Origin of the sequence: Hymenobacter arizonensis (assembly GCF_900115775.1) — a bacterium.
Classification (GTDB): domain Bacteria; phylum Bacteroidota; class Bacteroidia; order Cytophagales; family Hymenobacteraceae; genus Hymenobacter; species Hymenobacter arizonensis.
Genome location: NZ_FOXS01000002.1, coordinates 113607 through 170069 on the forward strand (window position 1 = coordinate 113607; position 56463 = coordinate 170069).

The window sequence follows — 56463 nt, forward strand, 5'->3', positions numbered from 1 at the left end:
CGCTGCGTTAGCCGGGTATCTTTCACCTCATACGGATAGAAACCATGGCAGAAATCCAGCAAAATGCGGCGGGTTCGGGGAAGCCCGGCAAGCGACGAGCAAAGAAAATGTCGACCCGCATCGACATGACCCCGATGGTGGACCTGGCGTTTTTGCTGCTCACCTTCTTCATGCTCACCACCACCTTCGCCAAGCCCACCACCATGGAGCTGACCATGCCGGTGAAAGGCCCGGAAACGCCGGTGTCGTTGAAGAAGGCGATGACCATCATTCTGGGCAAAAACCACCAGGTGCACTACTACACGGGCATGAATGCGCCCAACGACAAATCGGTGGCCGTGCCCGAGCTGAAGACAACCACCTTCGCCGCCAGCGGGATTCGCCAGGCGCTGCTCACGCGGGGACAGCAAGACCATTCGCTGGTGGTCCTCATCAAACCCAGCGCCGACTCCAAGTACCAGGACATGGTAGACATTCTGGATGAGATGAACATCACCGGTCAGAAAAAATACGCGCTGGTCAAGATTACCCAAGACGATTTAACCCTACTTAAAACCGCAGCCTTATGATGACCAATTCTCAGCTGGCTACGGCCAGCCTCGACGACATCGTGTTCGATGGTCGCAACCGCCACTACGGAGCCTATGAGCTCCGCGCCCTATATCAGCGCCACATGACCCGCGCGCTGATTATTGCTACGGTCGCGTGCGCCGTGCTGCTAATGTTTCCAGTTGTAGCCCAGATGCTGAAGGATACCGCACCGGTAGCAGCGCCTGTCGTCGTGACTGCCGACCCTTTTAGAATGGAAGACAGTAAGCCAGATGTTGTAGTACCGCCTACTCCGCCAGAAGCCCAGCCACCCGTGCAGCCTCCAAAGCAACCCACCGTGAAGGATTTGGCCCCGGTGGTGGTTAAAGACTCAGATGCACCTAAGGAGAGCGACATTCCCAACCGGGATGAATTGGCAGGCAAGACCACAGGCCCAGCCACCACAGAAGGCGACCCCAATGCCAAACCCGGCCTGACAGATGTGGAGCCTGGCCTCGAAGACAACGCTACCACAAATGTTGTTCCTCCCAAGCCCTACACCTTCGTGGAGCAAATGCCAGAGCTACCGGGTGGCGGTGGGCAGCTTGCTATCGTAGCCGCCATTCAAAAGGCTGTCAAATACCCGGGGTTGGCCCTGCGCAACGGAGTTGAAGGCAAAGTGTTTGTAAGCTTCACGGTGAACCCCAATGGCGAAGTGGTTGACGTTGCCATCGTGAAAGGCTTGGGCTACGGACTGGACGAGGAGACCATGCGGGCCATCCGCACACTGCCCAAGTTCATTCCGGGCAAGCAAAACGGCCGGGAAGTGAGCGTGTCGTTCACGGTGCCCGTCACCTACAAAATCCAATAGCGAACCAAGTGTTGGCAGCCTGACGGCTGCCCTGTCATAAGCCCCCAAGTCGGCCCTATGGGCGCGGTTTGGGGGCTTTTGGTGTCTCCTCCACTTTGGCAATGCGGGCTTGGCCCCAGGGGGCGATGCTTACGCGCACTTTCAGCGGGCGCTGGCGGCCGGCTTTTTCCAGGCGCAGGCCGCTGCCTTCGGGCACATAGTAGCGCTCCAGGTTGAAGCGCAGGGCAAAGGACTTGCGGTATACGTTGGTGACCCAGCCGCGCAGCACAGCTTGGTTGGGCCCGGCTTTTGGGGCTTTGGGATAAACGCCCACCGCGGTGCTCACGCTATCGGGCCCGGGGGCGAGCAGCACAAATACGGCCTGGCGGCGGCTGGGGGCGCTAGCTGCGTCGCGCCAGAGGGCCATAGGAGCTTCGCTGATGGTGTAGCGCAGGCGCACAAAATCGCCGTAAAGCAAATCGCGCGGGTCGATGGGCGTAGTGGTCAGGATAACGCTTTGGCCCAGCGCGGAGGTGGCGTAGCCAGCGCCGGCCACTCCCAAAACATAAAGCACTTGGGCAGCCACCAGAAAGCGAAAAAGGGGTCGGCGGCGGGCGGGGTCGGAGAACCAAGTCAGCAAATCGCGCATGAGGAAGTGCTGATAATTAAGGATTAGACGTTGATTCAGCCGGGGGCGACGGCCTTTCGGGCGTGGCGCTGGCGGCCAGCACCTGGGCATTGCGGCGGCGCAGGTACCAGCTAAGACCCAGCAGCAGCACGCCGCCCAGCAGGAAAAACAGCGACTTATCTAGAAACGCCCAAGTGAGCTTGAAATAAGCCACCATGGTAGCCGCCACAAACAAGATAGCGCCAATGGTGAGCTGGTTGGGGTCTTCCTGCCGGTGAGCGCGGACCAGCACCGAGCCGGCGTGCGCATACAGCACCACCAGCGTGGCCACGGCCAGCGGCAGTCCGCCGGGGAGGTAAAACCCCGGCAGCAGCAACAGCCAGTCGAGCAGGGTATCGAACCGCCCCCGCGCGCGCTTGCCGGCTACCGATAGCGCCAGCACGGCCCCCAGCGCTCCCAGGTAGGGCAGCAGCGGTGGCCGCAGCACGTTGGCGTAGGTATCGGTTTCGCCAAACGTGGCCAGCCCGAACATGAACAGGTAAGCCGCCACCAGCGGCGGCACTTGCAAACTCCGACCCCCAACCCGGTGAGGCTGCCAGTCGCCGGCCGCATAAATGGCCATGGCGGGCACGAAGAACCAAGTGATTTTGGCGTGTAGCACTGCTATCAGCAAGCCCGCCTGCCACAGCAGCCCAGTAGCCAGCACCGTGCTGCTCACGGCATCGGGCCGGCGCCACCAATAGTAGCCCATGCCGCCCGCCACCATTAGCGCCGTGGCGTAGCTGAAGCTGCCCAGCGCCTGCACGCAGTACGTTTGCACGGCGGCCCCAATCAGGACCGTGAGCAACACTAGCAGGCGCGAGCCATACACGTAGCTGAGGGCCACGCCGGCCACTACCCAAGCCACCAAGCCGCTCACATCGTAGCCCACCAATTGGTAAATCTGACTGGTGAGGATGATGCTGGCGCCAAACAGTATCAGCCCTAAGCCGATGAGGCCGTGGCCCAAATCGGGGTTGCCGCGCCGCAGAAAATAGGCTCCGGCCGCGTAAGCGCCCGTGAGGCTGCCCAGCATCAGGGCCAGGCGCAAGACGTCGGGCAGGGCCTGCCAGTTGGCGGCCACCACGCTCAAGGCGCTCAGGCCCACCAGCACGCTGCCCAGCAAGGGCAGCAGGCCCAGGGCCTGTGCTTGGTGCGGGTAGCGGGCCAGCAGCTTTTGGCGCTGCTCTTCGGTGATGAGGCCTTCGGCTACCCAGGCGGGGCCATCGGTTTCAAGAAATTTGCGAGACAAAGAAGTAGAATAGGGATGATGGGATACAAAGAACGAAAAACTCCCCTCCTTTTTTAAGGAGGGGATGTTCGAGCCAACGGCTCGGACGGGGGTGGTTGCGCTCGTTGCACGATAGGCGAATAAGACAGCTGCAAGTCGTTCGTCCATCGTACAACGAGTGCAACCACCCCAGCTGGCGCTTCGCGCCAGCGTCCCCTCCTCAGCTGAGGAGGGGAGTTTGATTTCTTACGCAGCGAGTGTTTTGCGGGCCCGCGTCATTTCGCGTTTGCCAGGCGGGCCCGGCAATTTCTCGGTGAGCCAGCCCGCCGCCCGCAGGTTGCGCCGAAACTGACCTTGGGCGCAGTAGCTCACCAGCACTGCACCCGGGGCAGCGGCAGCGTACAGCTGCCCGAAGATGGCTTCGGTCCACAGTTCGGGCTGCTTCTCGGGGGCGAAAGCATCGAAGTAGATGACATGGTAGTTATTAGGCAATAAGGCGGTTTCCTGCAAGGCACCGGCGATTTTACGTAACGAGAATCGAGTTGTCAGCGGCACGGATTCGTTCCAGGGCGCGGCGTGCAGCTGCTCGTGAAAAGCCAGTAGCTCGGGGTTTATCACGTAGCGCTCCACGCCCAGCTGGCTGATGATGGCGGGCAGGAGGGGATACTTTTCAATGGTGTCGTATTGAATATTTACGGGCGAAATCAGGCTTTGCTGCAGCGTGAGCAGCGCATTGAGGCCGGTACCAAACCCGACTTCCAACACCCGCACCGATTCGTGGGCAGCGGCCAACGCTGGGGTCAGCCCTGCGGCTATGTACACGTGCTGGGCTTCCTGCAAGGCGCCGTGCGTGGAGTGGTAATGCTCGTCGAGGGCAGGCACGTAGAGCGTGCTCGACCCGTCGGCCGTGGGCCGCACCTCTACCTTTGGCGTGGCGTTCGTGTTCTCGTTATTCATTCCAGATTTTCCCAATGGCCCGCGTAAAAGTAACCCTGCCCGATACCTTCTCCTGCACCGCCGAAATCCCCGTGCGCATCACCGACCTCAACTACGGCGGCCACCTCGGCAACGACGCGCTATTGGGCATTCTGCACGAGGCGCGGGTGCAGTTCCTGCGCTCCATCGGCATGGAAAACGACTACGACCCCGTGAGCAAACTGGGTCTCATCATGGTCGACGTGGCGATGGAATACAAAGGCGAAGCCTTCCACGGCGACGTGCTGCACATCAAAATGGCCGCCGCCGACCCCAACAAGTACGGTTTCGATGTGGTGTACCACGTGCACAACCAGGCCGGCAAGGAAATAGCCCGCGCCAAGACGGGCATGCTGTGCTTTGATTACAACATTCGGAAGCTGCGGCTGCTGCCCGAGGCGCTGGCGGCGCAGGTTAGTTGAGCTTTTTGGCATGCTCAACTAGGTTAATGAATGTCCTTCCCATTATGTGTTGTCCTCTTCGCCTCCGTCGCATTGCCTTGCTTAGCATGGTAATGCTCATACCTCATTTAGTAACTGCTCAAAAACAGATTACTAAGCCAACCAAGCCAAAAGTCTATACAGTGGTCGGGCGAATGCCGCAGTTGCCGGGAGGCGGTGGAGAGAAGGCTATTTTGCAGGCTATTCAGCAACGCCTTGTCTACCCACCCAGAGCGTTGCAGGCTCAGGTAGAAGGGCGCGTCTACGTCAATTTCATCGTGACTGCAACTGGTCGAGTCGATAAGATAGAAGTTGTAAAAAGTCTGGTAGCTGACTGCGACTCGGCGGTCGTGCAGGCAGTTAAGCGACTCCCGCGCTTCACGCCAGGCCGCGAAGAAGGCAAAGCGGTTTGGGTACAGTACACTTTACCGGTCACCTTTCGCATTGAGGACTGAGATACATTGAAAATAATACCGCACGGATAGCCAACTTAAATAACCGGGAACCCAAGCTTCTGGCCTGTTGTATCTTTGTGCTATGCTACTGGAACTGCCCCTCGCCCCCGTCATTAAGAAGCGCGACATCCGCAAAACCTCGCCCGACGAGCTCAAGGCCTTTATGGTGGAGCACGGCGAGAAGCCCTTCCGTGCCAAGCAGGTAACGGAGTGGCTGTGGAAAAACACCGCCGCTACGTTTGAGGAGATGAACAACATTGCGCTGGCAACGCGCGAGCTGCTGGACAAGCACTTCGTGATAAACGGCGTGACGGTGCAGAACAAGCAGCTCAGCAACGACGGCACCATCAAATCGGCCTTTAAGCTGTATGACGGCAACGTAGTGGAGGGCGTGCTCATTCCGCACGATACGCGCATGACGGCTTGTATTTCGAGCCAGGTGGGCTGCTCGCTCACGTGTAAGTTTTGCGCTACGGGCTACATGGACCGCAAGCGCAACCTCGACGCGGCCGAGATTTACGACCAGGTGGTTCGCATTCGCGAGCAGTGCGAGGCGCAGTACGGCACGCCGCTCACTAACATCGTGTACATGGGGATGGGCGAGCCCCTGCTCAACTACGCCAACGTGGTGGAAAGCGTGCGCCGCATCACCGCGCCCGATGGCCTGAACATGGCCCCGCGCCGCATCACCATCAGCACGGCCGGCATTGCCAAGATGATTAAGAAGCTGGCCGATGACGACGTGAAGGCCAACTTGGCCCTCTCACTGCACGCGCCCACCGATGCCAAGCGCAACGAAATCATGCCCATCAACGAAGCCAACTCCCTGGCTGCGCTGAAGGAAGCCCTGCAGTACTACCACCAGAAAACGGGCCGCAAAGTCACCTACGAGTACATCGTGTTCGACGGCTTCAACGACGGGCTCGACGATGCCGAAAACCTCTTCAAGATTGCGAAGTGGCTGCCCTGCAAGGTGAACCTGATTGAATATAACCCCATCGAAAACGCCGACTACCAGAACGCGGCCGATGACAAAATCACCGCCTTTCACAAGTACCTGGCCGACCGCGGCGTGCAAACCAACATCCGCCGCAGCCGCGGTAAGGATATCGATGCGGCCTGCGGGCAGCTCGCGGTTAAAGAGAAGAAGGAAGTAGCTGAGTAGGTACCTAAAACTGATTTTTCAAGGACTGCAAAAGGCCCGGCCATAATTAAATGGCCGGGCCTTTTGCAGTCAGTAGGCAGGGAAAGCCGCCTTTTCTTTATTTCGTGCGGCCGAAGCGATACGTGACCTCGGCAAATGGAATGGCGCCGCCGTCAGAATCTTCGTTGCTGCCGTAACGGCTATTGGAGTAGCTGTAAAGGCCGTACATCAAGCCCAAGCTGCCGCTGAGGCGCTGCCCCGACATGCGCAGCCCGGCAATGCCGCCAACAAACGTGGCGCGGTCGAATTGGTCCTTTACGGTAAGGATGTAGGTTTCATTCACGAGCGAGATGCGACGGGAGACACGCGTGGCCCCGCCTAGCAAGAAAACCGGCGTGTTGAAGTACTCGCCGCGCACAAACGCGTAGCCAACCCCGGCGGTGACGTTATTGTCGGCCGAGCCGTAGGTAGTGTTTCCATAAGCCAGGGTAAAGGTGTTGCCACCTTGAAAGGCAATCAGCGCGCCAGCTCCTACGTGCACCTTGTCGCCACTCACCGGGAAGCTCACCTTCGGCGTGAGAGCAAAGAAGTTTTCGCTGCCAGCCTCCGGCACCCAGGTAAACAGGGCTCCCATCGAAAAATTATCGGTGATGCCGTAGTTCACGCCCAGCAGGAAAATATAGATATTCTGCACGGTGCCCTCGCCGCGGCGTAGGTTGCGGGCCGTGGGCGCAAACGACAAACGGTTACCGTTGCCGAGGTAGTCGTATCCGAGGCGGGCCTGTTCCTGCGTGAGGAGAGTGATTTGCTTGATGTTGGGGCGCTTCACCGTGAGCAGGCCCAGGTCGGTGGTCTCAAACGTGAGCTCCTCGGCGCTGACCGCGGTGAGGCGTCCAATGAAGGACGTACCCGACACCAGCTCGACGGTGTAGGTGAGACCGATGACTTCCCCCACGCCTCGGGGAGGGGGCATTGGGGCCTGTTGGTCAGGCGTTGGCGGGGGTACAGCGCCGGGCTGCTGAGCCATAGCCGGCAAGCTGAGCAGGGATAAAACGAGGCTGCAGCGCAGTGTGTGTAGGAGTAGAGACATAACAGGAAAAAAGTTTCCTCAAATATGGCTCCTTACCCCCCCTAAATAGCAATATGATTTTCGTTATCAAGGGACTTTCTGGCTTGTCAAACCGCCCATACCGCGCCTTTCAATTAATTTAAATTATTTGGTTGTCAGCGCATAATTCAATAAGCCAGCTCTAACACGAATCAAAAAAAAGGACATTTCAACCGTTCACGAAATGCTCTTTTTTTGCATTTTAACTTTTCCAGCTTCCTGTTGAGCGGGGGCGCCCGGTTGATTTTTCCTCGTCCGATTCGCCGGGGGCGTATTCTTCGAGCCGCACGCGCACGGCATGGGCTTTGGGCTGGACTTTCTGCCCGTAGGCATCGGCAAATTCCTGGGTAAACTCGGCCCCGAAAAATATGATGAGCGAAGAGTAATTGACCCACAGCAGCAGCACAATGGCAGAGCCTGCTGCCCCAAAAGCCGAGCCGGGCTCTGCCTTCGCGATGTAAAACGCGATGAGAAACTTACCGATTACGAAAAGCAACGCCGTGATGAACGCACCAATCAGCACGTCGTTCCAACGAATGATGGCATCGGGCAGAAAGCGGTAAATCATGGCAAACAGCAGCGTGGTGACGCCCAACGAAAGAGCAAAATCAACCAAGCGAATGGCTACCACGCCTATCATAGGCAGCACTTGCTGCAGCCAGTCGGTGAAGGCGCTGAGCACGGCACTCACCACGAAGGAAATGAGCAGCAACAGGGCCACGCTGAGAATGAGACCGAAGGAAAGCACCCGCTGCTTGATGAAGGCGCCGATGCCGATGCCCTCGGTCTTCACCTTCAGATTCCAGATGTCGTTGATACTTTCCTGCAGGGTGACGAAAAAAGTGGTGGCCGCAAATATGAGCGTGCTGATGCCGATGGCCGTGGCCAGAGGGCCACGTTCTTGCAGCGTAAACTTGGCAATGCTGTCTTGCAGAAACTTAGCCGAATCGGACCCCACCAGGCCCCGGAGCTGTTCGTATACCTGTCCAGTGAGGGCCTCGCCCCCAAACACGGCGCTGGCCACCGTAATGACGATGAGCAGCAGCGGCGGCAACGAAAAAATAGTGTAGTACGACAACGCTGCCGAGTGTCGAAACGAGTTGTTGTTGCTGAACTCGCCGGCCGACGACTTTAGTACGGATAGAATATCAGAAAACTTATAATGTGCCATGCTGCGTGAAAATGTGAGCGGCGGAAAGCGCGAAATGCCTTTGTATTACGGGCAGCCGGGGCCAGCGTTGGCACCGGGCATATATAAGTCGGGCCGGGCCTGGGTTTTGGTGCGCGTAGCTGCTTGCCGGCGCGCCCCTATCCTTCTGCTTTAACCGAGGCCAACTCCCGTTGGGCGGCGCCGTATCTTGCCGCACAACTTCGCTTCTTACTCAGCATTCCCATGGCCTCCGTTTTCCGTTTTGTGCGCGCGCTGCTCCCGGTTTTTTTTGGCGCTCTGCTGCTGCTGGCTACGCCAGCGCAGGCCCAGAAGCAAAAAATCAAGGTTAAAGGAGGAGCATCGGCGTCTTACCCCGCCGCCGAAGGTTTCGACGCAGCGGGCTCCGATGCCAAAGCCATTGCCATTGCCGACCGCGCCATGCGCGAAATGGGCGGCTACGAAAACTGGAAAAACGCTCGCTACTTTGCCTGGAGCTTTTTTGGTGGCCAATACCAGATTTGGGACAAGTACACCGGCGACTTCCACTGGGAAAAAGACACGCTGGTAGCCAACTACAACCTGAACACCAAGCAGGGCAAGGTGTACAGCCGCGGCCAGGACATCTCGGCCTCCCCCACCGGCCAGAAAGTGCTCGAGCGCATGACCGGCATCTGGATAAATAATTCCTATTGGCTGCTGATGCCCTTCAAGCTCAAAGACTCGGGCGTAACGCTCACCTACAAGGGCGAAGGCAAAACCATGGACGGCGCCACAGCCGACGTGCTCCAGATGACCTTCAAAGAAGTGGGCGTGACGCCCCAAAACCGCTACGAAATACTGGTAAACCGCGCCAATGGCCTGGTAGAAGAATGGGCCTACTTTGCCAAAGCCACCGACGAGCAGCCCGGCTTTCGCCGCCGCTGGAACGAGTACACCAAGCAGGGCAACCTCCTGCTGGCCGCCGGCCGCAGCGACGCCAAACCCTCGCGCCTTGATAACATTGCCCAGCTGCAAACCTTGCCCGAGGGCATCATGACCAGCACTACGCCGGTTACCAAGCCGAAGTAAGGGGAAAACTTTCTCGTTCGGCTGGACCTCACCCCCTGACCCCCTCTCCAAAAAAGAGGGGGCACCGGACATGCGCAGGCGGGTGTGGTAGGCCTCATCCTCACGAACCGGTGCCCCCTCTTTTTTGGAGAGGGGGTCAGGGGGTGAGGTTATCCCGCGCGGTACTGCGAGCTACTTCTTGCTCCCAGCCGGGCGCAGTTCCCAGCGCAGCGTTTCGATGGGCGCTGCCTTCAAAGCCGCGCTCAGCTCCGCATCATCCCGAAACTGCAGCTGCGTCAGGATGCTGGCTTCTACACTCACTGCGGCTTCTGGTTCGCGAAAGGGCCACGGATTAATCACCACGGGGCCACCGGCTTCGGGCTGCGCCAGGGTGTACATGGTGCCGTCGGGACCGGGGTAGATTTCCACGGCGCGGCCCATTTCCGGAATCTCATTTCGGCAGAGAATGAGCGAAAGGCGGTCGCACCAGTGCAGGAGGTCGTAAGCTTGCTGGGCTTCTTTTTTGGTGAGATGCAGGGCCCGCCGCCACTGCTCCTGGCCGGCGCGCAGGTCGTCGAGAAAGGTGTCGGTCTTCTTGTTCTGCCCGCGCAGGCCCTCGTAAAGTAAGCTTAGGTGCAGGCTGGTGAGCAGGCTGCGCCACTGCCCCTGGAAGCGGGCGGCCGAGAGCACGCCGGTGGCCTGCTCCATAGAAAATTCTTTTTGGGTGAAGTTGGCCGGGGCGCCGGCGGGCGTGAGGCCGTAGTGGCCGCCACGGCCGTGCCAGGCCGCTTGTTCGTCGTCGTGCTGCGCAATGGCGGCCAGCAGGCCTACCCAGCGGTCGGGGGCCAGGGTGTGGGGCCAGTACCAGGCCAGTTGCATGGCCAGCAGGGCGTGGGCTTGCTGATAAATAATTTGCCAGCCGGCAGGCGTGGAGTTGACTATCATGGGCAGAAAAACCTAGCGTAGGCCCTTTCAACTGCAAAAAATGAGCTGGGGTTGCCAGCGCAAGCAGTATGCGCTACGGTACGAATCCGTCTGGGCCGGGCCACCTGGCCTGAGGTCCCCTTCACCAACTCCGCCGCCAGCCCGGCCGTACGATAATCATGCCCCAACCCCTCGGACATAGCGCGGCTGATGCCCTCCGGACTCCCCTCACGGTGCGCCTGCCCGACGGCCGCCGCCTGGGTTTCACGCGCTACGGCAACCCGGCCCACCAAGTGGTGGTTTTTCATCACGGGTTCGGCTCTTCCAGCCTCGAACTGCCGCCTTCCGTGGCCCTGCTAAACCGCCTGAAGCTGCAACTACTGGCACCCGACCGCCCCGGCGTGGGCGAGTCTGACGTATACCGTCGTCTCACCTTCCCTTCTTTTGCCCACGATGTAGCAGCTGCCCTCGATGCCCTCCACATCACGGGTCCGGTGGGCGTGATGGGCTGGTCAGTGGGCGGCGTGCACGCCCTGGCGCAGGCCGCCTGCTACCCCGAGCGGGTGGCGGCCGTGCAGCTGCTCAGCACCTGCCTGCCCCTGGGCGAGCCGGCCGCCTACCGCCACCTCACCCGCACCTGGAAGCTGCTGCGCTGGGGCCAAACCGGCTTTCCCTGGTTGAACCGCACCACTTTTCTGTGGCTGAGCCGGCAGTGGGCCCGCCACCCCGACCGCACCATCGACGGCTTCGTCTTGCTCATGCGCCAAGCCGAGCAGGACGTGACCGGGCAGCCCGGCTTCCGGGAGCTGCTGCGCGATGCGGCCGTTTATGGGTTCGCTCATCATGGCCGCGGCGTGTATGATGATGCCCAGGCGTGGTGCCGCCGGCCGGGCTTCTTTATTGAAGACGTGCAGGCTCCTACCGTGCTTTGGCACGGCACCGCCGATGGCATTTGGGGCCCCGACAACATCCCCTACCTGGCCAACCGCTTGGCCAACGCTCGCCTCAACTTGCTGCCAGACGAAGGCCACATGCTGTATCTGGAAAATTGGGAAGCTATTCTAACCGAAATGCGGCAGCTGCTGGACGAACAATTGGTAAGCCGCTATCAGCCAGCCGCCGCAAGAATCTAGCGGCCCAGCAGGATTTTTGTCAATTTCGGCCTAAGCTTACCCCCTTCACTGCAATGCATGGATGGGGCTTTTCTGGGCGCAGAGCTGCTCATATCGTCAAAATGTGTTTGCTAGATTCAGTGTTTTGGCCCAGACACAGCCAGCGCAAGCCACGCCTGACTCGCTGCAGAAATTAAAAGTGCAGTTCGAACTAAAAATTTTTATCGCTGATTATCAGACCGTAACGTTTTAAACACGTTCTCCAATTACATTTATTGTAACAGTACCTTGTTTTACAAAGTACCTATCATACATTTGTACTGTTCAACACCTAGTACTTGCTGCGACACGTAACCTCATCCATACATTTTCACCCTCTTTTTTCTGCAATCATGAAAACCTCCCTCACCCCCCGCCCTGCCCAGTCCTTAGCTGGCATCTCCCTCCAATCCCGCGCCCAGGCTATGCTGGCTGCGTCTTTTCTGCGTCCTGCGCTGCTTGGGGCACTCGTTGTGCTGAGCAGCGCCGGCACCGCGCTGGCACAGGATGTTCCGTCGGTGAAAGCCAAACAGACCGATGGCCACAACTTAGCGATGACCATCGAAAACCCTGCCCGGCAGCAGATGCAGCTGCGCGTTGTCGCGCTCAGCACCAACACCTGCCTCGTGAAAGAAGTGAACACCGAGCCTTCGTATGGCACCAACCTCAACTTTAACCAGCTGCCTGCTGGCAAGTACGCCGTCCTGCTACGCGTGGGTCAGGAGCGCTACCGCTACACCGTGCAGGTAGCAAGCCGGGCGCAAACCACTATTTCGGTGCCCGAATTGGCTACTCCTCAAGCCGGGCAAATAGTCGCCTCGGCCACCCGCTAGCACCTGCCAACGCGGCCAAGTAAGGGGCCGGGGCCGGGTGCTAGCCGCCCGCCCTGCCCCACTCCTCCTCCACCCTCTGCGCCTGCCTCATGAAAACTATTGCTCGCCGCCCCACCGCTTTTCTCGCCTGCCTGTGGGGAGTTTTCATGCTGAGCCTGGGCAGCTTTTCCCGCGCCGAGGCCCGGATTCCCGCCGACAGCCTGGACCTGTATATTAACATGAAAATGCAGCAGCTGCGCATTCCGGGCCTGCAGCTGGTGGTGGTGCGCAAGGGCAAAGTGGTGAAGTCGGCGCAATACGGGCTGGCCAATATTCAGGACTCTATTCCGGTCAGCCGCCACACGCGGTTTCCCATTAATTCCATCACCAAGGCCTTTGTGGGGGTGGCCGTGATGCAGCTGGTGGAGGCGGGCCAGCTTGATTTGGCCGCTCCCATTTCGCGCTACCTCACGGGGCTGCCCGCCGCCTGGCACCCCGTCACGGTGCGGCAGCTGCTCACCCACACCTCCGGCCTGCCCGATATCATGCCGCAAGACGAAGTGGGGCAGGTGACCGAAGGCAACGAAAGCGCGGCGTGGGCCAAGGTGCAAACCCAGCCGCTGGACTTTGCCGCCGGCGAACAATTTGCCTACAACCAAACCAACTACCTGCTGCTGGGCAAGCTCATCGACCAGCTCAGTGGCGGGCCGTTTGCCCGGTTCATCCAGACGCGGCAGCTCGACGTGGTGGGCATGCCGCGCACCACCGTGGGCGATGCGCACGACGTGCTGCCCCACGCTGCCCGCGGCTACACTTTTGCCCACTACGTGAACGGGCAGCGGCGCCGCAGCAGCCAGCCCCGCAACCTGTTCGAAGTAGTATCCCCATCGCTGCGCACGGCGGCCGGCATCAGCTCGACGGCCGAAGAGCTGGGCCGCTGGCTGGTGGCGTTGCAGCAAGGGCAGCTTCTCAAAACCAGCAGCCTCGCCGCACTCTGGACGCCCGGCACCCTGAACAACGGCTCGCAGCGCGGTTTTAGCAAGCTCCTGAACGGGTATGCCCTCGGCTGGCCCACCGTTGGGCGCGCCGAGCACCCGGCCGTGGCACCCGTAGGCGGAGGCCGCTCTGCCGTGTTTTTCTACCCGCAGGACGACCTGGCCATTGTGGTACTCACCAACCTGCAGGGCGCCAACCCCGATACGTTCATGGACGAAATTGCCGGCCACTACCTCCCCGACATGCGGCCGGCTACAGGCTTCGGTCTGTCGCCCGGCCTGCGGGCGCTGCACCTCGAACTGCGCCAGCGCGGCTTTGCGCAGGCCCTGGCCGTGGCCACCAAGGCTCGGAAAAAGAACCCCGCCTACCAGCTGCCCGAAGACGAAGTAAATGCCTGGGGCTACAACCTGCTCAAGCAGGCCCAGCCGAACAACGCGCTCGAAGTCTTCAAGCTGAACGTGAGCCTCTACCCCCAGAGTGCCAATGCCTACGACAGCCTCGCCGAAATCTACGCGGAGCTCGGCAACCGGGAATTGGCTCGCAAAAACTACCAGCGCTCACTCGCGCTCAACCCCCAAAACAAGGGCGCTGCGGAGTACCTGAAGAAGCTATAGCCTTAGCTACGGGTACCAACCCGTGCACCCCATTGAAATAAAAAAGCCCCGGCTGCTGCGCGCAACCGGGGCTTCTTGCTGTTAGGAATTGGCACGGTCCAAGCGCCGAGCAGCGTGGCCCTACGCCGGCTGCAGTTCCTTCAGGTGCACGAGCATGTCCTGGGTCATTTTATCCAGGTCGAAATCGGGCTGCCAGCCCCAGTCCTGCCGGGCCTTCGAATCGTCGATGCTGGCGGGCCAGGAGTTGGCGATTTGCTGACGGCCGTCCGGCTTGTAGGTCACCTCGAAATCGGGCACGTGCTGCTGAATGCTGGCCGTGATTTCGGCCGGCGAGAAGCTCATGGCGCCTAGGTTGTAGCTGGTGCGCACCTTGATTTGGTCGGCCGGAGCGTGCATCAGGTCCAGCGTGGCTTTCAGGGCGTCGGGCATGTACATCATCGGCAGGTAGGTGTCTTCTTCGAGGAAGCACTCGTAGCTCTCGCCGGCAATGGCTTTATGGTAAATATCCACGGCGTAGTCGGTAGTGCCGCCGCCGGGCAGGCTCTTGTAGCCAATGAGACCGGGATAGCGCAGGCTGCGCACGTCGAGGCCGTGCTTGCGGTGGTACCACTCGCACCACTGCTCGCCGGCCAGCTTGCTGATGCCGTATACCGTGTTGGGGTTCATGATGGTAACCTGCGGCGTGTTGTCGCGGGGCGTGTCGGGGCCGAACACGGCGATGGAGCTGGGCCAGTACACCTGGGCCACGCCGTGGGCCACGGCGGCTTCGAGCACGATGAGCAGGCCGTCCATGTTTAGCTGCCAGCCGAAGAGCGGGTTTTTCTCCGCAGTGGCCGAGAGCAGGGCCGCGAGGTGGTAAATCTGCTTGGGGCGGTACTGGCGAATGAGCTTGTCGAGGCGCGAGCGGTCGAGCACATCGAGCAGCTCGAAGGGGCCACCGGCCAGCATGTCGGGGTTTTTCGGGGGGCGCACGTCGGCGGCCACTACGCAGTTGGGGTCGTAGCGCTGGCGCAGAGCCGCTACCAGCTCCAGGCCCAGCTGGCCGCAGGCGCCAATAACCAGCACGGAGCCGGGTAAAACAGTGGTTTCAGTATCGCCGGGAGTGGTGGCCATGCGCGGAATCGGGATTGGGTGGGACGGTGGGATAGGTTTCAGCGCGCAAAGATACCGGGCTGCAGTTGCCAAAGCGCCACCCCACTACCCCGGGCCCCGCGGTATCTTTGGCTTCATGCTACTACGGATTGTTTTACTCCGCTTCAGTCTCGGATTCTTACTGTTTGCCGGGGCTGGCGCCGCCACTGCGCAGCCAGCCACCCCGCGCTACCGCAACCTGGTAATGGAAGGAGGCGGCATACGGGGCATTGCTTATGGCGGCGCCCTGCAGGAGCTGGAGCAGCAAGGCGTGCTGCGCGGCATCGAGCGGGTGGGCGGCACCTCGGCTGGCGCCATCCAGGCTGCGTTGCTAGCAGTGGGTTACTCAGCCAGTGAGATTATTGCCGTGGTGAATGCTACACCCGTGCAGCGCCTCAACGACGGCCGCTTCATCTTCTTCGGCGGCAGCCACCGCTTGGTGAAGCAGTACGGCTGGTACCGCGGCGACCAGTTTGCCACCTACATGAGCGAGCTAGTGGCCCGCAAAACCCAGCAGCCCAACCTCACCCTTGGCGAGCTGCACGCGCTGGCCCAACAGCAACCCACCCGCTTCCGCGACCTCTACACCACCGGCACCAACCTCACCACCCAGCGCGTGCAGGTGTTCAGCTACGAGACCACGCCTACCATGCGCGTGGCCGATGCCGTGCGCATCAGCATGAGCATTCCGCTGTATTTCCGGGCCGTGCTGCTCGATGCGCAGAACAATGTTATCACCGGCACGCCGGCCCCCGGCCAGCCCGTTCAGGTATTGGTAGATGGCGGCCTGCTGGCCAATTATCCCATCGACTTGTTTGACAAACCGCGCTACTTGGCCGCAGGCAGCCCCGGCACGCCCGATGTCCGCGGCAACGTCTTCAACCCCGAAACCCTGGGTTTGCGCCTCGACCGCGCCGAGCAGATTCCGCTGGATACCGTGGTCACGGGCCGGCGTCAACTGGCACCCTACGACATTCAGGATTTCAACACCTACATGGGCGCCCTCTACACCGTGGCCCTCGAAAACCTCAACCCCATGCAGCCCGAAGACTGGAAACGCACGGTAAGCATCAACTTTCTAGGCTTCAGCCCCAAAATCAAGCGCGTTACGGACACCCAGAAAAAGCTGCTGATGGACAGCGGGCGACAGGGCGTGCAGGCGTTCTTGGCCCGTCAGCCTATTCAGAAATAGCGTTCTACCAACCGAGGCTATTTACCCAGCAGCTGCGCCCGATTATCGGCCACGAAGTCGGCAAACTCGCGGGGCGGCCGGCCGGTGATGCGCGACACAGCGTCGCTGATGGGCGGCGTAGCTGTGAAGCGCGGCAGGTAGTGCAGCAGCAGCATAATCAGCACAAAGCCGCGGGACAGGCCTTCGCGCCGCTTGGTGCGGTAGAAGCGCCAGGGGCTGGGCGATTCGTAGGCAATGGGCCGGCCCAGGCCAGCCGTGAGCTGGTCGGCCATCTGCTGAAAGGTCAGGCGGTTTTGCGCCGTAAGGGTGTAGGCCTGGTTGTGGTGCCGGGTGATTGGGTCGGCGAGCACGATGGCGGCCACGTCGCCGATGTCGCGCACGTCGATGAGCACGAAGCGGGCCTTGCCGGCCGGCAGAAAAATGCGGTGCTGCTCCATCAAATCGGCCCGTAGGGTGGAGGTGAAATTCTGCATGAAGTACGCCGGCCTTAGCAGCGTGTAGGGCATGCCACCGGCTATGAGCAGCTGCTCGGTTTTGTGGTGCGGCAGAAATCGATTATTCTCGGCGCCCTGCACCGATAGAAACACGATGTGGCCCACTCCGGCTTGCCGGGCTTTCGCAATCAGGCCGCCGAAGGCATCGGTCACTTGCGGGGGCCGCAGCAGAAACAGGCTGTCGCAGTTGGCCAGGGCCGCGTCGTGCGTGGCGGCGTCGGCAAAGTCGAAGGGCACCAGCCGCACGCCGGGATAAGCCCCCAGGGCTTCGGCGCCGCGCTGCACGTCGCGCACGCCCGCTAGCACCAGCACGTCGGGCCGCTCGTGCAAGGCCCGCACTACTTCCAGGCCAACGTTGCCGGTGGCGCCCGTTACCAGAATTCGTTTCATCGTGCTTGGTGGCAGCTTAAGGGTGGGGCAACAAGGTACCCGCAAAAACTCGCCCCTGAGCAGTTGCCTCCTGTCACTATGCCTTTGCTGCCCGAGCAGCTCTTTTTGGCAGATGCCGGCCGAACCTTTGGTCGCTAATTGGGTAATCTTCTATCCTTGCGCAAAAGAGCTAACCGAATCAGCCCGGTATCTTTGGCTGCTCAACACACCCACCCGCCACTATGTACGCCACTCTCCAGCCCGACCTCGAGCAGCAGCTTCAGGAAATCAAGGATGCCGGCCTTTTCAAGAAGGAACGCATCATTACCTCGCCCCAGGGCGCCGAAATTGAAACCGACGAAGCCGGCGAAGTGCTGAACTTCTGCGCCAATAACTACCTCGGCCTCTCCTCGCACCCCGAGGTGATTGAAGCGGCCAAAGCCGCCATCGACACGCACGGCTACGGCATGTCGTCGGTGCGCTTTATCTGCGGCACGCAGGACATTCACAAGCAGTTGGAGCAGAAGCTGGCTGAGTTTCTGGGCACCGAAGACACCATTCTTTATGCCGCCGCTTTCGACGCCAACGGCGGCCTATTTGAGCCGCTGTTCAACGAGCAGGACGCCATTATTTCCGATGCCCTGAACCACGCCAGCATCATCGACGGCGTGCGTTTGTGCAAGGCCCAGCGCTACCGCTACCAGCACAACGACATGGCCGACCTGGAAAAGCAGCTGCAGGATGCCCAGGCCAAGGGTTCGCGCCACCGCATCATCGTGACGGACGGCTCGTTTAGCATGGACGGCACTATTGCCCAGCTCGACAAAATCTGCGACCTCGCCGACAAATACCAGGCCCTCGTGATGGTAGACGAGTGCCACAGCAGCGGCTTCCTGGGCAAAACCGGCCGCGGCACCCACGAAATGCGCGATGTGATGGGCCGCATCGACATCATCACCGGCACGCTGGGCAAGGCCCTGGGCGGCGCCATGGGCGGCTTCACCTCGGGCCGCAAGGAAATCATCGACATGCTGCGCCAGCGCAGCCGCCCGTACCTGTTCAGCAACACGCTGGCCCCCGCCATCGTGGGCGCCTCGCTGCGCGTGCTGGAGCTGCTAACCGAAAGCACCGAGCTGCGCGACCAGCTCGAAGAAAACACCAAGTACTTCCGCGAGCAGATGACTGCCGCCGGCTTCGACATCCGTCCCGGCCAGCACCCCATTGTACCCGTCATGCTTTATGACGCCAAGCTGGCCCAGGAGTTCGCCACCAAAATGCTGGATAAGGGCATTTACGTAGTGGGTTTCTACTACCCCGTGGTGCCGCAGGGCCAAGCCCGCATCCGCGTGCAGCTGAGCGCCGGCCATACTCGCGAGCATCTTGACAAGGCCATTGCGGCTTTCAAGGAAGTTGGCAAGGAGCTAGGGACACTGAAGGACCCGAGCGCCGCTCAACCGGCGGCCGGGCAGGTAGTGCAGAACACGCCGTGAGCTAAGCCAGTAACAGCTTTGCTGTAAAACAGAAAACGCCACCCTATTACGGGTGGCGTTTTCTGTTTTAACGGGGTATGCAAAGTTCGCCCGGTTACGCGGCGCGGAAGCCCGTAGCTTGACGAATGCTGCGCTCGTTGCCGGTAGCTGGGTCGGCGTAAGAATGGTCGCCTACTTCGATGGAAAGCTGCTTGCCAATGAGCTGCTTGGTGTCGAGGTCTTTGCCCTCTTCGGGACGAATGCCAGCAGCCGAGTATAGCTGCAAAATAATGGGATGGCCGGCTTCTGAATTATAAAAGCGCTGGCTCACAAACCCATCTTCGTTTTCCATGCGAGCGGCAAAAAACGGCACCTGCTGGTGCTCGCTCACGCCCTCTTCGATATCGGTAATCTTGACCGTGTGGCGGCCGTCGGGAAGGAAACCTTTGTCCTGGCCTTTTGCAACTTCGATTTTCATAACGCTAATATTATTGGAATGTTTAAGCTAAATCTATTGGCTTAAACGACCCAATCCGCGTCAGGGTTATGAAAAAATTTATCGTGAAAATCGCCGTCGGCTCCGGTGCAGCGCGGACTCTGTGAGTCCGCGCTGCACCGGAGCCGACGGCGATTTAGGCAGCCGCTTCTGGTTTCAAGGAAGCGGTGGAGGAACTAGCCCCACTTTTCAGGAGCCACTCATTCAGGCGGCTGCGCAGTTCAGCGGTAGGCAGGTCGCGGTAGAGCGTGCCGTGGTATACAAGGCTAATGGCCCCGGTTTCCTCGCTCACCACCAGCACCACGGCGTCGGTTACCTCGGTCAAGCCAATAGCAGCGCGATGGCGCAGGCCCAGCGCGGCGGGCACGTCGGGGTTTTCGCTGACCGGAATGATGCAGCGCGCCGCTTGGATGCGGCCGTTGGTCACAATCACGGCCCCGTCGTGCAGGGGGCTGGTTTTGTTGAAAATCGAAAGCAGCAGGCGCTTACTGATTTCGGCATCGAGCCGGTCGCCGGATTCGGCAAACGGCGTGAGGTCCGAGGCTTGGGCGAAGCAGATGAGGGCGCCGGTGTACTTGTTGGAGAGGCTTTTGGCGGCTTCCACAAACGGACCAACGGACAGCGGCGGCCCCACCGCCGGCCGGCCCCACTTCCAGCCGCGCACCCGCTCCAGGGCCGTGGCCTTGCCCACGCTCAGCAAAAAGCGCCGGATTTCCTGCTGAAACAGAATAATACTGGCCAGCACGCCCACGCTCATAAACTGACCCAAAATCTTGGTTAGCAGCTCCATGCCGGTGGCCTTCACCACGAGGTAAAGCAAGTATATCGAAATCAGCCCCAGCGCCACGTTCAGGGCCACCGAGCCGCGCAGCAGCTTGTAGAGCTGGTAGAGCAGCACCGTCACCAGCAGCACGTCGGCCGCGTCAATCCAGCCGAACCGCAGGAAATCGATGGGGAAGGGGCCGGACATGGGCGTGGTAAAAAAAGAGGATGCGGGAAGGCTGAATGCAGCAACGTTGTCATCCTGAGCTTGCGAAGGACCTTCTCACGCTCGCATTGATTGCTGCAAATTGTTCTTCTATAAAAAAGGTCCTTCGCAAGCTCAGGATGACAACGGGGCGCCTCGTCCCTCAAATTACGGCCTTTATTCCCCCAAAGGAAAGGTATTGGCAAATAATTGTATGGTTTGGCGGGCTTCGGCCACGTCGTGGGCCCGCAGCAGCCGGGCTCCTCCCTGCAGGGCCACCATGTGCAGGGCCGTAGTGCCGTTGAGGGCCGTTTCGGGGCTAAGGCCTAGGGGGCCGTACACCATTTTCTTGCGGGAGAGGCCTGCCAGCAGCGGGCAGCCCAAGGCTTGCAGCTCAGCCAAGCGCCGCAGCAGCTCGTGGCTTTGAGCGGCAGTTTTGGCAAAACCAAAGCCCGGGTCCAGCACCACATCTACGGCTCCGGCGTGGCGCAGGGCGGCCAGCGCGTCGCGGAAGTAGCGAATCAGGGTCACCACAATGTCGTCTTCGTAGTGCGTGAGCTGGGCCATGTTTTGGGGCGTGCCGCGCATGTGCATCAGCACGTAGGGAACGCGCAGACGGCCCACGGTGGCAAACATGTCAGCGTCGAGGGTGCCGCCGCCCACGTCGTTCACCAGGTCGGCGCCGGCGGCCACGGCCGCGGCGGCAATGCGGGCCCGAAACGTATCGGCCGAGAGGAAGGCCTGCGGAAACTCGCGGCGCAACAGCTCAATGGCCGGCAGCAAACGGCGGGCTTCTTCGTCTTCGGAAATATGGTCGGCGCCGGGGCGGCTGCTGTAGGCGCCCAGGTCGAGCACGGCGGCTCCAGCAGCGAGCATGGCTTCGGCCCGAACCAATAAGTCGCGCTCGGAAGCCACGCGGCTGCCCGCAAAAAACGAGTCGGGCGTAAGGTTGAGGATGCCCATCACCTGCGGCCGGTGCAGGCTGAGCAGCCAGCCGTGCGGGCTCAAAAGCGACGTGGCCACGTGCTGCGTGGGCGGAAAGGCAGAATGACGAGCTTGGGAGGCAGTAGGTTGGAGCATAGTGAGAGATGCGGAGGCGGAGAGCAATGCCGTATGCCGGCTCAATATCCGGCTGCCCGCCCGAACTTGCATCGGTGAGCACCACCGACCACCCCACCACTCTCTTACCTCCGCCTTTGCAAACGCCCGAACACTACGACCTGTTGCTGGCCCGCTGCCGCACCCTGTTTCTGGCCAAAACCCACGACTACGGCACGGCCTGGCGCATCCTGCGCCTGCCCTCCGTCACCGACCAGATTTTTATCAAAGCCAACCGCATTCGCACCATCCAGGAAACCGGCGTGCAAATGGTGGCCGACGACGTGAACGAAGAGTTCGTGGCCATCATCAACTACTGCCTCATTGCCCTGATGCAGCTGCACCTGCCCGCTAACACTCCGCTGGACATGACGCCCGAGGCCGTGGCTGCTGCCTACGACCACGAAGCAGCCGAAAACCGCCGCCTGCTGCTGGCCAAAAACCACGATTACGGCGAAGCCTGGCGCCAAATGCGCGTATCGAGCATCACCGACCTCATTTTGATGAAGCTGCACCGCGTGAAGCAGCTCGAAAACATCGGCGGTGACGCCTGGGTAAGCGAGAGCGTAGAAGGCAGCTACCGCGACATGCTGAACTATGCTGTGTTTGCGTTGATTTTGAGAGGCGAAGCGTAGCACCAAGCAAGAACAAAAAACTCCCCTCCTTTTTTAAGGAGGGGATGTTCGAGCCAAAGGCTCGGACGGGGGTGGTTGCATTCGTTGAACCGAAGGTCGGCGTAGCCAACGACACCCGAACGATTTCCGCTCAACGGCTCAGACGCCCCAACCATCCCAGCTGGCGCTTCGCGGCAGCGTCCCCTCCTTGATAAGGAGGGGAGTTTGATGTTCTGCCGTCCTATCCGCACCCCAAACCGAACCCTGCGCGTTGCCTGGCCGTTTGCCACCGGCTTACTTTGTCTTATGTCAAAACTCAGTTTTAATACCGCCGCCACGCCGACACCTCACGTGCTGCGCACCGTCACCAAGGTGTCATGGGCTTTGCTGGGGGCCCTCTTTGTTTTTTCCGGGCTTATCAAGCTGAACGACCCCGTGGGCACGGCCTATAAGTTGGAAGAATACTTTGAGGTTTTTGCCGTCGACCTTCCGGCACTCGACTCGTTCTTTCTTTTTTTTAAAGGATTATCGCGCACGCTTTCCATTGTGTTGAGCTCGCTCGAAGTGATTTTGGGCGTGGCGCTGCTCTTGCGCTGGCACCTGCGAATTGTGTTGTGGCTGCTGCTGGGCATGCTGGTGTTCTTCACCTTCCTCACATTCTACTCGGCGGCTTTCAACAAGGTAACTGACTGCGGCTGCTTTGGCGATTTTATCAAGCTGACGCCGTGGACCTCATTTGCCAAAGACGTGTTTTTGCTGGTGCTATGGGCCGTAGTATTTTTCAACCAGCGGTTTTTGCGTCATGCGTTTGTACAGGGCACTGCCGGGCTCATGACCATGACCATCGTTTCGGCCATTGCCATCGGCATTGGCATGCGGGCGCTGGGGCATTTGCCGTATTTCGACTTCCTGCCCTACAAAGTGGGCAACGACATTGGCAAGCTCATGAAGCCCGCCGAGCCCGCCCGCTACCGCTACACCATGACGCGCAACGGCGAAACCAAAGAGTTTGACGAGTACCCCACCGATTCGACCTGGAAGTACCAGGCCATGACGGCCGTGAACCCGGAGAAGTCGCGCCCAGTCATCACCGATTTTGAGATTTCGGACGTGGACGGCAACTCCTACACCCAGGAATTGCTCAAGGGCAGCAAGATGGTGCTCATTGTGCAGAACACAAACAAGGCCGACCGTGACCGGTTTGAGGCCATTAATGCGCTCATGGCCGCTGCCGCCAAGTCGCGGAAAGACATCACGGCGCTCACCATCACCAGCACGAGCCCGGCCAAGTTCGACTCGTTCCGGCACGACGTGAACCTGTCCGGCCCCTACTACTTCGCCGACGCCACGGTGCTCAAATCCATCGTTCGCTCCAACCCCGGCTTGGTCATTCTGAACAACGGCGTGGTGCAGGCCAAGTACCATTACCACGACATCCCCGAGCTGTTTGAGGTAGAAAAAGCCCTGGCGCAGACTTTCAAATAACCTAGTGTTCGGGCGGGCCGCATAATTCTGGTCTACCGGGCTGGCGGCTGCCCAGCTGTTTCGCCTTTCGCCACTTTTGCTGATTGAGGCGCGGCCTTACCTTCGTTCTGGCCGGCCCCGCTCAGGCTTTCGCGCCTGCCTTTCCGCTTACTCAATTTCATGCTCGCTTTTATCCTCCGTCGCCTGGCTCAGGGCCTGCTGGTTCTTGTGGGGGTGGCGTGCACGGTGTTTTTGCTATTCAACGTGCTGCCCGGCGACCCCGCCGCCCTGCTGGCCGGCCAGCGCACCGACCTGGCCACCAAAGCCGCCATCACTGCCGACCTGGGCCTCGACCAGCCCTTGCCCACCCGCCTGGCAGGTTACCTCAACGATATTTCGCCGTTGGGGCTTCATGCTCGCGACTCCGCCAGCCGGGCGCGCTACGGCGGCCTCACGTTGCTGCCGCTTGGCCAGCAGGCCTTGGTGCTGAAAACGCCTTACCTGCGCCGCTCCTTCCAGAGTAATAAAGACGTGCTCAGCATTCTGCTCGACTATTTCCCCGGCACCATGTGGCTGGCCCTGGCGGCTATGGTCATTGCCAGCCTGGGGGGCGTGGCCTTTGGCGTGGCCGCGGCCCTGCGGCCCCAGTCCGTGCTGGACCGCACGCTGGTCACGACCTCTGTTTTTGGCATTTCGGTGCCATCGTTCGTGGCTGCCATTGCCATTGCCGTCACGTTTGGTTTTTACTGGAGCCACTGGACCGGCCTCAGCCTCACGGGCCAGCTCTACGAAACCGACCCCTTTACCGGCAAAAGCCACCTAGTGCTGCGCAATTTGCTGCTACCAGCCGTGGCGCTGGGCATTCGGCCGCTGGCCATTATCACGCAGCTCACGCGCTCGAGTATGCTCGACGTGCTGAGCCAGGACTACATCCGCACGGCCCGCGCCAAAGGCCTGAGCCGCACGGCCACCGTGCTACACCACGCCCTACGCAACGCCCTCAACCCCGTGGTAACGGCCGTGTCGGGCTGGCTGGCCTCGCTCATGGCGGGCGCATTCTTCATCGAATACATCTTCAACTGGAAAGGCCTGGGCACCGTGACCCTGCGCGCCGTTGAAAACCTTGATTTCCCCGTGGTGATGGGTGCCACTCTTTTCGTAGCGGCACTGTTTGTGCTAATCAACATCGTGGTCGATGTGCTTTACGCCGTGCTCGACCCACGCGTGAAAATCAGCTAACCAAATAACCCGCAAACAGGTATAGGCAGGTGCGTTAGTACCGGCATCCGCTTCTTGATATCCTGCAACGGCAATTAATTATTCATCTGACCTTGAAGCTCTTTCTCATTGGCATGCCGGGTTCGGGCAAAACCACGCTGGGCCTCGCCCTCGCGAAACACTATGCGCTGCCCTTCCTGGACCTCGATGCGGAGATTGTAGCCCGGGCCGGTCAGGTCATTCCAGCTATTTTCCTGCAGCATGGCGAGGCGTACTTCCGCGAGCTCGAAGCGGAGGTCTTGCGCGAGCTCACGGCCCGGCCCGGCTCGTTGGTGCTGGCCACAGGTGGCGGTACGCCCTGTTATCACGACAACCTTGCGGTACTGAACGCCACCGGTATCACCCTTTGGCTCGATGTATCGGTTGAGGAGTTGGCCGCCCGCCTGGCCGCAGTGGCCGAAACCGCCAGCCGCCCCTTGCTGGCCACAGCAGGCCCCAAAGCGAAGTGGCTGAACGAAACCATAGCCCATCGCAAACAGTTTTACGAGCAGGCGCAGCTGCGATGCGACACGGCCAGCTGCACCCCCGCCGCGGTGGCCGCGCAGCTGTCCGCTGCCGGAGTGCGCATGCCATCAGCGGCCGGATTAGCGCCGGGCGCGTAATTTCGTTAATAATATAATCCAACGTTCGCTACTCCTATGCAATCCGTATCCACCGAAGAGCCCGTTGCAACTGCTTCTCAGCCAAGCGCGCCCGTTCGACCAAAGCACAAAGGCTCGGCCCAACTGTTCGAGAACCCCCTGCTGGAGCGCCTTTCGCACACGCACATTGCACTGCCGGTCGGCATCTTCGCCGCCACGGCGCTTCTGAGCATGTACTATGGGCTTTCCCACGGCTTTATGTCGGGGCTATCGGCCCTGGGGCTGTTCTTATTGGGCCTGTTTGCCTTCACCTACGCCGAGTACGCGGTGCACCGCTACTTATACCACCTGCCAGCCACCACAGCCCGGCGGGCCAAGCTGCAGTACACGCTGCACGGCGTGCACCACGAGTACCCCAAAGACAAGACCCGCTTGGCCATGCCGCCCATCGTGACGGTATTTGTGGCCTCGCTGCTGTTCTTCATTTTCCGCCTCAGCTTTGGTTCTTATGCGTTTGGCCTGCTGGCGGGCTTCACGTTTGGCTACGCCATGTACTTGTTCGTGCACTACGCCACGCACGCTTACGCGCCGCCCAAGAACTTCCTGAAGGTGTGGTGGACCCACCACGCCCAGCACCACTACCGGCCCGAGCCGGTGGCTTTCGGCGTGTCAAGCACCCTGTGGGACCACATCAACGGCACCATGCCCAGCAAGCGGGCCGAATAGCCTTCTTACTAGCCTCCTAAAGCCAAAAGGGCGCCTCCACTGCGGAGGCGCCCTTTTGCTTATCGGTTTTTGGAGCTGCCGGCTACCTGCGGGGGCCGCGCATCTTATTCACAAGGAACCACAGCAGCGCCACTACCAGAAACACCACAATGATGCCGGTGTAAGCGCCAGCTTTGAAGATACCGGCTATGGCGTCGCAACCGGTGAGGGTGGTGGCCAGGAAGCCGAGGAACAGAAACAGGGATATACGGGAAGTTGTCATGGCATGGAAAGGAAGGGTGAAAGAAGCTCTAGCAGTGTTAGCACCGCCGGATACCCCTGATACTGAGGCTAGGTTTAAAAGGTTAAGTTTGGGTTGCGCCGCGCCATTCCCTCACCTTTGCTAACTCACTTGGCAGCGGAGCGTTGGTGCCCGAAATGTTGCTTCCAACTCCCGTTGTTTTGGGGCTCTAAATCAAGCTGAGTAATCGGAGGGGCGTAGTGAGCAATAAAAAAGCGGACCTGCACGCAGGTCCGCTTTCAACAAATGCATATTTTTAAGTACGTAGCCTTAGCTGCGCTAAGCCTGCAGCTACCAGTTGCCGCTGGCACCGCCGCCTCCACTGCTGCCCCCGCCAAAGCCGCCGAAACCACCGCCTCCGCCGCCACCAAAACCACCGCCGCCGAAGCCGCCACCACCGCCAAAACCGCCCCCGCCGAACAGGATGGGAGGCACAAAGCCGCCACCAAAACCGCGGTTACCACGGCCGCCCCGGCCACCTCCACCGCCCCGCTTGCGCAGCATGATGAAAATGAGTGCCAGAATGCCGATTATCAGCCAGAACGGTGGGCCTGAGCCCGAAGTGTCGCGCCGGCCGCGTGGGCGCGCATCGGCCGGGTCGGCCTTGTATTCGCCCTTGGCGAGGGCAATGAGCTGGTCGGTAGCACGGTCGAGGCCGGCATAGTACTGGTTTTGGCGGAAAGCCGGCACCAGGGTGTTGCTGACAATGCGCTTGGCAATGGCGTCGGGCACGGCGCCCTCCAGGCCGTAGCCGGTTTGGATGCGGGCCACCCGCTCCTGCTGGGCCACCAGAATCAGGATGCCGTTGTTTTTACCCTTGCGGCCAATGCCCCAGCCCTCGTACAGCTTCTGGGCGTAGTCGGCCACTTCGTTGCCGTCGATATTGGGCACGGTCACCACGGCGATTTGCGACGACGTGCTGTCGTTGTAAGCCACCAGCTTGCGCTCCAGGGCGTCGGCTTCGCCGGGCTGCATCAGGTTGGCCAGGTCATTTACCAGGCGCGGCGGGTTTGGCCGCGGCGGAACGGTTTGGCCCGAAACCAGCCCGGCAGGCAGCAGCCACAGCAGCACCAGCAGCAAGGACCACCACTGAAAACCAGGGGCGGCCGTGCAAAGTGGCTTTATCAACTGGGCATTAGCCTCAGAATTTTTCATGCGTCAGGAGACGGTTTTGAGCCGCCGAAAGAAATAGAATCGTCCAGCTCGTTCTGGTCGGTGGTGGCGTTGTAGGGAAAGTAGCGCTTGAGCTGTTCCCCTACTTTATTGATGCCCTCTTCGAGCCCCAGCACGTAGTTGCCGCGCCGGAACTGCGTCAGCACGGTTTCCTTGGTGGTTTCCCAAAAGTCGTCGGGCACCGCGGCGTTGATGCCGGAATCGCCAATCACGGCAAACTGCCGGCTTTCCCAGGCCAAGTAAAACAGTACGCCGTTGCGGGCGGCCGTCTTGTGCATATTCAGTTCGCCGAAAACCTGGGCGGCACGGTCCAGGGGCTCGGGCGTGGGACAAGTATCTTCCAGATGCACCCGGATTTCGCCGGAAGTCGTGACTTCGGCCTGGCGAATGGCCGCGACCAGCGCCGCATCTTGTTCGGGAGTCAGGAGAGATTTCATTCTACAATTATCATTTAACAACTAACAATTATCATTCAACACCCCGCCAATGCACAGAAGCGTCAAGTTATGGTCCGGCAGTTGGACATACTGTTAACTGTTAAATGATAATTGTTAAATGGTTTAGAACTGAACCGTGGGCGCCTTGCTCGCGGCTGCGTCGGCTTCGAAATAAGGCTTCTCGGAGAAGCCGTACATCTTGGCAAAGAGGTTGTTGGGGAAGGTCTTCACCGTGCCGTTGTAGTCGTTGGTAGCGGTATTGAACTTGTTACGCTCAACGTTGATGCGATTTTCCGTGCCCTCAATCTGAGCCTGCAGCTCCTGGAAGTTGGCGTTGGTTTTCAGTTCCGGATAGTTCTCGGACACGGCCAGCAGCCGGCCCAGGCCCGAAGAAAGCTGGCTTTGCGCCGCCTGAAATTTTTCAATGTTTTCGGGGGTGAGCTGGTCGGCCGAAATCTGCACGCTGGTGGCCTTGGCCCGGGCTTCCATCACGCTGGTGAGGGTGGCCTGCTCCTGCTTGGCAGCACCTTTCACGGTATTTACCAAGTTAGGAATCAGGTCGGCGCGGCGCTGATAGGCGCTCTGCACGTTGGCCCACTGGCCCTTAACGGCCTGCTCTTTCTCCGTCATGGTATTAAAGCCACACGACGACTGGGTAAGCAACAGGGCCAAGCCCACAAAGTAAAGAAGGAAGCGTTTCATGAAGAAAAATGAGATGAAGGGTGTGAAAGAGAAGTTAGCATGAAGGCAACCGCAAAACCTGGGGTCGCCGGCCTGGTTTCATTCCGGGCTTGGCGCAAAATACGTAGCTTGGCCCCAGTAGTTGTAGCTTGCTGCGAAGCTGGCTCAGCGCCTCCCCTCCATTCCCTGCCTCTCGTTCCGTTAAATGAAAGCTGTTATTCCCGTCGCTGGCATTGGTTCGCGCCTGCGCCCCCACACCCACACCCAGCCTAAAAGCCTGGTTCCGGTGGCCGGCAACACCATTCTGGGCCACATCATTGATAGGCTGCAAACCGCCGGAATCACCGACTTTGTCTTCATTGTCGGCTACCTGGGCGACAAGATTGTGCGCTATGTGCGCCGTACCTACCCCAACCTCAAGGCCACGTTTGTGGTGCAGGAGCCCCGCGAGGGCATCGGCCACGCGCTGTGGCTGGCCCGCGAGGAGTTCCGCCACGAGCCCGAGCCCCAGGGCATCCTCATCCTGCTCGGCGACACCATCGTGGACGTGGACTTGACGGCCCTCATCGCCACGCCCGGCTCGGTGCTGGCCGTGAAAGAGGTGAAGACGCCCGGCATGTTCGGCCTGGTTGAGACTGGGGCCGGGGGGCGGGTAACCAAGGTGGTGGAGAAACCAAAAATTCCCAAGTCGAACTTCGCCATGGTGGGTCTGTACAAGCTGGCTTATCCCGAAAAGCTGGCCCGCGCCCTCGAATGGCTTTACGACACCGACGTGCGCACCCACGGCGAGCTGCAGCTCACCGACGCCCTCATGCACCTCATTGAGGAAGGCGAGGTGATGACGACCTGCCCCGTGGACAACTGGTTCGACTGCGGCCGCAAAGACACCCTGCTCGAAGCCAACGCCCGCCTGCTCAACACGGCAGAGTTTCTGGAGCCGCGCGACTACTCGGAATTCCCCGACGCGGTGATTATTCCCCCGGTCAGCATTGGGCGTGGCTGTCAGATTTCGCATTCCATTATCGGCCCGAACGTGGCCATTGGCGACAAAACCATCATCAAAAACTGCATATTGAGCGACTCTATCATCGGAACTTACTCCGAATTGAGTTCGGCCGTGATGCACGACTGCATCGTGGGCTCCGACGCCTCGTTTAAGGGCATGAACCACTCGCTTAACATCGGGGACAATACCGAGATTGATTATAGCTAGACGCAGCGGGACTAGGCGCACGTTTTCGTACTTTTCGGTTTCCAATTACTTCCCTCGCGCATGATTTTCCGCCGCCTGCTTTTTGCCTGCGCCACCGCCCTGCCCCTGCTGGCTTCTGCTCAAACACCCTTGGGCCAGCCCTCGATTGACGAATCGAAGGTGCAAATCTGGTGCGCCACCGTGCGCTTTGTGTACGACGACGCCGGCCGCCCCAACCTCAAAAGCACCGTGCGCTGCAGCGGCGCCAATCTCAACGCCCTAGCCGCCAGCATTCGCCCCGACAGCTTGCGCGTGTATAGCGTGCTCTACCAGCCCATTGAAGGCCGCGGCAGCATTTACGTCGGCAAAAAAGACAACCAAGCCCGGCTCTCAGCCCTCACCAAGGCCATTATCAGCAAGCTGAAAGGCTCCCCGGCCCGCCGGCGCGACCCCGAGCGCATGGCCCGCGTGGCCGCCCTCGAAACCGCCCTCAACAACTATGTGGTGAGTGGCACGCCCCCCGGCGACGTGCCCGCCGCCATGATGCCCGAAACGGCCGACACCACCGCCACCGCCAGCTCGACCCTAGGCCCCGTAGAAGCCGCCGAAGCCCAGGCCGCCGCCGAGCGCGACGCCGGTGGCACCTTGGCCGCGCAGGCAGTCACTGGCACCGAGAGCTTGCTCAACCGCTTTGCGGCGCCTCTGGCTCTCATTCTGGGCATTCTGAGCCTCGTGCTCTACATCATGCTGCGCGTAACGCTGGGCCACTGGCGCCGCCAGCAGCGCCGCGAAACGCTCACCGCCAAGCAAGCCGCTACCGCAGCCCAGGCCTCCGCAGCGGAAACTCAAGCTGCCGTCGCTGATTCAGCGGCCCGCCTCAAGCGCGCCGAAGCCCTGGTGCTGGCGGCGGCTCCCGCCTCCGGTGCGGCCCCGGCAGCCGCCGCCCCTGACCACCTGAGCCCCGCCCAGCGGCTGGAAGTAGAACGTTTGGTAAGCCAGCGCGTCGACGAAGAGTTGCGGTGGCTGCGGGCCAACCTACCCGAGCTCATTGCTGCTGCCACGACGCAACCCGCTGCTGCCGCCACCGTTGAGGGGTCAGCCGGCAACCACTCGCCTAAAGCGGTGGCTGACGACGTTCAGATGGACTAATACCGCGGGGGCCTCATTCCGCGCATAAAATTTGCTAGTTGGCTTTGCATACCCCGGCGCTTTGTAAGCGGCGCATCCTTGCGTGAGCGGTAATCGGTCCAACCCTATCCTAATCCTTCGTGTTCATGAAAGCTGCCATTCCTTTGTTTGCCGCGCTGGCAGCCATGGCAGCCTGCCGGGCCGGCTCGAAGCCCGAGCGCAACACGCTGCCTAGCAACCAAGCCCTCACCGAAATGACGAGCCCTGAGCGCGGCGAGCCACGTCGCCAGGCTGGGCTTGCCCTCCTTGCCATTCCTCCCGTGAAATACCCTGAATCCCGCAAAGCCAACGTTACCGATACTTATTTTGGCACCGTCGTTCCCGACCCGTACCGCTGGCTCGAAGACCTCGACTCGCCCGAAACCAAGGCCTGGGTTACGGCCCAAAACGAAATCACTTTCGGCTACCTGAACCAGATTTCCTTTCGGGACAAAATTCGGGAGCGCCTCACCAAAATCTGGAATTACGAGCGCTACGGCGTGCCCGAGCAGGTGGGCGAAGAACTGGTGTTCACCAAAAACGACGGCCTGCAAAACCAGGCGGTGGTGTACCGCCAGCGCGGCACCGAGGAGCCCCGGGTGCTGCTCGACCCCAACAAGTTTTCCAAAGACGGCACCACGGCGCTGGCCGGCATGGAGTTCAGCAACGACCACCGCTACCTGGCCTACGCCACCAGCGGCGGCGGCTCTGACTGGCACAAAGTCCGCATCCTTGACCTGCAAACCAACAAGCTGCTGCCCGAAGAATTGAACTGGGTGAAAGTATCGGGCACCTCTTGGACCAAGAAGGGCTTTTACTATAGCCGCTACGATGCTCCTAAAGCCGGCGAGAACAACCTATCGGGCAAAAATGAATACCACAAGGTGTATTTCCACCAGCTGAACACGCCCCAATCGGCCGACAAGCTGGTGTACGAAAACCCCAAAATGGCCCTGGGCTTCCGCATAGCCGGTGCCACCGAAGACGAGCGGTTCCTGAGCCTCTACCTCACCGATGGCAAATCGGACGGCAACCGCCTGCAGGTGCGCGACCTCACCGACCCGAAGCAAGCCGCCACCTGGACCACGCTCATCTCGTCATACGAATTCAACAACACCGTCATCGGCAATGTGGGCGGCGAGGTGCTGGTGTACACCAATTACAAGGCACCCAACTACCGCGTGGTGCGTATCGACCCCAAGAAGCCGCATGAGGCAAATTGGAGCGAGGTACTACCCGAAAGCAAAAACAAGCTCGAAAGCGTGAGCCACGTGGGCGGCCGCCTCGTGGCCGATTACCTGAACGACGCCAGCTCCCAGGTGAAAGTGTACTCCGACCAGGGCCAGTTTCAGCACGACGTAAAGCTGCCCGCCATCGGCACGGCCAGTGGCTTCGGCGGCCGGCGTACCGACAAGGTGGTGTACTACGCCTTCACCTCCTTCGCCTACCCCACCACGATTTACAAATACGACCTGGCCACCAACACCAGCACCGTACTCCGGGCGCCAAAAGTGGACGTGAACCCGCAGGATTACGTGACCACCCAAGTGTTTTACCCCAGCAAGGACGGCACGAAGATTCCCATGTTCATCGTGCACAAAAAAGGGGTGACGCGCAACGGCAAGAACCCGACCTACCTCTACGCCTATGGCGGCTTCAACGTGTCCCTAACGCCCGGCTTCTCGGTGGCGCGCATGCTGTGGCTCGAAAATGGCGGCATTCTGGCCATTCCCAACCTGCGCGGCGGCGGCGAATACGGCGAAGCCTGGCACCAGGCCGGCATGACACCCAACAAGCAAAACGTGTTCGACGACTTTATAGCCGCCGCCGAATACCTCAAGACCAACCAGTACACCGACTACAACCACCTGGCCATTGCTGGCGGCTCCAACGGCGGCCTGCTGGTGGGTGCTACCATGAACCAACGCCCCGACCTCTGCAAAGTGGCCCTGCCTGCCGTGGGCGTCATGGACATGCTGCGCTACCAGAAATTCACCATCGGCTGGAACTGGGCCCCCGAGTACGGCACCTCCGACAACGAGGCGCAGTTCAAAAACCTGCTGGCCTTCTCCCCCCTGCACAACCTCAAGCCCAAAACCAGCTACCCCGCCACCATGGTCACCACCGCCGACCACGACGACCGAGTGGTACCCGCGCACTCCTTCAAGTTCGCCGCTGCACTGCAGGCCGCCAACGACGGCCCCAACCCCACCCTAATCCGCGTAGACGTAAATGCCGGTCACGGCGCCGGCAAAAGCACTCAGTTGCAAATAGCCGAGTGGGCCGACGTGTGGAGCTTCTGCTACGCCAACATGGGCGTAACGCCTGCAGTGCAGTAAATCTTCTTTGCAATGGAGGCGTTCGTGCGTCTCACACTGTTTTTTTTGATAAAATTAATTTATGGAATTAGGAATCAGCTCCTTCGGGGAAGTAGCCCCAGCCCACGTAGCCGGCAGCGACCGCGGCGCGGCCCAACGCATGCAGGAACTCCTGGCCCTGGCCAAGCTGGCCGATGAAGTGGGGCTCGACGTGCTGGCCTTGGGCGAACACCACCGCTCCGATTTCATCATCTCATCCCCGGAAGTCATCCTCGCGGCGGTAGCAGCCATCACCAAGCGCATTCGGCTTTCCAGCGCCGTCACGGTGCTAAGCTCTGCTGACCCCGTGCGCACCTTCCAGAACTTTGCCACCGTGGATTTGATATCTAACGGCCGCGCCGAGATATTAGCCGGGCGGGGCTCCTTCATTGAATCCTATCCCTTGTTCGGCTACGACCTCAACGACTACGACGAGCTGTTTGTCGAGAAGCTGAGTTTGCTGCTGAAAATCAATGCCAGCGAAGTAGTTTCCTGGCAGGGCAAGCACCGCGCCGCCATCGCGGCCCAGGGCGTGTACCCGCGCCCAGTGCAGCCTAAGCTCCCAGTCTGGATTGGCATAGGTGGTACGCCGGCTTCGGCGGTGCGGGCGGGCAAGCTAGGCTTGCCGCTCACTATTGCCATCCTCGGCGGAGCGCCCGAGCGCTATGTGCCCTTCGCGGAGCTGTACCGCGAATCGGCCCAGCAAGCCGGCCACGATGCTGCTCAACTGCCGCTTTGCCTCAACTGCCACTTCCACATAGCAGACACGTCTAAACAAGCGGCCGACGAATTCTTTCCGCCCTATTCGCAACTCATGAACCGCATTGGCCGCGAGCGCGGCTGGTCGCCCATGGACCGTCGCCACTTTGACTTCCTGTGCGGGCCCGAGGGGCCGCTGTTTGTGGGCGCGCCCCAGGAAATCACCGATAAGCTGCTGAACCTACACAGCTTCTTCCACAACACACGCTTCCTGGCCCAGTTGGTGCTGGAAGGCATTCCGCACCAGAGTGTGCTGCGCTCCATTGAGCTATTTGGCACCCAAGTGGCCCCCGCTGTACGCGCGGCGCTAGGCATTCAGCAAGCAAATCTCACCCCCTCCGAACCAACCCAAGCTTAAATATTGCCAAAGCAAAAGGCCGCCGAAGCAATGCTTCGGCGGCCTTTTCAGTTCTTGCTGCTAGCTACTAGTAGCGGTACAAATCCGACTTGAACGGACCTTCTACCGGCACTTTAATGTAGTCGGCCTGCTTGGTCGTCAGCTCGTCCAGCTCCACGCCAATTTTGGCGAGGTGCAGACGTGCTACTTTCTCGTCCAAATGCTTGGGCAGGGTGTACACTTGGTTTTCGTACTGGCTGGCGTTCTGCCACAGCTCTAGCTGAGCCAGGGTCTGGTTGGTGAACGAGTTTGACATCACGAAAGAAGGGTGGCCGGTGGCGCAGCCCAGGTTCACGAGGCGGCCTTCAGCCAGAATGATTACTTCTTTGCCCTCGATGGTGTAGATGTCAACCTGGGGCTTCACCGTGTCTTTGGTGTGGCCGTAGTTGCCGTTCAGCCACGCCATGTCAATCTCATCGTCGAAGTGGCCGATGTTGCAGACAATGGCTTTGTCTTTCAGGCTGCGGAAATGCTCCTCGGTGAGGATGTCGCAGTTGCCGGTAGCCGTCACCACGATGTCGGCTTCCTTCACGGCGTTCACTAGCTTCTTCACAGCGTAGCCGTCCATGGCGGCCTGCAGGGCGCAGATGGGGTCAATTTCGGTCACGATTACGCGGGCACCCGCGCCGCTCAGTGAGGCAGCAGTGCCTTTTCCTACGTCGCCGTAGCCGGCTACTACCGCAATTTTGCCGGCCATCATCACGTCAGTAGCCCGACGGATAGCGTCCACAGCCGACTCTTTGCAGCCGTACTTGTTGTCAAACTTCGATTTCGTTACCGAGTCGTTTACGTTGATGGCAGGGAACGACAGCGTGCCGTTCTTCACCCGCTCGTACAGGCGCAGCACACCGGTGGTAGTCTCTTCCGAAACACCTTTGATGCCAGCGGCGAGCTCGGGGTACTTGTCCAGCACCATGTTAGTCAGGTCACCGCCATCGTCCAGAATCATGTTCAGCGGCTGACGGTCTTCACCGAAGAACAGCGTCTGCTCGATGCACCAGTTGAACTCCTCTTCGTTCATGCCCTTCCAGGCATACACCGGGATGCCGGCGGCGGCAATGGCCGCAGCAGCGTGGTCCTGGGTCGAGAAGATGTTGCACGACGACCACGTCACCTCCGCGCCCAGCGCCTTGAGGGTTTCGATGAGCACCGCAGTCTGGATGGTCATGTGCAGGCAGCCGGCAATGCGCGCGCCTTTGAACGGCTGGGCAGCACCAAACTCCTCGCGCAGGCTCATCAAGCCGGGCATTTCGGCCTCGGCCAAACGGATTTCCTTACGGCCCCACTCGGCCAGGCTCATGTCCTTTACTTTGTACGGAACGTACGTTTTCGTCGTGGTTTCCACCATGATGCAGGTTAGTTGATTAGTATCGGGGTCTAACTACAAAGATACTCGTTTTGTTCAAGGATGACGACGCGAAAAAGCCTGCACCGGTTGGATGCAGGCTTTAGAAAGGATGGCGCTTTATTAAGCGCTTCGCCAAAATTTAATTATTGCTGATAATAACGGCCTGAATCTGCTGCGCCGTGGGCACACCTGAACCAGCAATTCCTCGCACCACCACCGTGTAGATTTTCCCGGCCTCAAAGTTTCTAGTACCCGTACCTGAACCCGTGCCTTCGCCCACCGCTACCACTTGGGTGCGGGGCGCTCCGGTGTTGTATACCGCAAGGTTAAGCGGCCCGGCATTTACAGCAACAAACGGCGAAGCGGCACCAAAGGCAACATCGGTGGTCAAATCGTTTGGGGCGCCCGTGGGCGTGGCCGGTGGAATCGATAGCCGCACTGGCGAAGTTGCGCTTACGCCCAAGTGTACAAGGCGCACTTTTGCGGTACCTAAAGCGGGAACTGTCAGGTCATCGATAACGGTGAGCAAATTCACACTGCCAACAGTGGCAGTAGGCGAGAAAGCAAAGACTGAATAGTTCTGGTCTTTGGCGACTGTCAGAGGTTGTGTTGCAACTTGCTGCGCGCCATTGTTGATGCGCAACGTAGGTGTGCCGGCATTCACGTTCAAGTAAGAGCTAGTCTGGCCATAATTGAGCTGGCCTACCTGCTGGTCGTTTACAAATGCAGTAACCTGGGTATTGGCGGCCGCTGCAGCGTGCGAAATCAGTACCCGGCCTTGGTCAGGGGCCGGCGCGGCCGGTACGTCGTCTTTACTGCATGCGGTCAGCAACAGAGTAGCCGGTAGAAGAGCCTGGAAGGCACGGCGAAGCATGAAGGATGTTTCCATAAAGAATCTCGACTTAAGGATGAAACCTGCCAACCAAAAACGCCCGGCCGGCCCGGCCTGAACGTACAACAAGCCTGCTTTGTTGGCTATCAAAGAAGAAAGCCAAGGAGCCAGCCTTGCCCTTGCGGCCTCTATTGCCCGTCTATCTTTGCGCTATGCCTGAAAACCTCCAACAGCCCATGCTCACCCGGAAGCTACGCGGCGCGGCTATCGCAGCCCTGCTTTTTTCTTCTGTTGCATCCGTTCAGGCACAGAAAAGTCCGGCTACTATCCGCTTAAGTCCTGAGGACGCTGAGCGCGGGCTCAACGGCCATCAACACAATTTCGATTTTCTGCCTCCCGGCCAGAGTGGCAGCCAATATCAGAGCGCTGGTTTTTTCGGCCAAAAGCTCCGGCCCTATCTGGCCGGTAATGCCGAGGCCTTGGCTTACCTGAACAAATACCGCCGCCAAAAAGCCATTTTCCTTATTGACCGGGTCGTGGCGGTGGGCGCTTTTGGCTTGTACGGCCAGCAGATTTTTGCCAACGGCGAGGCGCAATACTTTAATAGCACCCAAAAAGTAGCCATCGGAGTATTCGCCACAAGTGTATTGGCCACTCTTTTTATCAATCGTAACACCAATAGCTACATGCAGCGTGCCGTTTCGGCGTACAACTCCGGCGTTGCTCAGAGCGGTTTTTGGCCCCGCTTAAAACCCACTTCTGTGGGCCTCGGAACCTCGCCCATGGGGCGGCCGCTGCTGGCTTTGCGCTGGGCCGTGCGCTAAAGGCTCCGTTTCATCGTATACGTTTATCCATGGAATACCCTTTGCCCGAAGCGGCCAGGCGCTACGTGGCCGCGCATCTGCACGACGACCCCGCCCACCTGGCCCTTCAAGCCCGCCGCCACCCCGGCCTGCCCGTTCCCGAGCTGGTACGCCAAATTCAGGCCCGCCAAAAGGCCCGCACCAAGCTGCCCGAATGGGCCGACAACCCCGAGCTGATTTTCCCCCCGGCTTTATCCGTCGAGCAAGCATCGTCGGCCCGCACCGCCGCTTTCAAGGCGAACCTGGTTGACGGCGAACGGCTGGCCGACCTCACCGGCGGTTTCGGGGCCGACACGGCCCATTTTGCCGCCCGGGTGGGTCAGGTTGATTATGTGGAGCGCGACCCCAAGTTGGCTGCTATTGTCACCTACAACCTGGCGCAGTTGGGCGTACACAATGTGGCGGTGCATGCCGAAGACGCGCTGGCGTTTCTCAAAAGCACCCCGCATCACTACGACTGGCTTTACCTCGACCCCGCCCGGCGCGATACGGCCGCCCGCAAAATCTTTTTACTGCGCGACTGCGAGCCCGATGTAGTGAAGTTGCTGCCCCTGCTGCTGCACAAAGCCGACAAGGTTCTTCTCAAGACCTCGCCCATGCTCGACATTGAGCACGCCGTCCAGGGCCTCGGCCACGTGCGCCGCCTGTGGGTGCTGGCCGTCGACAACGAGGTGAAGGAAGTGCTGTACGAGCTGGGCCAGGAGCCTGCCGTCGACCCCGAGCGCTACGCCATCAACCTGCGCCGCGACGGCACGCAGCAGGAGTTTCGGCTCAACCGCGCCCGCGAAGCCCGGGCCACGCCCCGCTACGCCGAAGCCCAGCAGTTTCTCTACGAGCCCAATGCCGCCGTGCTCAAAGCGGGTGCCTTCCGTAGCATCGGCACCGCCTTTGAGCTCTTGAAGCTGCATCAGCACAGCCACCTCTATACTTCCGACGTGCTACGGGCCGATTTCCCGGGGCGCATCTTTCGGGTGCGGGCCGTAGAAAAAGCCGACGGCGCTGCGCTCAAAGCCTACCTGGGCCCCGAGGCCAGGGCGCACGTTACCACGCGCAACTTCCCCGAATCGGTGGCTGACTTCCGGCGCCACACGGGCATCCGCGAGGGAGGCGAGCTTTACCTCTTCGCTACTACCGACCTGCGGGGCCGCCCGGTGGTGCTGGTGTGCGAAAAGATGCAAGCGCCGGTGATAGGCATTGCTTAAACTTAGTTTCGGATAAATGCTTTGTGTAAAAGGGGCCTGCTTTAGCGCAGGTCTCTTTCATTAACCCTCGTGCAATGCGATTTACAGATAAAGTGTGCCTGGTTACGGGCGGAACCTCCGGCATTGGCCGTGCTACCTGCGTGCGACTAGGCGCAGAAGGAGCCACGGTAGTGGCACTGGGGCGCGACCCAGCCGATGGCGCCGAGACCGTCGACATCATCACCAAGAACGGCGGCAAGGCCATTTTCCTGGCCTGTGACCTGGCCGATTCCCAGGCAATAGCCGATACCGTGCACGAAGTAATAACCAAGTACCACCGGGTAGACGTGCTGGTGTGCGACGCCGCCATGATGACCTTTGAGCCACTCGCAGACCTACCGCTGGAAAAATGGGATACATTGATGCTGGTTAATCTTCGTTCGCTGGCGCAGCTCACCCAACTGTGCTTGCCGCACATGCCAAAAGGCAGCGCTATTGTGGCCATCAGCTCCGTGCATGCCCACCAAACCACTGCCGGCGTGGTACCCTACGCCACCAGCAAGGGCGCCATGGAAGCGTTTGTAAGGGGAATGAGCCGCGAACTCGACTTTCGGAAAACCCGCATCAACGCCGTAGCACCTGGCGCCGTGGACACTCCCATGCTCTGGAACAACCCCAATGTGAAAAACGGCAACGAAACCATTGACAAAGCAACAGTAGGCAAACCCGAAGAATTGGCTGCAGCTATTGCCTTCATGGCCTCTCATGAAGCCAGTTTCATTCACGGCACCACGCTTACTGTAGACGGCGGTCGCCTGGCCCAACTATAGCCGATTTTTTGTCCTAAAATTTATTCTTGCGCAGGGTTGGCAATGGTTGCCCTTGAACGTTACGAGGTTCTCTCATCGCATTTGCAGTGGTTGGTAGCTTGTATTTCCGTAGTTTTGCAGCGCAACCCCCTATCCAATACGGCTCGGGCGGCTGCCATTCTCTTTTCTCTTTGCACTTTTCGCGCTTTCAATGCCCTATCTGTTCACTTCCGAATCGGTTTCGGAAGGCCATCCCGATAAAGTCGCTGACCAGATTTCCGACGCCATCCTCGACGAGTACCTCCGCCAGGACCCTACCGCCAAAGTTGCCTGTGAGACCCTTGTAACGACGGACTTCGCCCTTGTTGCCGGCGAAATAAAGTCTACTGCTCACGTTGATGCCGAGCCGATTATTCGCGAAACCATCCGCCGCATCGGCTACGACAAGCCCGAATACCTGTTCAACGCCGAAACCTGTGAGGTGATGAACCGCCTGCACGAGCAGTCGCCGGATATCAACCAGGGCGTGGAACGCGCCAAGGACGAAGACCAGGGCGCCGGCGACCAGGGCATGATGTTCGGCTACGCCAGCCACGAAACGGCAAACTACATGCCGCTGGCCCTGGACCTGTCGCACCGTCTGCTGCAGGAGCTGGCGGCCATCCGCCGCGAAGGCCGCGACATGACCTACCTGCGCCCCGACGCCAAAAGCCAGGTCACGATTCGCTACTCCGACGACCACCGTCCCGAAGCCATCGACACCATCGTTATCAGCACCCAGCACGACGAGTTCGACGCCTCGGAGAATGTGATGCTCGACCAGATTAAAGCCGATGTGCTTTCCATCCTCATCCCCCGCGTGAAAGCCGGGCTGAGCGCCGATGCCCAGGGCCTGTTCACTGACCAGATTATCTACCATATCAACCCTACTGGCAAGTTTGTCATCGGCGGTCCCCACGGCGACTCCGGCCTCACTGGCCGCAAAATCATTGTGGATACCTACGGCGGCAAGGGTGCGCACGGCGGCGGAGCTTTCTCGGGCAAGGACTCTTCCAAAGTAGACCGCTCGGCGGCTTACGCAGCTCGCCACATTGCCAAAAACCTGGTGGCGGCCGGCGTAGCCGACCAGGTGCTGGTGCAAGTAGCCTACGCCATTGGCGTAGCGCAACCCGTGGGAGTATTCGTGACTACCTACGGCACCACCAAAGCCAAAGGCAGCACCGGAGCAACCCTCACCGATGGTGAAATTGCTGAGAAGGTAAACAAGCTGTTTGACTTGCGTCCTTATGCCATTGTGCAGCGCTTCGGCCTGCAGAACCCCATTTTCGGCCAGACAGCAGCGTACGGCCACATGGGCCGTCAGCCCGGCACCGTACAAACCACCATGAAAGATGGCAGCGTAAAGACCTTCGAAACCTTTACCTGGGAGAAGTTGGATTACGTGCCTCAGATTAAAACTGAATTCGCCCTCTAAGCCGCGCTTCGGTCTAGACCGGAAAGATTGAAAAAGGCCCCGTTTGCTTCGAAGCAAACGGGGCCTTTTCTATTACTATGCTCTAGCGTGATGCACGCTACACTTTGTAGCTGAGGGTCTTCTCTTTGTACCGGGTAATCTGGCGACGCAGGCTCTCGGCGGCGGCATCGGCGGCGGCTTCAAACGAAGCGGCATCTTCTTGGCTGAAGAGCGTACTGCCGGGCACAAGCAGCTTTATTTCCACGGTTTTGTTGTCAATTCCATCCTTGTTATTGAGGCGCATAATAACCTCGCCACCGGTTACCTTATCATAAAAAGTCTCGAGCTTATTGAGTCGTTGCTGCACGAAGTCAAGCAATTTTTTGTCGGCGTCGAAGTGCACCGAATGCATCTGTACTTTCATAAAGCAGTTGGTTAAAAGGTAAAAGGATAAACAAAATCAAGCCCGTGGGTGGGCCTGTTCAAATACGGATTTCAGCCTGTCGACGGACAGGTGCGTGTACACCTGCGTAGCTGCCAAGCTGGCGTGGCCCAACAGCTCTTTAATGGAGTTGAGGTCGGCTCCTTTGCCCAGCAAATGCGTTGCAAATGCATGGCGCAGGGCGTGAGGGTGTTGCTGAGCTTTCGAGGTGGTAATCTGGCTTAGGTAGCGCTGCACCGTCCGGTACACAAATTTCTCATACATGGGCTCGCCTTTGTCGGTAAGCAACAGGGGGCCCGCCGTGGCACCAAACTCCTGCGCCCGCTGCAATTGGTACTGTTCTATCACCAGCTTCAGCGAAGGATTCAGTGGGACAAGACGTTGCTTATTGCCCTTGCCGGTGACGCGCACCGTGCCAGCGCCCAAGCTCACGTCTTCTGCATGAATGCCAATGAGCTCTGATAAACGAATGCCGGTACCATACAGCATTTCCAACACCAGCTGGTCGCGCCGGCCGGCAAAGTCGTCCCCAAACTCAAAGGAGTTTAACAGCCCATTCAGTGCTTCCTCGGGCACAAACTCGGGCAGCTTCTTGGCCATTTTCGGCGCCTTGATGCGCAGCATGGGGTTAGCTGCGATGCTTCCGGTGCGCAACAAAAACTTGTAGTAGGAGCGCAGGCAAGCCACTTTGCGGTTCACGGTACGCGGGTCCAGGTTTTGCTCCATCAGCTCCACCACCCAACCGCGAATCAGCGGGTGCGTGGCCTGCGCCGGGTCGGTCAGCTCAAAGGCCGACTTCAGATAAGCTGCAAACTGCCCCAGGTCCGTTTGATAGGAAGTCACTGTGTGCGGACTGTAGCGCCGCTCAAAGCGTAAGTAATCAAAAAAAGCATCCATACCAACACCAAAAATGCCCAGCGTTCGGGCCGGGCATCCAATGTACTAGTTTTTTATTTTCCAGCAAATAAACCACTGCTGTATGGACGCGAAAAAACCGGCCGGCTTGCTTATAAAGCAAACCAGCCGGTTTTTACAATACTAACGGTACCCGAAGTTTCGGACTATTCGTTGGGCTGACCGTAGGTGGCGAGCTTGTAAACAGCCTTCTGCTTCATTTTACGCTCCGTGATGCTGGGCTTCTGGAAGAAGGTACGGCGACGCAGCTCTTTCAGCACGCCAGTGCGCTCAAACTTCTTTTTAAAGCGCTTCAGGGCGCGGTCAACCGATTCGTTGTCTTTGATTTGAATGATAATCATATCAGGGAATGAGGGAGATTTTCAGGAGGGGAGCCGAGTAAATCGGGCCGCAAAGATAAGTAGAAAAGTTTAAGATTCCGAACACTCTAACTATTTAAGAACGTCATGCTGAGCGGAGTCAATGACTTTCTAGAGCTTTGCCGACACAGCGCCTGCCCTGATGAGGCACGGAGCATTTTACCACTGAAGAAGAGTTAACCCTTGCGTTGGTAAATGGCTTCGTGCCTCAGCTATGCAAGGTTACTTCAGCAATGCTCGGGCGATTACCAGCTTCTGAATTTCGCTAGTGCCTTCGCCGATGGTGCACAACTTAGCATCGCGGTAGTATTTCTCTGCCGGATAGTCTTTGGTGTAGCCATAACCACCGAAAATCTGGACACCCTCGTTGGCAACGCGTACACATACTTCGGACGCGTAGAGCTTAGCCATTGCCGATTCCAGGTTCACGTTCAAGCCACGGTCCTTCATGTCGGCGGCCCGGTACGTGAGTTGGCTTGCCGCCTCAATTTCGGTGGCCATGTCTGCTAGTTTGAAGGCAATCCCCTGAAAGCTGCTGATGGGCTGATTGAATTGGTAGCGCTCTTTGCTGTACTGCGTGGCAGCTTCGAAAGCACCCTGAGCAATGCCCAGGCTCAAGGCCGCGATGCTGATGCGGCCGCCGTCGAGCACCTTCAACGACTGCACAAAGCCGTCGCCCACCTTGCCAATCACGTTCTCCTTAGGCACTTTGCAGTCGGTAAAAATCAACTCGGTGGTCTCCGAAGCCCGCATGCCGAGCTTATCTTCCTTGCGGCCGGCTTCAAAGCCCGGCGTGCCGCGCTCAATAATGAAAGCCGTCATGCCGTGCGAGTCGCCAACTTCGCCGGTGCGCACAATAACCACGGCCACGTTGCCAGATTTGCCGTGCGTAATGAAGTTTTTCGCGCCGTTAATAATATAATAATCCCCGCTCTCATCGAGCACGGCTGTGGTGCGCATGTTGCCAGCGTCGGAGCCGGTATTCGGCTCGGTAAGGCCCCAGGCACCAATCCATTCGCCCGAAGCAAGCTTGGGCAGGTACTTCTGCTTTTGCTCTTCGGAAGCATGTTGCAGGATGTGGCCAGTGCATAGCGAGTTGTGCGCCGCCATGCTCAGGCCAATGCTGCCGTCAATCTTGGCTAGCTCGGCAATGGCTGTCACGTACTCCATGTAGCCAAAGCCAGAACCGCCGTACTGCTGGGGTACTAGCACGCCCATAAGGCCCAGTTCGCCGAGCTTGTGAAATACGTCGATGGGAAACTCCTGGCTCTCATCCCATTTCATCATATTGGGCTTGATGTGCTGGGCGCCAAAATCGCGCACCATTTGCGCAATCATGGTTTGGTTTTCAGTGGCTACGGCTTCCATGTAGGGGTTAATAGTGGTGGGATTTGAGAAAAGTAGAGTGAAGTATGACCATAACCACTAACTGTTGGTTTTGGCTCCGCGAAAGTACGATTTAAGCAGTTGAAAAGACAGGAGGGCTGCCCTTCGTAACAAGCTGTAGTTGAATGGGCACGCCAAAAGAGTTACTTTTGAGGCTTTTTGAAGAGAATATGGCTTGCAAGGTCATTTTTTCATTTTTTCTATTCGCCCTTCTTCCAATTGGCCTTCATGCCGACCTCCTTTCTTCGTAGCCTTGGGCGGCTGTGGCTGCTAGCGCTGCCCGCCATGCTGCTCTTTTCTTCGTGTGCCAGCACAAAGTATTATAATCAGCGCACCCTGTTTCGCCTTACCGACAGCCAGGGCAGGCAGTTGGACAGCACCAAATTACGCATCGCAGTGAACCGCTCGGAACGTAATTATGTCATTCAACCCAATGACTTTTTGGAAGTACGGGTGAACACGAACAAAGGAGAACGTATCCTCGACCCTAATGGAGAGTTGCAATTTGGCCAGCCTGCTGGTGGCATCCCAAGCCGTGGCGCGGCCCCGGCCGGGGCCGCGCGTGGCCCTGTTCGCAACACGGGCCAAGGCGCCGGCGCTTCATCGGGTGGCTCTGAGTTTTTGGTGCAGGCAGATGGCGTTGTGAAACTCCCAATGGTGAATATGGTGCGCGTGAGCGGACTGACCCTTTTGGAGGCTGACAGCGTGTTAGCAGGACTTTACAACGAGTTCTACAAAGAAGCCTTCGTGACCACTCGAGTGACCAACAATCGGGTAATTGTATTGGGAGCTACTGGTGGCCAAGTTGTTGCTTTGACCAATGACAACATGAACCTCCTTGAAGTATTAGCATTGGCAGGTGGGGTAGACGGCAACGGTGGCGGTGGTGCTGGTTTATATCGCAACGGTGGCAGAGCCAACAACATTCGTATTATTCGGGGCAACTTGAAAAACCCTCGCGTTCAGCAAATTGATTTATCAACGCTGGACGGCATGCGTCGGGCCAATCTTCAAGTAGAGCCGAATGACATTGTCTATGTAGAGCCCATTCGCCGCCCACTTCTTGACGCATTAGTTGACATAGGCCCTATAATTAGTTTATCGTCCATTTTACTTACTACTACGTTCTTTATTATCAGCCAAGTAAGAAGGTAATATGCCTGTAGCATAAATACTCTTTAATTATTTATCTAGCCTAAATTTGGCGCTATCACCACAATGGCCATAAACGAGAATACCGAATTAGAAGAACTCATCCGTAATGCGACCGGCGGAAGTGCGGCTCCTCCGGAGACTCCCGCCTCCAGCGGGGCCGACCCTGAGGATGACTCGGCCAGTTTGGATATATCTACTCTCGTGCTAGTAGCTCGACGTAGCTTATTGTGGCTGATTTTGCTGATTGCGTTAGGACTCACAGCTTCGTGGTTGTATTTACGCTACACCAAACCCGTTTATAAGTCACAGTCGCTGCTCAAAATAGACGAGCGGAACGAAGGCAGTGCGTTAGGGTTAGCCGGACAAATGGCCCCCGCTGCAGCTGATAAAGGACGAGGAGGCAAGTTGGCAGGTGAGGTAGAAGTAATTAAATCCAATATCATTTATCGGCGGTTGAAGGACTCTCTGGCCTTAGATGTTAATTACTATGTGCAGGGTACAGTGCTCGAGGCCGAGCTATACGGCACCTCGCCTTTCAAGGTGATTTACAAAATCACTGACCCGTCGCTCTACAATCGAAAGTTCGATTTAAGATTTATCAATAAACAGCGCTTTATCCTTGAATTCATGGGTCAGGGACGACCTACAAGCGGTGAGTATGCACTGGGACAAACAATTGATTTATCGGGCATTACGCTGCAGATAGTTGGTACACCAGCACTTAAGGGCGATGTGCAGGACGAAAATTATCACTTTACAATTCTGAGTGATGGCGCCGTTAACCAGTATCTGGATAAAAACCTGGCGGTGGAAATAGTCAATCCGGAGGCAAATACCATCCAGATATCGTTCAACGACTTTAACCCTACCAAGGCGCAGGATATCGTCAATAAAATTGACTCTTTGTATTTGGTGGAGAAGGTGACGCGCAAGAATGAAGCGACACGTAATCAGCTCAAATTTCTGGACCAAATCCTGGATGAGAACGGTCAAAATCTAGAACGGGCCGAGGACCGGCTCCAAAGCTTTGTTCAGAAAACCGGTACTTACGATACGAGAGCAGAGTTGGAGGCCATTTCTGGCAAAATGGAGAAGCTCGAAGCAGAACGGCTCAAACTCACCGACAAGATGATTTTGCTGACCGAAATAGAGGTGATGGCTCGCCAGGACCGCCTGACTCGTGACGAAACCCAAACCGTGGAGCAAAGCATGCCGGCCATTGTAGGCATTGAAGATGCGCAACTACTTCAGCAGCTCAACGAACTCAATAACCTGCAGTGGAACTTGCGGCGCATCTCGCGTTCCTACACCGACAAAACCGAAACCGTACAACGGACCAAGGCCGATATTGAATATGCCCGGACGGCTGTGAGTCGCTTACTCCGCCAAAGTCAAAAACTGCTACGCAACGAGCTTAGCCGACTTGACCAGCAGCGAAACCGCCTTAACGGCGACTTGCAAAGCCTTCCTGCTAAAGGCACCGAACTGGCCCGACTCCAGCGCCCTATGGGCCTGTACGATAAGTTTTTTCTGCAGTTAATGGACCGAAAAGTTCAGTTTAATATTGAACAAGCCGGTACCACTGCTGACTTTCAAATCCTTTCGCCGGCTTCGCCTCCTTCTGCGCCTATCTCTCCTAATCGGCTTATTGTGTATGCTTCGGGCTTGGCGGGAGGGTTGCTGCTTGGCTTAGGATTGATTGCAGTGCGCTACTTCATGCATAATACTATCACTAATGTGCGGGAGCTAGAGCGTAATACCAAAGCATCGGTATTAGGCATCATACCGACCTATGATAAAGAGAAAATGGAGGTGTCACGCCTAGTTGTGGACAAAAACCCAAAGTCTGCTATATCGGAGTCGATTCGCTCCATTCGAACAAACCTGGACTTCATCAGCTCTGCGAAGAAGAAGCGGATGATTTCCGTTACATCAACCATATCCGGGGAAGGCAAAACGTTTGTGACCGTGAATTTGGGTGGTATCATCGCTCTTTCGGGTCAGCGGGTGGTTATCCTCGACTTGGACATGCGCAAGCCTAAAGTCAACCTTGCTTTTGGCGCCCAGAACGTGAAAGGAGTAAGCACTATTCTCATCGAGCGGCATAGCGTTCAGGAATGTATACAACCCACTTCTATCGAGTCTATGCAGTTTATTTCGGCAGGCCCAACTCCTCCAAATCCGTCGGAGTTGATTCTGAGTGATAAGTTCGACCAGATGATTCAGGAGTTGTACCTGACTTACGATGTTATCCTGATTGATACGCCTCCAGTGGGATTGGTTACAGATGGCATCTTGATAATGCGCAAAGCTGATATTCCGCTATACATTGTGCGCGCGGAGTATTCCCGCAAGGCATTTATCAAGAACATGAACCGACTTATGCGCAGCAACAATTTGACGCGCATGTGCACCATTCTCAACGATGCTAGTGCACGCGGCTCTGGGTACGGCTACGGTTATGGCTACGGGTACGGCTACGGCGCTTATGGCGGTTATGGGCAGGGGTATTACGAAGAGCCAGAGGCTAGGCCGCTCACCTTCGGTGAAAAGCTGAAGAAGTTTTTCAACTGATTCATTTATGGCTTCGCTTCTGCAACGGCTTTTTGGGGGTAAGCCGGCGGCACCGGCAATTTTGCCCTCTTTAGCAGGGTTGGAAGCCGACATGCATTCGCACTTATTGCCAGGCCTTGACGATGGTGCTGAGACCGTGGAGCACTCGCTAGACCTGCTGCGCGCCCTTCGCGGTATGGGACTTCGCAAGTTGATAATGACGCCCCACATCATGGGCGACTTTTATAAAAACACCCCCGAAGGAGTGCGGGCAGCCTTGCAGGTATTGCGCGAAGCCGCCGCGACGGCCGGCTTGGGGGATGTGGTTCTTGAGTGCGCAGCCGAATATTACCTTGATGAGTTTCTGGGCCGGAAGCTAGTCGATGGCACCGAAATGCTCACGTTCGGGGGCGAAAAGCGTTATCTGCTTTTTGAGACTTCGTACATGAACGAGCCACTCAATCTGTTCGAAATCATCTTTGAACTCAAGGCCCAAGGATACACCCCAGTGTTGGCGCATCCGGAGCGTTACACGTACTTATATGGCCGCTTTGCCGAAATCGAAGCAATGCGGCGCGACTACGGTGTGCTGCTGCAACTCAACTTGAACTCGCTCGCTGGGTATTATTCGCCAGCAGCTAAAAAGGTCGCCGAAGAGCTGATTGATAGAGAGCTAGTTGATTTTGTGGGCACCGACACACATCATTTGCGACACACCGAAACCTTGCTCCATCGAACGCTGCCCCAGCCTTACATGCAGAAGCTGTTGCAACTGCCGCTGCTGAACAAAACGCTTTGAGCCGATGGTGGTTAATTGCTGGAGGCACTAATCATGTTTTGTGAAAAGTGGCCATTCCGCAAAACTTGCCATTAACCTCCGCTTTATTCTATGATATTCGTTACTGGCGGCACTGGCCTGATTGGCTCTTTCTTGTTGCAGGGTCTTCGGGCAAGGGGGCTGGCGGTGCGGGCTTTGCACCGAGGCGCTATCCCTGACGACGCAGCTCCCGGCGTAGAGTGGCTAACTGGCGACTTGCTCGATACTGACTTGCTGCGGGCGGCCCTCACCCCCGACGTGACGCATGTTTTTCATTGCGCGGGCTTGGTTTCCTACGCCCCCCAGGACGAGGATTTGCTGTTGAATGTGAACGTGCAGGGAACGGCTGCAGTCGTTGATGCCTGCCTGGAGCACCCGGGGATTCGACTGGCGCACGTCTCGTCGGTGGCTGCGTTAGGCGGCCCAACGGCGGGAAGTACTGCCGGTCCCGGCGGCGTGTTTACGGTGACGGAGAAAAGTGCCTGGGACCTGGGTGCGGCCCACCCAGCTTATGCGACCTCCAAGTACTTGGGCGAGCTGGAGGTGTGGCGTGGGGTGGCGGAGGGCTTATCGGCTGTCATTGTTAACCCATCGGTGGTGCTGGGGCCGGGCAACTGGCACCGTAGCAGTACCCGGCTGTTGCGCTATGCGCACCAGCAGCACCGCTTTTACACCCGTGGGCTAGTGAATTTTGTGGATGTGCGCGATGTAGTGGCGCACCTTATTGCCCTCACGCTCGACCAGCCCGCCCTAAGCGGCGAGCGCTACATAGTGAGCGCCGAAGCCGTGCCGCTGGCCGATTTTTTCCAGCAGGCGGCGGCGGCCATGCACCGCCGGGCCCCGAGTGTGGCAGTGCCCGACTGGGCTGCCGAAATCATCTGGCGTTTGGAGCACGCCCGGGCAATACTTACCGGTGCCCGGCCTCTAATCACGAAAGACACGGCCCGTGCCGGTCGCCAGCCAGTTGTGTACGCGCACGCTAAAGTACAAAGTGCTACTGGCCTAGGATTCCGGCCGTTAGCTGAGACATTGGCGTGGTGTGCGGCCAAATTAACGGCAAATACAACCGTCTCGCCAGCGGTTATCGTATCTTAGCAACATCCGGATTGCACGGTTTTAGCTAAGATTTGTTATTATTGATAGAGAACTGATAAAGTGGAGTGGAACGGCGATTAAGTGCGATGCGGCGACCAAAACCAGCTGTTGCATTGGGCCGCCCACAAAACCAGATTAATCCACTTACTTAACTGCGGTTTTATGCGCATGAACGAACATTTTGAAAACCACCGGGCCGTGTTGGATGTCGTGCGTCGTTTTGAGCGCATGGTGGCCCAGCAAGAGCCTGTTTTCTTCGACTTGGAGGACTTTGAGAACATCATCGACCACTACGTCACGAATGCAGAATTTGACAAAGCCCTGCAAGCTTGCGAGGCGGCCCTTGGCCAGTACCCTTTTTCAACCGAACTACTCATTGACCGCGCCCAGGTAACGGCCATGCGCGGCGACTATACCGAAGCCGAGCGCCAGATTGACGAAGTAGCGGCGCTTGACCCGACCAACGCCGACGTGGCCGTGACGAGGGGCATCATCAGCACGCAGCGGGGCGAGTTTGCCCAGGCGGTTGAGTTTTTCCGGGCTGGCCTGGAGCAGGAACCCGAGCGCGAAGACATTCACTTTAACCTCGGGCTGGCCTTTCAGAGCTGGCAGAAATTCAAAAGCGCGGCCAAGCACTACAAGCAAAGCCTGCGCCTCAACCCCGACAATGAGACCGGCGTACAGGAACTCCTGCACTGCCTGGATATTACCGGACGGCTGGAGGAGCACGAGGAGTTCTTTAAAGGATTCACGGACGACGACCCGTATTCTGCCACCGCTTGGTACAACCTGGGGCAGTACTGGTATCGCCGCGAGGACTTTACCAAAGCCGCTGAGGCGTTCGATTACGCCGTGGTAATCAGCCCCGATTTCCACGATGCCCACCACTGGCTGGCCGACACTTTCGTGTGCCAGCAGGAGTACAAGAAAGCCATTCTGGAGTTCGAACTGGCTTACCCGGCCGGCGAGCCGACGGACGAGGCCCTCTGTAACATTGGCGAGTGCTACGAGAAGCTGCGCGAGTGGGAGCCTGCCCGTCGCTACTACCGTCAGGCCCTCGAGATTAATCCTGAGATGGACGAAGCTTGGTTTGGGCAGGGCGTGTTGCTGCAGGAGCAGGGCCGTTGGTTTGAGGCCATCCACTACTTCCGCAAGGCCACCGAGCTCTATGCCGAGAGCGGCGAGTACTGGTCGGCACTGGGGGCAGCTGAGAACCAAGTTGGCAACGTAGTAAGTGCCCTTGAATCGTACGAGAAAGCCACCGAAGTAGCTCCTGATGATGTGCAGGGCTGGGTGAACTGGAGCGCTATCCTCTACGAGCAAGGACACTTTTCCGAAGCCGTAGACTTGGTGCGCCATGCCGTGAACCTGCACCCTCACGAAGCGCATTTTCACTACATGCTGTGCGCTTACCTGCTGGCCGATGGCCGCCTGCGTGAAGCCTATGCTACGCTCGAAACGGCTTTGACGCTGAACTACGAGCAACATGTGTTGCTGTTCGACTATTTTCCTGCTCTGCGCGAACAGCCGGGTCTGAAGAAGTTAATTGAGCAGTTCCGAAAATAGAAAAAGCGCGTTGACAGTGGCAATTTCCCCATAAACTAGCGCTTGGACCACAACAGCAACCGAATGACTTATTTTTGCAACCGCCTGCGCCTACGCAGGCGGTTTTTTTTGTCATTTTACGGGTGGCAAATCCATCCGCAAAAATTCAGCCAGCACATTTCATAGCTAATTAATGAATTACGACCTCTCTCAACTGCCGGAGCGCACTCCCAAACCCCGCGAGCAAGGCTACACCATGGTGATGGACAAGGGCATGAGCCTGCGCGAAGTAGAAGACTTCCTGGAAGTGGGCGGCGCCTATACCGATGTGGTGAAGCTGGGCTGGGCCACCTCCTACGTGGTGCCCAACCTCAAGCGCAAGCTTGAAATCTACCGGGCTGCCAACATTCCTGTGTACTTCGGAGGCACATTGTTTGAGGCGTTTATTATTCGCAACCAATTCGACGATTATCGCCGCCTGCTGGACACTTACGGCATGGAGTACGCTGAAGTATCAGACGGTAGCATCGACCTCGCTCATGAACGCAAATGCGAGTACATCCGCGAATTGACCAAGGCTGTACGCGTGCTGAGCGAGGTGGGCTCGAAAGACGCTGAGAAAATCATTCCGCCTTACAAGTGGATTGCGCAGATGGAAACCGAATTGGAGGCCGGTGCCATCAAGGTGATTGGCGAGGCCCGCGAAGGTGGCAATGTGGGCCTGTTTCGCAGCACCGGCGAGGTGCGCTCGGGTCTGGTAGAAGAAATTCTGACCAAGATTCCTTCGGAGAAGATTTTGTGGGAAGCTCCGCAAAAGGCCCAGCAAGTATGGTTCATCAAGCTGCTGGGCGCCAACGTGAACCTGGGCAATATTGCCCCCAACGAAGTGGTAAGCCTTGAGACCATCCGCTTGGGCTTGCGCGGCGATACCTTCTCGCACTTCCTCGACATGGATGCCGTGGACCCTATGTTCCACCCAGCAGCAAAGACGGGTAAGCCAGGCACGTCCATGCCCCGCGGTTAGGACAATCAGCACCTCGGCAAGAATTAGCATAGATTGCATTACTCGCCATTAGCTACAAAAAAAGCCGGCTCCCTCACGGAAGCCGGCTTTTTTATGTGCCGCAGGAAGCAATTTATTACTTCTGCACTTTGAGGTTTTGAACCTCGCCGTTGGGCAATACCAAGCGTACCATGTAGAGGCCACCTTTCAAGTCGTTTAGGCCATTTACGGCTGCATCGGTGCTGCCGGCTATAATCTCGATTTGCTGCTGGCTAACTACGCGGCCCGTCATGTCTGTGATGCTTACGCGGCCTTGGCCACTCACCGGCGACTGCACAGTTAAGTACAGTTTGTCAGCGTTACCCAAAGGGTTGGGGTAAGCCGTCAGAGCTGCGGCAAGCGCTTTGCCTTCAAAGCTGACCGAACGGGGTCCAAAAAATGCTTCCTTACCATCTAAGTCTACTTGACGAAGGCGATAATAACGCTGACCAGCTTTGTTCTCTTCGGTATCGATATAGCTGTAATTACGTAGGCGGGTGCTGTTGGGCGCCTCGCTGGCTACGAAGCCGATGGTACGAAACTGCTTGCCGTCGGTAGACACTTGCACATAAAACCCTTTGTTGTTGAGCTCAATGGCCGTGTCCCACGTCAGCAGAACGTTGGTGCCGGTGCGCTTGGCATCGAAAGCAGTGAGTGTAACGGGCAACGGATTCGTGCGGTCGCCAAGGGTGAAAGTAGCGAATACTGTCACATTGTTTTTGGTCAGGATGTTGGCAGTCTGGTCGAGGGCGTCGCTGCCCAATGCGCCAAACTGGTTGCCGCCGCTTGTCGATACGAACAGGGCCAGGTTAGGCTCAGCAATTGAGCCGTTGCCTTGTGGACCTAGGTTAATCAACTCAGCGTCACGGTAGCGGAAGGTAAGGTCAGCCAACAAGCCGCCCACGGCAGATTCATTGGAAGGACGCACTCCAAAGATGCGACGTATGCCGAAGCGTTCAGTTCGCAGAGGCCCTGCAAGCGGCGTATAGCTTTCCGCAGTGTTACGTGTTACGCGAACGTTGCCAGGGTTATTAGGTCCTTTGAAATTGATTGTCATTCCCATGTTTCCATAGGTGCGGGGACGAATCTGCCCAGTAACTGGGTCAAGCTCATTGACTCGCACATCGCTGCGCACGGTTTCCATAAAACCACGGACATAGGCTGTTTCGCTTTCGCCAACCAATTGCGCACCGTTAGGAGCTAAGACGCTACGTTCACCTAGGTTAATTACATTTTCAAGGGGCCGGCTGACATCCGTGCTAAGAATTCCGCCATTGGGCGCAAATCGCAATTCAGCATCAATATTCATGATGCCAGTTAGCGCTTTTCTACCGCCGCCAGATATTTCTACTGATGTAAAATTGCCACCCGAAATTTGTGAATTACCAGGGCTGGAAAACTCTATAACTGAAGCCAACGTCGGGGTACCTGTGCGTTGGATAAACGTGTCGAACCGATTAAAAAAGCTACCACTAACTATAAATCGGCCAGTAATTAACCGAAGAATAGAGCGCTCCGCTTGCGATGACCCTTGCAAATCCAAATTGCGGGCCCTTGCCGGACCAGTGGCGGCAGTAGCCCTGATGTTCGGAGCGAGGTTGGGAGCACCACTTAGGTAGTTAGGCACAATCACGTTGGTATTATTAGTTGGCACCGAACGCAAACTCCAGTTCCGACCGTCAAACCAGTCGTCGCTTCTCAAACCTTCCCAAGTGTTTGTGGGAAAAGGAACGCCTGTAGTCACAAATCTTGCCGTGTAACCGCCTGTTCTTGGGTCCGTAATTACACCAACAAAGCTGGTGTTTGTAAATAAGTCAGCCTCGAACGATACTGTGATGGTGTATTCACCTGCGCCAAAGCCCGCAAGAGTCGCAATTAGGTTGCGCAGTGCTGTCGCATTAGAAAAAACGCGCGAAGTGCCGTTTGGTTGGCTCGTAGGTGTGCCAAGTTGTACAAGGGCAATGTTGGAGGGGGCAAAGTTTATTACCGAGGTATTTCCCGGTTGCACGGGCTTTTGAATTCGATATACCAAACGAGGGTTCTGAATGTCGTCACCAGTACGCTCGAAGGTTGTCACGTTGCCGCCATTCAGCGTTAGCTCTCCATTGTTAATATCGTAACTACCCAGGTTTGTGCCTTGGAAGAGAGGCGCGGTGCCCGAACTTCCCCCATAAATAGTGTTGGGCGTTAGTTCACCAACCGTGTTGATGAAGATATTACTGTTGGTAAGTCCAGTAGGTGTAACGGGAGTACCTGTAACGGTGAAAGTGGCAGCACGGAAGGCATCAGCAGTGATAGGGTCATTTGGAGTGCTTACCTCGAATCTTGCCTGTATCCGGTAACTACCACTGGCTGTCACCAAGGCAATCAAGCTCCGCGAAGCATTATCCAAACGGTATGTATAAACTCGATTATTCGACGAGACTGCAGTCCGTGTCAGCGAAATAGCTTCAAAAGGGGCTACTGTGTTTAAGGCCGCATCTTGGATACGAAAACGAAGAACTACATCATTTGGCGCATTAGCAGCCTGATTATTAATTGCTTCAAAGACGACCTCACCACCGTTGAGTAATAAGGTGCTGGGAGAATTAATGTCGAAACTGCCAAGGTTCGCATTATTGAAATTCGGCGTTATTGCCGAACTACCACCGAAAGTGGTGTTTACAGTAGGATTTCCTCTGCCTATGAAATAATTACTTGAAGTAATGTTTTGCGCCTGAGCCGTCTGTGACGCGCCCAGCCCGACAAACAACGCAAAGAGCGGAATGAGGGAGGCTAAAAAGTTACGCTGTCGCAACAGCTTCTGAGTAAAAGTTAAAGGTCGCATAAAGACGAAAATTGAAGGAAAAGAAGAGAGAAACGCACAATTAGCGTATTGCGGTGAGGCGCATATACGCAGGAGTCAAAAAAAAGTATGACTATTACGAAAGATTTTAATGAATAGGCTGTCGTGGCCTTTAAACGCACTTTTTGGCCCGATTTACGGCTTCCGCAAAGGCTCATGTAATGGCCTGCTAGCCCCAATAACGCCCGTTTGCAGAGCAAGCCTTGCTAGTGGACCACGCTGTAAGGCACCGAAGCCAAAGCCTTCTTCTCGGCGGGTAATTCTACCCCCAATAGGTCGTGCACACTTACGCGAATTTTATTGGAGAGCTGGGTGATAGGCAGGTCGTTACTGTCGTATCCGAAGGGGTTTTCGATTTCGTTGCCTATCATTTCCAGGCCCAACATGGCGTAGGCGCCTATCATGGTGATGGGCACCATCCACCAGTCGCAGGATTCCACCAACACCAGCGGCATTATCATGATGAAAATGGTAATGTAGCACTTTATAAAGAAGCTGTAGGAATACGGGATAGGCGTGGCCTTGATGCGTTCGCACGTTCCGTTCACGGCCATCATGGCCAGGTAGTGCTGCTTGATGTTGACGAGGTGAATGGGGTCGAAAATCTGAACCTGCCGCAGCTGCTCCACGCTTTCCATGAGCACGGCAATGATGGTGGAGGCCACATTCTCGGCTTTTTGCAGGCGCTCGATGATGTCGGGCGTCGCCTCCATTTTATCAAAGCGCACCTTGTTGCGAAGGCTGCCTTCTACGGCAATGGGGAAGTTGGAGATGAGAGCGGCAAAGTAGCGGCGGCTCGACTTGGCCTCGCGGGGCAGCAGCGCATTCATTTCCATGGCAAGCCCGCGGCACTGTGACACCAGGATGCCCCACACCTTTCGGCCTTCGTAGTACCGGTCGTAAGCCGTGTTCGTGCGAAACACGAGGAGCAAGCTGAGCAAAATGCCCAGAATGGACAGGTATTCGCGCCCAATTTTAATATTAAGGGTATGAAAATCAATGCTTACAACGGCCACTGCAGAGCCGTATAGGCCCACTAGTGCTACGCGCTTCAGAAGCAACCGGATAACGGCCGAAGTCTGGAAATGACGCAGGGCGCGCCACCAGTCTCCGCCTTGGTACACTATCATGTGATATATAGTAGAATTTTATTCCTTCAACGAAAAAATATTAACGGAGGTTGAGGCTACCAAAGCGCAACAATGCCTTGGCCCATTCGCTGGGTTCAGGGCTGCTCATAGGTCGTGCCACTTTCGGGCGGTGCGGTGCTTTTTCTAATCCATTTTGCTAGCCAAGTAATACAATTTCCTAGCTAACTCACCTATGAATTAGCAGCTTGCACTAATTTGCTTTAATTGTGATTTTTTTAACTAAATTTTAACCTTGTGTCAAAATTCTCTAGAAATCTT

At 57.9% G+C, this 56463-nt stretch carries 53 protein-coding genes; 30 read left to right on the forward strand and 23 right to left on the reverse strand.

The window, feature by feature from the left end:
• Nucleotides 1-44: 44 nt before the first annotated feature.
• Together BMZ66_RS06965 and BMZ66_RS06970 are read left to right on the forward strand one after the other, a co-directional pair.
• Nucleotides 45-569 (forward strand): ExbD/TolR family protein, encoded by a 525-nt coding sequence (locus BMZ66_RS06965; RefSeq protein WP_092670515.1) that lies wholly within the window; start codon nucleotides 45-47, stop codon nucleotides 567-569.
• On the forward strand, nucleotides 566-1399 hold the full coding sequence (locus BMZ66_RS06970; protein ID WP_234795009.1) for an energy transducer TonB: 834 nt from the start codon (nucleotides 566-568) through the stop codon (nucleotides 1397-1399). The genes BMZ66_RS06965 and BMZ66_RS06970 overlap by 4 nt, the downstream gene beginning before the upstream one ends.
• 55 nt (nucleotides 1400-1454) lie before the next feature.
• Here BMZ66_RS06970 and BMZ66_RS06975 read toward each other — a convergent pair whose 3' ends face one another.
• The 3 genes from BMZ66_RS06975 to mnmC2 form a co-directional block, all read right to left on the reverse strand.
• Nucleotides 1455-2027 carry a GDYXXLXY domain-containing protein gene (locus BMZ66_RS06975; RefSeq protein ID WP_177204629.1) on the reverse strand — a complete coding sequence of 191 codons (573 nt, stop codon included), beginning with the start codon at nucleotides 2025-2027 and terminating at the stop codon, nucleotides 1455-1457.
• Between the two features lie 16 nt (nucleotides 2028-2043).
• Nucleotides 2044-3297, reverse strand: a complete 1254-nt coding sequence (locus BMZ66_RS06980) for a DUF2157 domain-containing protein (RefSeq protein WP_177204630.1) — start codon at nucleotides 3295-3297, stop codon at nucleotides 2044-2046.
• A 225-nt stretch (nucleotides 3298-3522) separates the two neighbouring features.
• A complete protein-coding gene (gene mnmC2, locus BMZ66_RS06985) occupies nucleotides 3523-4233 on the reverse strand; it encodes a tRNA (5-methylaminomethyl-2-thiouridine)(34)-methyltransferase MnmC2 (protein WP_092670523.1) in 711 nt (236 codons plus the stop codon).
• Between the two features lie 14 nt (nucleotides 4234-4247).
• Between mnmC2 and BMZ66_RS06990 the strand changes: the two genes are divergently transcribed.
• The 3 genes from BMZ66_RS06990 to rlmN all read left to right on the forward strand — a co-directional run bounded on the left by BMZ66_RS06990 (nucleotide 4248) and on the right by rlmN (nucleotide 6311).
• A complete protein-coding gene (locus tag BMZ66_RS06990; RefSeq protein WP_092670525.1) occupies nucleotides 4248-4673 on the forward strand; it encodes a thioesterase family protein in 426 nt (141 codons plus the stop codon).
• Between the two features lie 86 nt (nucleotides 4674-4759).
• A complete protein-coding gene (locus BMZ66_RS06995) occupies nucleotides 4760-5146 on the forward strand; it encodes an energy transducer TonB (RefSeq protein WP_214606968.1) in 387 nt (128 codons plus the stop codon).
• Between the two features lie 82 nt (nucleotides 5147-5228).
• The gene (gene rlmN / locus BMZ66_RS07000; RefSeq protein WP_092670529.1) at nucleotides 5229-6311 is read left to right on the forward strand and encodes a dual-specificity RNA methyltransferase RlmN; all 1083 of its coding nucleotides are present in this window, start codon (nucleotides 5229-5231) and stop codon (nucleotides 6309-6311) included.
• A 97-nt stretch (nucleotides 6312-6408) separates the two neighbouring features.
• Here the strand turns inward: rlmN and BMZ66_RS07005 are convergent, their stop codons facing one another.
• Nucleotides 6409-7263, reverse strand: coding sequence for a hypothetical protein (locus BMZ66_RS07005; protein ID WP_143080087.1), 855 nt, complete (start codon nucleotides 7261-7263; stop codon nucleotides 6409-6411).
• Nucleotides 7264-7600: 337 nt separating this feature from the next.
• Complete coding sequence (locus BMZ66_RS07010; protein ID WP_092670533.1) at nucleotides 7601-8569, reverse strand: YihY/virulence factor BrkB family protein; 969 nt, start codon at nucleotides 8567-8569, stop codon at nucleotides 7601-7603.
• 222 nt (nucleotides 8570-8791) lie between these two features.
• Between BMZ66_RS07010 and BMZ66_RS07015 the strand changes: the two genes are divergently transcribed.
• Complete coding sequence (locus BMZ66_RS07015; RefSeq protein ID WP_092670535.1) at nucleotides 8792-9616, forward strand: DUF6503 family protein; 825 nt, start codon at nucleotides 8792-8794, stop codon at nucleotides 9614-9616.
• 171 nt (nucleotides 9617-9787) lie between these two features.
• On the opposite strand, the gene BMZ66_RS07020 is transcribed toward BMZ66_RS07015, so the two are convergent.
• A complete protein-coding gene (locus BMZ66_RS07020) occupies nucleotides 9788-10540 on the reverse strand; it encodes a DUF3891 family protein (RefSeq protein ID WP_092670537.1) in 753 nt (250 codons plus the stop codon).
• A 158-nt stretch (nucleotides 10541-10698) separates the two neighbouring features.
• On the opposite strand from BMZ66_RS07020, the gene BMZ66_RS07025 reads away from it, so the two are divergent.
• From BMZ66_RS07025 to BMZ66_RS07035, 3 genes are all read left to right on the forward strand, one after another.
• Nucleotides 10699-11652 (forward strand): alpha/beta fold hydrolase, encoded by a 954-nt coding sequence (locus BMZ66_RS07025; protein WP_092670539.1) that lies wholly within the window; start codon nucleotides 10699-10701, stop codon nucleotides 11650-11652.
• 371 nt (nucleotides 11653-12023) lie between these two features.
• Nucleotides 12024-12503 carry a hypothetical protein gene (locus tag BMZ66_RS07030; protein ID WP_092670541.1) on the forward strand — a complete coding sequence of 160 codons (480 nt, stop codon included), beginning with the start codon at nucleotides 12024-12026 and terminating at the stop codon, nucleotides 12501-12503.
• 89 nt (nucleotides 12504-12592) lie between these two features.
• Nucleotides 12593-14092: a serine hydrolase domain-containing protein gene (locus BMZ66_RS07035; protein WP_234795010.1), complete on the forward strand. Its 1500-nt coding sequence runs from the start codon at nucleotides 12593-12595 to the stop codon at nucleotides 14090-14092.
• A 120-nt stretch (nucleotides 14093-14212) separates the two neighbouring features.
• Here BMZ66_RS07035 and BMZ66_RS07040 read toward each other — a convergent pair whose 3' ends face one another.
• Entirely contained in the window at nucleotides 14213-15205 is a 993-nt protein-coding gene (locus BMZ66_RS07040; RefSeq protein WP_092670543.1) for an NAD-dependent epimerase/dehydratase family protein, read from the reverse strand.
• A 115-nt stretch (nucleotides 15206-15320) separates the two neighbouring features.
• Here BMZ66_RS07040 and BMZ66_RS07045 point away from each other — a divergent pair, with 115 nt between their 5' ends.
• The gene (locus tag BMZ66_RS07045) at nucleotides 15321-16415 is read left to right on the forward strand and encodes a patatin-like phospholipase family protein (protein ID WP_177204632.1); all 1095 of its coding nucleotides are present in this window, start codon (nucleotides 15321-15323) and stop codon (nucleotides 16413-16415) included.
• 17 nt (nucleotides 16416-16432) lie between these two features.
• Here BMZ66_RS07045 and BMZ66_RS07050 read toward each other — a convergent pair whose 3' ends face one another.
• Nucleotides 16433-17299, reverse strand: coding sequence for an NmrA family NAD(P)-binding protein (locus tag BMZ66_RS07050; RefSeq protein ID WP_092670547.1), 867 nt, complete (start codon nucleotides 17297-17299; stop codon nucleotides 16433-16435).
• A gap of 221 nt (nucleotides 17300-17520) precedes the next feature.
• On the opposite strand from BMZ66_RS07050, the gene kbl reads away from it, so the two are divergent.
• A complete protein-coding gene (kbl, locus tag BMZ66_RS07055; RefSeq protein ID WP_092670549.1) occupies nucleotides 17521-18768 on the forward strand; it encodes a glycine C-acetyltransferase in 1248 nt (415 codons plus the stop codon).
• Between the two features lie 94 nt (nucleotides 18769-18862).
• Here the strand turns inward: kbl and BMZ66_RS07060 are convergent, their stop codons facing one another.
• The 3 genes from BMZ66_RS07060 to folP all read right to left on the reverse strand — a co-directional run bounded on the left by BMZ66_RS07060 (nucleotide 18863) and on the right by folP (nucleotide 21290).
• Nucleotides 18863-19225, reverse strand: a complete 363-nt coding sequence (locus tag BMZ66_RS07060; RefSeq protein ID WP_092670551.1) for a hypothetical protein — start codon at nucleotides 19223-19225, stop codon at nucleotides 18863-18865.
• 154 nt (nucleotides 19226-19379) lie between these two features.
• Nucleotides 19380-20213 (reverse strand): diadenylate cyclase CdaA, encoded by an 834-nt coding sequence (cdaA, locus tag BMZ66_RS07065; RefSeq protein ID WP_092670553.1) that lies wholly within the window; start codon nucleotides 20211-20213, stop codon nucleotides 19380-19382.
• A 174-nt stretch (nucleotides 20214-20387) separates the two neighbouring features.
• Entirely contained in the window at nucleotides 20388-21290 is a 903-nt protein-coding gene (gene folP / locus BMZ66_RS07070) for a dihydropteroate synthase (protein ID WP_214606969.1), read from the reverse strand.
• A 116-nt stretch (nucleotides 21291-21406) separates the two neighbouring features.
• Between folP and BMZ66_RS07075 the strand changes: the two genes are divergently transcribed.
• The 5 genes from BMZ66_RS07075 to BMZ66_RS07095 all read left to right on the forward strand — a co-directional run bounded on the left by BMZ66_RS07075 (nucleotide 21407) and on the right by BMZ66_RS07095 (nucleotide 25971).
• Nucleotides 21407-21943 carry a DUF1599 domain-containing protein gene (locus BMZ66_RS07075; protein WP_234795011.1) on the forward strand — a complete coding sequence of 179 codons (537 nt, stop codon included), beginning with the start codon at nucleotides 21407-21409 and terminating at the stop codon, nucleotides 21941-21943.
• A 285-nt stretch (nucleotides 21944-22228) separates the two neighbouring features.
• Nucleotides 22229-23407: a BT_3928 family protein gene (locus BMZ66_RS07080; protein WP_234795012.1), complete on the forward strand. Its 1179-nt coding sequence runs from the start codon at nucleotides 22229-22231 to the stop codon at nucleotides 23405-23407.
• A 159-nt stretch (nucleotides 23408-23566) separates the two neighbouring features.
• On the forward strand, nucleotides 23567-24625 hold the full coding sequence (locus BMZ66_RS07085) for an ABC transporter permease (protein ID WP_092670557.1): 1059 nt from the start codon (nucleotides 23567-23569) through the stop codon (nucleotides 24623-24625).
• Between the two features lie 92 nt (nucleotides 24626-24717).
• Nucleotides 24718-25266 (forward strand): shikimate kinase, encoded by a 549-nt coding sequence (locus tag BMZ66_RS07090; protein ID WP_092670559.1) that lies wholly within the window; start codon nucleotides 24718-24720, stop codon nucleotides 25264-25266.
• A gap of 36 nt (nucleotides 25267-25302) precedes the next feature.
• A complete protein-coding gene (locus BMZ66_RS07095) occupies nucleotides 25303-25971 on the forward strand; it encodes a sterol desaturase family protein (RefSeq protein ID WP_092670561.1) in 669 nt (222 codons plus the stop codon).
• A gap of 82 nt (nucleotides 25972-26053) precedes the next feature.
• Here BMZ66_RS07095 and BMZ66_RS07100 read toward each other — a convergent pair whose 3' ends face one another.
• From BMZ66_RS07100 to BMZ66_RS07115, 4 genes are all read right to left on the reverse strand, one after another.
• A complete protein-coding gene (locus BMZ66_RS07100; RefSeq protein WP_092670563.1) occupies nucleotides 26054-26233 on the reverse strand; it encodes a hypothetical protein in 180 nt (59 codons plus the stop codon).
• 309 nt (nucleotides 26234-26542) lie between these two features.
• Entirely contained in the window at nucleotides 26543-27406 is an 864-nt protein-coding gene (locus BMZ66_RS07105; protein ID WP_092670565.1) for a TPM domain-containing protein, read from the reverse strand.
• Nucleotides 27403-27861: a TPM domain-containing protein gene (locus BMZ66_RS07110; protein WP_092670567.1), complete on the reverse strand. Its 459-nt coding sequence runs from the start codon at nucleotides 27859-27861 to the stop codon at nucleotides 27403-27405. The genes BMZ66_RS07105 and BMZ66_RS07110 overlap by 4 nt, the downstream gene beginning before the upstream one ends.
• Before the next feature lie 123 nt (nucleotides 27862-27984).
• Entirely contained in the window at nucleotides 27985-28563 is a 579-nt protein-coding gene (locus tag BMZ66_RS07115; RefSeq protein ID WP_092670569.1) for a LemA family protein, read from the reverse strand.
• Between the two features lie 184 nt (nucleotides 28564-28747).
• Between BMZ66_RS07115 and BMZ66_RS07120 the strand changes: the two genes are divergently transcribed.
• The 4 genes from BMZ66_RS07120 to BMZ66_RS07135 all read left to right on the forward strand — a co-directional run bounded on the left by BMZ66_RS07120 (nucleotide 28748) and on the right by BMZ66_RS07135 (nucleotide 34375).
• Nucleotides 28748-29755 (forward strand): sugar phosphate nucleotidyltransferase, encoded by a 1008-nt coding sequence (locus tag BMZ66_RS07120; RefSeq protein ID WP_092670571.1) that lies wholly within the window; start codon nucleotides 28748-28750, stop codon nucleotides 29753-29755.
• A 60-nt stretch (nucleotides 29756-29815) separates the two neighbouring features.
• A complete protein-coding gene (locus tag BMZ66_RS07125; RefSeq protein WP_092670573.1) occupies nucleotides 29816-30883 on the forward strand; it encodes a hypothetical protein in 1068 nt (355 codons plus the stop codon).
• Between the two features lie 125 nt (nucleotides 30884-31008).
• Nucleotides 31009-33240 carry a prolyl oligopeptidase family serine peptidase gene (locus tag BMZ66_RS07130; RefSeq protein ID WP_177204633.1) on the forward strand — a complete coding sequence of 744 codons (2232 nt, stop codon included), beginning with the start codon at nucleotides 31009-31011 and terminating at the stop codon, nucleotides 33238-33240.
• Between the two features lie 61 nt (nucleotides 33241-33301).
• On the forward strand, nucleotides 33302-34375 hold the full coding sequence (locus BMZ66_RS07135) for an LLM class flavin-dependent oxidoreductase (protein ID WP_092670575.1): 1074 nt from the start codon (nucleotides 33302-33304) through the stop codon (nucleotides 34373-34375).
• Between the two features lie 67 nt (nucleotides 34376-34442).
• Here BMZ66_RS07135 and ahcY read toward each other — a convergent pair whose 3' ends face one another.
• On the reverse strand, nucleotides 34443-35762 hold the full coding sequence (gene ahcY, locus BMZ66_RS07140) for an adenosylhomocysteinase (protein WP_092670577.1): 1320 nt from the start codon (nucleotides 35760-35762) through the stop codon (nucleotides 34443-34445).
• Between the two features lie 139 nt (nucleotides 35763-35901).
• Complete coding sequence (locus tag BMZ66_RS07145) at nucleotides 35902-36651, reverse strand: DUF4397 domain-containing protein (RefSeq protein ID WP_092670579.1); 750 nt, start codon at nucleotides 36649-36651, stop codon at nucleotides 35902-35904.
• Nucleotides 36652-36806: 155 nt separating this feature from the next.
• On the opposite strand from BMZ66_RS07145, the gene BMZ66_RS07150 reads away from it, so the two are divergent.
• The 4 genes from BMZ66_RS07150 to metK all read left to right on the forward strand — a co-directional run bounded on the left by BMZ66_RS07150 (nucleotide 36807) and on the right by metK (nucleotide 40921).
• Nucleotides 36807-37418 carry a hypothetical protein gene (locus BMZ66_RS07150; RefSeq protein ID WP_092670581.1) on the forward strand — a complete coding sequence of 204 codons (612 nt, stop codon included), beginning with the start codon at nucleotides 36807-36809 and terminating at the stop codon, nucleotides 37416-37418.
• 29 nt (nucleotides 37419-37447) lie between these two features.
• Nucleotides 37448-38659, forward strand: a complete 1212-nt coding sequence (locus BMZ66_RS07155; protein ID WP_092670583.1) for a class I SAM-dependent methyltransferase — start codon at nucleotides 37448-37450, stop codon at nucleotides 38657-38659.
• Between the two features lie 74 nt (nucleotides 38660-38733).
• Entirely contained in the window at nucleotides 38734-39468 is a 735-nt protein-coding gene (locus BMZ66_RS07160; protein ID WP_092670585.1) for an SDR family NAD(P)-dependent oxidoreductase, read from the forward strand.
• A gap of 190 nt (nucleotides 39469-39658) precedes the next feature.
• A complete protein-coding gene (gene metK / locus BMZ66_RS07165) occupies nucleotides 39659-40921 on the forward strand; it encodes a methionine adenosyltransferase (RefSeq protein ID WP_092670587.1) in 1263 nt (420 codons plus the stop codon).
• Between the two features lie 97 nt (nucleotides 40922-41018).
• Here the strand turns inward: metK and hpf are convergent, their stop codons facing one another.
• The 4 genes from hpf to BMZ66_RS07185 form a co-directional block, all read right to left on the reverse strand.
• A complete protein-coding gene (gene hpf / locus BMZ66_RS07170; RefSeq protein ID WP_092670589.1) occupies nucleotides 41019-41324 on the reverse strand; it encodes a ribosome hibernation-promoting factor, HPF/YfiA family in 306 nt (101 codons plus the stop codon).
• Nucleotides 41325-41360: 36 nt separating this feature from the next.
• A complete protein-coding gene (locus BMZ66_RS07175) occupies nucleotides 41361-42239 on the reverse strand; it encodes a tyrosine-type recombinase/integrase (RefSeq protein WP_092670591.1) in 879 nt (292 codons plus the stop codon).
• A gap of 164 nt (nucleotides 42240-42403) precedes the next feature.
• Entirely contained in the window at nucleotides 42404-42598 is a 195-nt protein-coding gene (rpsU, locus tag BMZ66_RS07180) for a 30S ribosomal protein S21 (RefSeq protein WP_035564799.1), read from the reverse strand.
• 240 nt (nucleotides 42599-42838) lie between these two features.
• Complete coding sequence (locus BMZ66_RS07185) at nucleotides 42839-43984, reverse strand: acyl-CoA dehydrogenase family protein (protein ID WP_092670593.1); 1146 nt, start codon at nucleotides 43982-43984, stop codon at nucleotides 42839-42841.
• Between the two features lie 177 nt (nucleotides 43985-44161).
• On the opposite strand from BMZ66_RS07185, the gene BMZ66_RS07190 reads away from it, so the two are divergent.
• From BMZ66_RS07190 to BMZ66_RS07215, 6 genes are all read left to right on the forward strand, one after another.
• Nucleotides 44162-45157, forward strand: coding sequence for a polysaccharide biosynthesis/export family protein (locus tag BMZ66_RS07190; RefSeq protein WP_143080089.1), 996 nt, complete (start codon nucleotides 44162-44164; stop codon nucleotides 45155-45157).
• A 63-nt stretch (nucleotides 45158-45220) separates the two neighbouring features.
• The gene (locus BMZ66_RS07195; RefSeq protein WP_092670597.1) at nucleotides 45221-47731 is read left to right on the forward strand and encodes a polysaccharide biosynthesis tyrosine autokinase; all 2511 of its coding nucleotides are present in this window, start codon (nucleotides 45221-45223) and stop codon (nucleotides 47729-47731) included.
• A 79-nt stretch (nucleotides 47732-47810) separates the two neighbouring features.
• Nucleotides 47811-48509 carry a tyrosine-protein phosphatase gene (locus BMZ66_RS07200; protein ID WP_234795013.1) on the forward strand — a complete coding sequence of 233 codons (699 nt, stop codon included), beginning with the start codon at nucleotides 47811-47813 and terminating at the stop codon, nucleotides 48507-48509.
• Between the two features lie 90 nt (nucleotides 48510-48599).
• Nucleotides 48600-49622 (forward strand): NAD-dependent epimerase/dehydratase family protein, encoded by a 1023-nt coding sequence (locus BMZ66_RS07205; RefSeq protein ID WP_092670601.1) that lies wholly within the window; start codon nucleotides 48600-48602, stop codon nucleotides 49620-49622.
• Nucleotides 49623-49790: 168 nt separating this feature from the next.
• The gene (locus BMZ66_RS07210; RefSeq protein ID WP_092672860.1) at nucleotides 49791-51188 is read left to right on the forward strand and encodes a tetratricopeptide repeat protein; all 1398 of its coding nucleotides are present in this window, start codon (nucleotides 49791-49793) and stop codon (nucleotides 51186-51188) included.
• Nucleotides 51189-51360: 172 nt separating this feature from the next.
• The gene (locus BMZ66_RS07215) at nucleotides 51361-52191 is read left to right on the forward strand and encodes a phosphosulfolactate synthase (protein WP_092670603.1); all 831 of its coding nucleotides are present in this window, start codon (nucleotides 51361-51363) and stop codon (nucleotides 52189-52191) included.
• 115 nt (nucleotides 52192-52306) lie between these two features.
• Here BMZ66_RS07215 and BMZ66_RS07220 read toward each other — a convergent pair whose 3' ends face one another.
• Both BMZ66_RS07220 and BMZ66_RS07225 read right to left on the reverse strand, forming a co-directional pair.
• Complete coding sequence (locus BMZ66_RS07220; RefSeq protein ID WP_092670605.1) at nucleotides 52307-55036, reverse strand: T9SS type A sorting domain-containing protein; 2730 nt, start codon at nucleotides 55034-55036, stop codon at nucleotides 52307-52309.
• Between the two features lie 224 nt (nucleotides 55037-55260).
• Entirely contained in the window at nucleotides 55261-56184 is a 924-nt protein-coding gene (locus BMZ66_RS07225; protein WP_092670607.1) for a bestrophin family protein, read from the reverse strand.
• Between the last annotated feature and the right edge of the window lie 279 nt (nucleotides 56185-56463).

Coding starts and splice junctions, on each gene's coding strand:
- BMZ66_RS07225 (WP_092670607.1), bottom strand. CDS start 56,184: ATGATAGTGTACCAAGGCGGAGACTGGTGGCGCGCCCTGCGTCATTTC.
- BMZ66_RS07030 (WP_092670541.1), top strand. CDS start 12,024: ATGAAAACCTCCCTCACCCCCCGCCCTGCCCAGTCCTTAGCTGGCATC.
- BMZ66_RS07015 (WP_092670535.1), top strand. CDS start 8,792: ATGGCCTCCGTTTTCCGTTTTGTGCGCGCGCTGCTCCCGGTTTTTTTT.
- BMZ66_RS07050 (WP_092670547.1), bottom strand. CDS start 17,299: ATGAAACGAATTCTGGTAACGGGCGCCACCGGCAACGTTGGCCTGGAA.
- BMZ66_RS07145 (WP_092670579.1), bottom strand. CDS start 36,651: ATGGAAACATCCTTCATGCTTCGCCGTGCCTTCCAGGCTCTTCTACCG.
- BMZ66_RS07155 (WP_092670583.1), top strand. CDS start 37,448: ATGGAATACCCTTTGCCCGAAGCGGCCAGGCGCTACGTGGCCGCGCAT.
- BMZ66_RS07115 (WP_092670569.1), bottom strand. CDS start 28,563: ATGAAACGCTTCCTTCTTTACTTTGTGGGCTTGGCCCTGTTGCTTACC.
- metK (WP_092670587.1), top strand. CDS start 39,659: ATGCCCTATCTGTTCACTTCCGAATCGGTTTCGGAAGGCCATCCCGAT.
- BMZ66_RS07085 (WP_092670557.1), top strand. CDS start 23,567: ATGCTCGCTTTTATCCTCCGTCGCCTGGCTCAGGGCCTGCTGGTTCTT.
- BMZ66_RS07205 (WP_092670601.1), top strand. CDS start 48,600: ATGATATTCGTTACTGGCGGCACTGGCCTGATTGGCTCTTTCTTGTTG.
- BMZ66_RS07040 (WP_092670543.1), bottom strand. CDS start 15,205: ATGGCCACCACTCCCGGCGATACTGAAACCACTGTTTTACCCGGCTCC.
- BMZ66_RS07175 (WP_092670591.1), bottom strand. CDS start 42,239: ATGGATGCTTTTTTTGATTACTTACGCTTTGAGCGGCGCTACAGTCCG.
- BMZ66_RS07125 (WP_092670573.1), top strand. CDS start 29,816: ATGATTTTCCGCCGCCTGCTTTTTGCCTGCGCCACCGCCCTGCCCCTG.
- BMZ66_RS07215 (WP_092670603.1), top strand. CDS start 51,361: ATGAATTACGACCTCTCTCAACTGCCGGAGCGCACTCCCAAACCCCGC.
- BMZ66_RS07045 (WP_177204632.1), top strand. CDS start 15,321: ATGCTACTACGGATTGTTTTACTCCGCTTCAGTCTCGGATTCTTACTG.
- BMZ66_RS07150 (WP_092670581.1), top strand. CDS start 36,807: ATGCCTGAAAACCTCCAACAGCCCATGCTCACCCGGAAGCTACGCGGC.
- BMZ66_RS07020 (WP_092670537.1), bottom strand. CDS start 10,540: ATGATAGTCAACTCCACGCCTGCCGGCTGGCAAATTATTTATCAGCAA.
- BMZ66_RS07185 (WP_092670593.1), bottom strand. CDS start 43,984: ATGGAAGCCGTAGCCACTGAAAACCAAACCATGATTGCGCAAATGGTG.
- BMZ66_RS07130 (WP_177204633.1), top strand. CDS start 31,009: ATGAAAGCTGCCATTCCTTTGTTTGCCGCGCTGGCAGCCATGGCAGCC.
- ahcY (WP_092670577.1), bottom strand. CDS start 35,762: ATGGTGGAAACCACGACGAAAACGTACGTTCCGTACAAAGTAAAGGAC.
- BMZ66_RS07195 (WP_092670597.1), top strand. CDS start 45,221: ATGGCCATAAACGAGAATACCGAATTAGAAGAACTCATCCGTAATGCG.
- hpf (WP_092670589.1), bottom strand. CDS start 41,324: ATGAAAGTACAGATGCATTCGGTGCACTTCGACGCCGACAAAAAATTG.
- BMZ66_RS07110 (WP_092670567.1), bottom strand. CDS start 27,861: ATGAAATCTCTCCTGACTCCCGAACAAGATGCGGCGCTGGTCGCGGCC.
- kbl (WP_092670549.1), top strand. CDS start 17,521: ATGTACGCCACTCTCCAGCCCGACCTCGAGCAGCAGCTTCAGGAAATC.
- BMZ66_RS07005 (WP_143080087.1), bottom strand. CDS start 7,263: ATGCCCCCTCCCCGAGGCGTGGGGGAAGTCATCGGTCTCACCTACACC.
- rlmN (WP_092670529.1), top strand. CDS start 5,229: ATGCTACTGGAACTGCCCCTCGCCCCCGTCATTAAGAAGCGCGACATC.
- BMZ66_RS06990 (WP_092670525.1), top strand. CDS start 4,248: ATGGCCCGCGTAAAAGTAACCCTGCCCGATACCTTCTCCTGCACCGCC.
- BMZ66_RS07025 (WP_092670539.1), top strand. CDS start 10,699: ATGCCCCAACCCCTCGGACATAGCGCGGCTGATGCCCTCCGGACTCCC.
- BMZ66_RS06975 (WP_177204629.1), bottom strand. CDS start 2,027: ATGCGCGATTTGCTGACTTGGTTCTCCGACCCCGCCCGCCGCCGACCC.
- BMZ66_RS07060 (WP_092670551.1), bottom strand. CDS start 19,225: ATGAAAATCGAAGTTGCAAAAGGCCAGGACAAAGGTTTCCTTCCCGAC.
- BMZ66_RS07095 (WP_092670561.1), top strand. CDS start 25,303: ATGCAATCCGTATCCACCGAAGAGCCCGTTGCAACTGCTTCTCAGCCA.
- BMZ66_RS07210 (WP_092672860.1), top strand. CDS start 49,791: ATGAACGAACATTTTGAAAACCACCGGGCCGTGTTGGATGTCGTGCGT.
- rpsU (WP_035564799.1), bottom strand. CDS start 42,598: ATGATTATCATTCAAATCAAAGACAACGAATCGGTTGACCGCGCCCTG.
- BMZ66_RS06970 (WP_234795009.1), top strand. CDS start 566: ATGATGACCAATTCTCAGCTGGCTACGGCCAGCCTCGACGACATCGTG.
- cdaA (WP_092670553.1), bottom strand. CDS start 20,213: ATGTCCGGCCCCTTCCCCATCGATTTCCTGCGGTTCGGCTGGATTGAC.
- BMZ66_RS07120 (WP_092670571.1), top strand. CDS start 28,748: ATGAAAGCTGTTATTCCCGTCGCTGGCATTGGTTCGCGCCTGCGCCCC.
- BMZ66_RS07035 (WP_234795010.1), top strand. CDS start 12,593: ATGAAAACTATTGCTCGCCGCCCCACCGCTTTTCTCGCCTGCCTGTGG.
- BMZ66_RS07100 (WP_092670563.1), bottom strand. CDS start 26,233: ATGACAACTTCCCGTATATCCCTGTTTCTGTTCCTCGGCTTCCTGGCC.
- BMZ66_RS07105 (WP_092670565.1), bottom strand. CDS start 27,406: ATGAAAAATTCTGAGGCTAATGCCCAGTTGATAAAGCCACTTTGCACG.
- BMZ66_RS07220 (WP_092670605.1), bottom strand. CDS start 55,036: ATGCGACCTTTAACTTTTACTCAGAAGCTGTTGCGACAGCGTAACTTT.
- BMZ66_RS07080 (WP_234795012.1), top strand. CDS start 22,229: ATGTCAAAACTCAGTTTTAATACCGCCGCCACGCCGACACCTCACGTG.
- BMZ66_RS06995 (WP_214606968.1), top strand. CDS start 4,760: ATGGTAATGCTCATACCTCATTTAGTAACTGCTCAAAAACAGATTACT.
- mnmC2 (WP_092670523.1), bottom strand. CDS start 4,233: ATGAATAACGAGAACACGAACGCCACGCCAAAGGTAGAGGTGCGGCCC.
- BMZ66_RS07135 (WP_092670575.1), top strand. CDS start 33,302: ATGGAATTAGGAATCAGCTCCTTCGGGGAAGTAGCCCCAGCCCACGTA.
- BMZ66_RS06965 (WP_092670515.1), top strand. CDS start 45: ATGGCAGAAATCCAGCAAAATGCGGCGGGTTCGGGGAAGCCCGGCAAG.
- BMZ66_RS07160 (WP_092670585.1), top strand. CDS start 38,734: ATGCGATTTACAGATAAAGTGTGCCTGGTTACGGGCGGAACCTCCGGC.
- folP (WP_214606969.1), bottom strand. CDS start 21,290: ATGCTCCAACCTACTGCCTCCCAAGCTCGTCATTCTGCCTTTCCGCCC.
- BMZ66_RS07010 (WP_092670533.1), bottom strand. CDS start 8,569: ATGGCACATTATAAGTTTTCTGATATTCTATCCGTACTAAAGTCGTCG.